The sequence below is a fragment of the Fontibacillus forbon genome (genome assembly GCF_046559655.1).
GTDB lineage: Bacteria > Bacillota > Bacilli > Paenibacillales > Paenibacillaceae > Fontibacillus.
In genome coordinates this window covers 805,731-863,401 of the sequence record NZ_JBKGFV010000001.1, presented here as the reverse complement: position 1 = coordinate 863,401, position 57,671 = coordinate 805,731, and the positions used below count along the sequence as shown (strand labels likewise).

Genomic DNA, 57,671 nt, shown 5'->3' with positions numbered 1-57,671 from the left:
CAAACGGGCTTCATCCGGAAGCGTAATGTCGATCGTCAGTTCTCCATTCTCGACCTTGGCTGTGTGAAACTCGACTTTACCCCACAAAGGGATCAAATCCGAACTTCCGCTCTCTTTTAAAGTTTTCAGAGCCGCCAAATACTTGTCTTGCTCTTCCTTGTACGTGATCTCTGCGGACACCTTCTTCAGCTCGAGCAACTGATCATCCGTGAAGTACGAATCGATCGTTTTCTTTATCGATTGCTCTTCAGAAGTTTGACCACCCGAAGCTTGACCCGGTGTCTGTACACCCGATGATCCGGGAGTAACCGGATCTGAAGTCCCGCCCTGATTCGTCTCCGTACTGTTCGCGGCAGCTCCGCTGGCCGTACTGTCAGCCGGAGCGGCTCCAGGCTTTTGCCCGCACCCGGTACTCAAAGCGAGTAGGAGAACGAGCATCCCGGTAATATATAGTTTTCTGTTCATTGTCGCTTCCTCCTTAACCGAATGCGGTCAGTTTACGCCGAGGTATTCTTTAATTCCTTTAACAATTCCCTCTGCCACCCGGTTCTGAAAATCTTCCGTATACAGCTTGGCGTTATCGTTCTTGTTGCTAAGATAGCCGCATTCCAACAGTACGGCAGGCATTTTGGTCTCCCGCGTCACGTGCAGACTTTTGGAGCGTACGCCCCGATCGCTGAGCCCGGAAGATTCAACAAGATATTTGTGCATGACTTTGGCCAAGGATAGACTATCCGCCCGGGTGTAATAGGTTTCTACACCGCTCGCGGTAGCACTGCCGGCGTTCGCATGAACCGAAATGAACATATCCGCTTTCAGATCATTCGCGATCTTTACCCGGTCCTGCAAAGTCGGATAGGTGTCACTGCTGCGGGTCAGCACAAAATCAATATCGGATTCTTGCTTCAACAATTCCTGAACCTTTAATACGACTGCGAGGTTGAAATCCTTTTCCTTCTTCTTCGTAACGCTGATTGCGCCAGGGTCGCTGCCGCCGTGACCGGCGTCGATGACGACCAGCTTCTTGCCGTTCCCGCCGGGAGCCGTGCCCGGAGTCGAAGCATCGGTATTCAGATTTAAGATGATCAGGCCATCGTTGTTGTTGATCAGCTCATAATTTTTCGCATGATTCATATCCATAACAACCCGGATGGTTGAAGGCTTGTCGCTAAACAGCGCATAACGCACCTTGGACACGTCCGGATAATCGGTCAAGTCAATATAACCGTTCTGCGTTGCATCCAGCATTTGACCTGTCGAGAAGCTGTCCGCAAATTTCGTTTCCGGCAAATCGATGACGATCCGGTCCGGTCCGCTCATCGTGAAAATGCTTGGCTTCACATTTTTGTCGACCGCGATCATAAGCCGGTTGTCACTGAAGCTGATGCCTCCGACATTCGCCAGATTGGCCGATGTATCGGGGACTTGTCCAGGTTCTTTCCCTTCGCTACCGCTTCCCGCGTTTTCACCGGCGCCTGTACCGTTTCCGCTGCCGGAATTCGGGGTAATGAGGTGTGCAGACTTCTCTTCATTGTTCCAGCTGACCTTTAGTCCCATTTGCTCCCCGACAAAGCGAAGCGGAACAATGGTGGTGTCGTTGATTAATTTCGGTGCGACAGCAAGCTTGACCTTTGTGCCGTTTACCGTAGCCGTGCTCTGTCCCACGACCAATTTCAATTCTGTATTGGACTGCTGTATGGTTATCGTGCGCGTCTCTTTATCCCAGTCGACGTCAAAACCCAGCTCCTCCACGACGACACGAATTGGAATCATCACATTTCCATTTACGTTTTGGACTTGGCCGTTTTTAGTCATTTCCAGCGCTTTACCATCGAGATAAATGCTGGTCCCTCCCGCGGCAGCTTGTCCCCATTGCGGAAAAACAAACATGAACATGGCAAAAAACAAAAACATTGTAAAACCTATTTTTTTCATCCGTCACCCCTACCATCCTTAGATTTTGCCTCATGATGACCGGGTGAAAAGCCTAGAATCCCAGGCACCACCAGACGACATATTAGACGCCCAAAATCCGCAAAAGTTGCGATATAATGCTATTTTTCTTACCAAAAAAAGAGAGTCCCGGAATTCATCCGGAGCTCTCTTGTCAATTATTTTTTGAACGGATGCTCAAGATCCACATGTCCCATCAGGGAATCCAGTTTTTCTCCATCAACCGTCAATTCCAATGTCTTCACTTCATCAAACTGAAAATAGGTCTGCTTAATAGCATCGATCGCCAGCGATTCTCCTCCGGCCCCAAATCTTGCTTCATCTGGCAGCGTGATGTCGATGGCCACCTCACCTTCCGCAAATTGAACGGAATTCAAAATTACTTTTTCCCATAACGAGATGTATCCCGGGTCAGCGGTTTGAAGCGCCTTGAAAGCTTCTTTGTATTTCAGGAGATCCTCGGTGTATGTAATGTCCCGGTCCACTTTTTTAAGGTCCATCACCTGGTCATCCGTATAGAAGACTTCAATCTTTTTCGTAATCGCCTCCGGGGTCTGGACTTCCGGTTCCGATGATGTTCCTTCGGCGTTTCCTGACGCCCCTTGTTTACTATCGTTCCCGCCGCTTGCATTTACGGTGGCAGGAACCGTAATCTGGGTGTCCTGGTTCGGCTCGTCGCCGCCCGATGCAACTTGCGGTTTTTGTCCACATCCCGCCGCAACAATCAATAAAAGCAAGAGAAGTCCGGCTACTCCTATTTTTTTCATGCCTTTACCTCCTATTCGAACACTTCCTATGATTTAGTGCGTAAATCAAATGCCCAAATATTCCTTAATCCCCGCTACAATGCTTGCAGCGACACGCTGCTGGAAATCTTCCGAATACATGAGAGATTCGTCCGTTTTGTGCTTAAGATATCCTACCTCAAGCAAAACAGCCGGCATTTTCGTTTCACGCGTTACATGCAAGCTTTTGGAACGGACTTTACGATCCGGCAGTCCCGTAGCTTCGACCAGGTGTTTATGCATCACATTGGCAAACGGAATGCTGTCATCCCGCGAATAGTAAGTTTCCGTGCCACTTGGGCTTGTCTTCGAATCGACGCTGTTACCATGGATGGATACGAATACGGTCGCATTCAAATCATTAGCCATCTTGGCGCGATCCTGCAAAGACAGCGTGGCATCGGTAGTGCGGGTAAGCACATAGTCGAGCCCCGCTTCCTGCTGAAGCAATTGCTCCACTTTCAAGGATACCGCAAGCGTGAAGTCTTTTTCCTTCTTGTTGGTAATGCTGATTGCTCCCGGCGCACTGCCTCCATGACCTGCGTCAATGACGACAAGCGGCTTCCCGTTGCTGCCTGGCTGTGCGACCGGGTTGGATGAAGTTGCCGCCAAATCGACAATCACTAATCCATCCCCGGCGTTTGTAACCTGAAATTGGCTGGCCTGGTTCAAATCCACTACGATCCGTACCGTTGAAGGAGTACTGCTGAACAGAGAATAGCGGATCTGGGACACATCGGGGTAATCCGTAACGGCAAATTGCCCTCTAAGTGTGCTGTCCAGTTGATGATTATCTTTGAAAGTGTCGGCAAAGGCAACGTTCGGGATATCGACAACAAGCCGATTCGGAGCGCTCATGGTAAACACATTCGCTTCTACCCCGCGAGACGCTGCGATCATGAGCCGATTTTCACTGAAACTGATTCCATTTATGTAGCCAATATCTGTCACAGCAGTATTATCCGTTCCATTGGAGGTTCCGGGTATGTAAGTATCATCTTCTCCGGTACCTACTTCATCCGGTTGCGAAACCTCGCCGGATTCATTTTCCGGTGAAGAACTACCTCTGCCTGGGACTACTGCGCCAGCAGCTCCCCCATCCGGGCTGTAGAGATAGGCGGATTTCGTTTCATTGTCCCAACTGACTTTAAGTCCGGTTTGTTCGCCTACAAACCGCAGCGGTACCATCGTTGAATTATTTTGAAGGAGTGGAGGAGCGGACAAATTTACGTCCTTGCCGTCAACACTCGCCTTGCTGCTGCCCACGGTCAATTGTAAATTCTTGTCGCCCTGACGGATCGTTACGATCCCTGTTTTTTGCTCCCAATTCACATCGTATCCAAGGCTCTCAATAATTACGCGGAGCGGAACCATGACATTTCCCTTCACATTTCCAGCCTGCGCCTGAGACGGCTGCTCCAATTCGACCCCATCCAGAAAAATATGCGTGCCGCCCGAAGCGGCTTGGCTCATCCCGGGAAAAGCCAGCAGAAAAAACGTCAACATCATCAAAAAACCGATTTTCTTCATTATGGAATCCCTACCATTCTCGTTATTTACCGGATGAGCACCGGTATGCGCGAGGAATTGACACAATCTGCAGCAACAGCAACGACAAAACCAACACAATTTACTAATTGCTTCCATAATATCAGAAAAAACTTCATCCTGATAGACTTATATTTTCATAGACAGACAAAAAGGGACAAAAAAAAGCCGCCCGGATTCACGAGAATCCTGTGGGCGGCACTTGCTTTACCATGTATAGCGTTAGGCGAATTTCTTCTTCTCATACGCTGAGATCAAATCTTCATGTTGCAACGTAAGCCCGATATCATCCAAGCCTTGCAGCAGAAACTGGCGGCGATGCTCGTCGAGATCGAAGGAAAGGTTCAGTCCATAATCGTCGCTGAGCTTCTTGTTCTCCAGATCGACCGTCAATTGATAGCCTTCATGCTCCTCCGTGCGACGGAACAAGTCCTCAACCTGCTCTTCGGACAGCTTGATCGGCAGAATGCCGTTCTTAAAGCAGTTATTATAGAAAATATCCGCAAACGATGGAGCGATTACGCAACGGAACCCGTAGTCGAGAATCGCCCAAGGCGCGTGTTCCCGCGAGGAACCGCAGCCGAAATTGACGCGCGAAATCAAGACGGAGGCGCCCGCATAACGCGGTTTGTTAAGTTCAAACTCCGGATTCACATTGCCCTCCGTATCAAAACGCCATTCGTAGAACAAAAATTGTCCGAAGCCGGTACGTTCGATGCGTTTCAAAAATTGTTTAGGTATAATTGCGTCGGTATCGACATTCACGCGGTCCACCGGACCAACGATACCGGTCATTTTTTTAAATGCTTCCATTGTTTATATACTCCCCTCTTCGCCTTGATTAGCTAACGACTTCGCTCTTTACGTTCCACTCGCGCACATCGACGAACCGGCCTTTGATCGCTGCCGCCGCCGCCATTGCCGGAGAGACAAGATGCGTTCTTCCGCCGCGGCCCTGACGGCCTTCAAAGTTACGGTTGGAGGTGGAAGCGCAGCGTTGGCCCGGTTGAAGCACGTCCGGGTTCATCGCCAGGCACATGCTGCAGCCCGCTTCGCGCCATTCAAATCCGGCTTCGATAAACACTTTGTCGAGTCCTTCCTTCTCCGCCTGAATCTTCACGCGTCCGGAGCCGGGAACAACGATTGCCGTTACTTTATCGGACACTTTGTAGCCTTTGGCAACTTGAGCCGCCGCGCGCAAGTCCTCGATCCGGCCGTTGGTGCAAGAACCTATAAAAACATAGTCGATTTCGATATCGGTCATCGGCGTTCCAGGGGCAAGACCCATATACTCAAGCGCCTTTTCGGCTGCTTTCCGTTCGTTGTCGGATGCAAAGTCCGCTGGGTTCGGGACGCTGCTGCTAATGCTGGTACCCATACCCGGGCTCGTTCCCCAGGTCACTTGCGGAATCAATGAATCGACATCGAAGTCTACGACACGGTCGTAGGTCGCGCCTTCATCCGTAGTGAGGTTCTTCCATTCAGCCACAGCTTGATCAAAAGCTTCACCTTGAGGTACATGCTCACGACCGCGCAAATAGTTGAATGTCGTTTCGTCAGGGGCGATCAGCCCGGCTCTCGCTCCGGCTTCGATCGACATGTTGCATACCGTCATGCGTTCTTCCATCGACAGCTCGCGAATCGCTTCGCCGGTATACTCAATAACGTAGCCGGTCGCAAAATCCGTACCGTATTGCGCAATGACGCCAAGAATCAAGTCCTTAGCCGTAACGCCCGGTTTACGCTTGCCGACAAAACGCACTTCCAAAGTTTTCGCTTTGGCTTGCTGCAGGCATTGGGTTGCCATAACGTGCTCAACTTCACTCGTCCCGATCCCGAAGGCAAGCGCGCCGAACGCTCCGTGCGTTGACGTATGGCTATCGCCGCAGACAATCGTTTTGCCGGGATGCGTTAGACCAAGCTCAGGGCCCATAACGTGAACAACGCCTTGGTCGATCGTATCCAGATCATACAGCGTAACCCCGAAATCGCGGCAATTTTGCGACAGCGTATCGATTTGCTGTTTGGAAATCGGATCCGTAATATTATAGCGGTCTTTAGTCGGAACATTATGATCCATCGTCGCGAAAGTAAGCTCCGGACGGCGGACCTTACGGCCGCTCAGGCGCAAACCTTCGAACGCTTGCGGCGAAGTAACCTCGTGAACGAGATGCAAATCGATGTACAAAATGCTTGGCTTTCCTTCTTCTTGATAGATCACATGATTATCCCAAATTTTCTCATACATTGTCTTTTTGCTGGTCATAGAATTCACCCCACACAAGAATTCGAACATGTGACGAACGAGAATCATGTCCGTCTGCTGAAATCAATATATCATCTCCCGTCTCATTGTTCCAAGATATAAAAACTATAATTGTTATAGGTTAAACCTATTGCGAGAGTAGAAGCTGATTCGTTATTATCAATGTTCCGTCAGTTATGTAAAAGACAGGCCAAGAGTTATCCTCCCGGCCTGTCAATGTTAATTCTATGGTTTCCATTTATGTCTGCAAGAAGTACAGCGATTCACTTTGGGCATCATGAAGCTGAAGACGGATACGATAATAAAAAGGAATCCCGCAATCATGAGCGGCCAGTATATCAGTAATCCGGCCCACATCAGAATCCCGCCTCCCGCGAACCAAAGCAGGAAATAAAACAGCTTGCCTCTCGTGACCACCTGGTTGGATTTGCATCGCGGACAACTTTCCCACACATCTGCCATTGCTTTCTCTCCTCTTCCTAACTTGCGGCATTTAGAACGAATCGATTCCCATCACATGATCCTGGGGTACAGGGCCGATACTCCGGCTGTCGTTACTGTTGTTTCGGTTGTCGCCCATAACGAAAATGTGATCCTCCGGAATTTCCCACACCTGATCCATGCCGCTTTCCATCTGCTCCTTGATATACGGCTCATGGAGTTCCTCTCCGTTGCGGTAAACGTGGCCGTTCCGGACTTCGACGGTGTCTCCCGGCAAGCCGATCACTCTTTTGACGTAAAAAATCTCTTCATCGCCGGTTCCCGAGAGCAGGTTGATCAACGGATGTTCCTTAAGATCGTCCATAAAGGACCGTTCACGGTCAACCCGGCTGTCTATGATTACGATATCTCCATACTCCGGCAGTTTGTCGAGCGCATGCCTTACTTTCCAGGCATAGATTCGTTGATTGTCATTTAGCGTCGGTTCCATGGAATGCCCATCAACCTTGTAGGGCTGAATAACAAAAATGCCGATGAACAGGCTAAGCACAAAACCGATTATGACAGCTATGCCCCACCCCTGAATCTCTTTCCATATCTTTTTCAATAGACTTACCTCCAAAGCATATCGTTTGATTCTATTATACATAGAATTCCAGTTGCATCTCAAACTTGTTTGCGGGTTCGAAGTCAGAATAAAATAATATCAGGTTTCTTCTTATTTGCCTATATAGTATATAATATCCATAGGTAATACTTATAAAGAATTCGAACCCGATATGAGGTGAAAGTATGGAACTTCGTCAGCTTCTATATACTTTACAGATCGCCGAAGAGCGGAATTTTTCCCGGGCTGCCGACAAACTGCATATTGCCCAGCCCTCGCTGAGCCAGCAGTTGTCAAAGCTTGAACAGGAGCTTGGCGTAAAGCTATTTCAGCGGAATACAAGCAATGTCGAACTTACCCACGCCGGAGCCAGCTTTATTGAACATGCCCGGAAAATCATGGATTCCGTGGAACAGCTTCGTCAGGAGATGGACGACATCTCCCAGCTTCGTGCCGGTCGCGTCGTCATCGGAAGCATGCCGATTACCGGATCGCACTTGCTCCCCTACGTGCTGCCTGCATTTAATGAAGCCTACCCGGAAATAAAAGTGACATTGCTCGAGGATACGTCGCTTAATCTCGAAAAACTGACCGCCGGAGGCGGAACCGATCTCAGTCTTCTGTCGCTTCCCCTTCAGGAGCCAAGCCTTGCTTACGAGCCGATCGGCGAAGAGATCATCGACCTGGCCGTTCCTCCGCAGCACCGATTGGCCGCGATGGAACCGGATCCGGGCGGCATCGACTTGGAACAATTGAAAGACGAACCTTTCATTGTCTTGAAAAAAGGCCAAGGCTTCCGTAAGTTGACCATGGATCTGTGCCGCGCCGCCGGCTTTGAGCCGAACGTCGTCTTCGAGAGCAACAACATCGAAACCGTGCAGTCCCTGGTCGCGGCCGGGATGGGAATCACGCTGGTCCCCCGGTTCATCGCCCGGGCCAAACGAAGCGAGTTGATTCCGGTTTATATCCCGTTATCTTCGTCTCCAAGCCGGACGCTGGTGATCGCTTACCGCCGGGGCAGATATTTGTCCAAGGCGGCCGAAGCATTCATCGAAACCTTCAAAACGACGCTGACGGAGCGTTACAAATCATAAAGACCGGGTCGTCTGTCAGCAAAAACGGGGATGCGTTCACGTACCTGAGCCACTAGCGTCAGATCGACCCGGCCGGTCACGATCTCCTCGCCTTCCCCGCCTTCGGCGACAATTTCGCCCCATGGGTCGATGATGAGCGAATGGCCGAAGAAGGAGTCGCTGCCGCTGATCCCCGTCCGGTTGCAGGCGATAACATACATCTGGTTCTCGATCGCTCTAGCCATGAGCAGCGTCCGCCAATGATGAAGCCGCGGGTGGGGCCATTCCGCCGGGATGAACAGTATCCGCGCTCCATTCAGAGCAAGCGTGCGGGCCAGTTCAGGAAAACGGATGTCATAGCAAATGGAAGCGCCGGATTTCACCCCGTCGAGTTCAAACAACACCGGTTGATCGCCTGACGCCAGATGTTTCTCTTCCTCCATCAACCGGAAAAGATGAATCTTGGAGTACGCTCCAACCTCCTGACCGTCCCGGTCAAAAATCGTCATCGTGTTAAACACTCGGCCATCCCGCTTCTCGGCGATCGACCCGGCAATGACATGGATGCCATGCCGCCGGGCAAACGCTGAGATCCAGGACCGAGTTTCAACGCCCCCGGGATCGGCGAGCTGTCCGATTTGCGTAAGAGCGTACCCCGTATTCCACATTTCCGGCAGCATGATCACATCCGGTTTTACGCTGGACGCCGCGGCTTGCTCCATTTTGGCCTCCAGACGTTCCCGGTTCAGTTCCGGATCGCCCAAGGCAATATCACACTGAACTAATGCTACCTCCCATGCGATCTTCCGCTGACTCATCATCTTCTCCACCCTTTCTCTTTATGATCTCAATCGGAGCCGTCTATCTGCCTTACATCTTAGTGGGCGCATGCATATTGTGCAAGCGTATCTCCGGATAAACCCTGTTTACCGGGAAAATTCCGGAGTGCACAATACGTCTCCGCCATTTTCTTTTGCAAAGGCTTGATTACCATGATATCCTATCAGTAAACGTGATGACGGGACCAGTAAGAGACTGACGCGGATCCCCAGAGAGCAAATTCCTAAGGCTGCAAGAATTTGCAAATCCGCCCCTCCGAATCCTATCCCCGAACGGCCGGCCGAAATGCCGGACAGCACCCCTGTTACCGGGTTTTCGAGTCGGATGTTAATCATCAATAAAGGTGGTACCGCGGAAGTCAAACTTTCGTCCTTTGCGTGCAAAGGCGGAAGTTTTTTTATTTTACAGGAATTAATGTACATCCAATAAGGAGTGATCTCCATGCAACGCCGTATAGTGGTCAAAATCGGGAGCAGTTCGCTGACTACCCCGGAAGGAGGTTTGAATCGCGATTCCATCGCTTACTTCGCCGCAGAGCTCGCCGCCCTGAAGTCGGCGGAGATTCAGGTGGTGCTTGTTACATCCGGTGCCGTCGCTGCCGGATTCCGCGAGATTGGCTATCCGGAGCGCCCCAAGCTCCTGCACGAAAAACAAGCCGCTGCGGCCGTCGGCCAAGCGCTGCTCATGCAGACCTACCGCGAGGCGCTGGCAATCCATGGCGTTTCAGCTGCCCAAGTGCTGCTTACCCGCTCCGACTTCCAGAACCGGAAGCGGATGGGAAACGCCAGTATGGCGCTGGAGGAATTGCTCATCCGGGGCATCTTGCCGATCATTAACGAGAATGATACCGTATCCGTCGACGAGCTGAAATTCGGGGATAACGATACATTGTCCGCATTGGTGGCCAATCTGATCAAAGCTGACCAGTTGCTGATTCTGACCGACACCGACGGGCTTTATACCCGGGATCCCCGAATTGATCCTTCCGCCGTCCGCATCGGTGTCGTCAAGGAAATCACCGAAGAGATTTACGGTATTGCCGGCGGCGCCGGATCCTCCGTCGGTACCGGGGGCATGCGGTCCAAAATCGATGCGGCCAAAATCGCTTCCCGCGGCGGTGTGCCGGTCTTTGTCGGGAAAGTGAACCTCCCGGGCGAACTGCAACAGTCGCTTGACGGGCAGGGGCGCGGGACCTATTTTGAAACCCACAGCGCCTCCCTGCCAAGAAAAAAGCAGTGGCTCGGCTTTTTATCTACCCCGATCGGGACGCTAACGGTCGATGCCGGAGCAGAGGAAGCGCTCATTCACGGCGGCCGCAGCCTGCTGCCTGTCGGCGTACGCGGAGCCAAAGGCCATTTTCAGGCCGGGGACGTCGTGGAAGTTCAGAATATGGACAACGAAGTATTGGGTCGGGGGATTGTCAACTACGACGCCGAACTGCTTCAAGACATCCTCGGACTGCCGAGCAGTGAAGTGATGAAGCGGGTTAACGACGTTCACCGTTTGGAAGTCATTCACCGCGACGAATGGATTTCGTTAAAATCTTAAATTCAAAGCCAATTTTTTTGTATTCGCTATAACCGAAGCAGTCACAAAATAAAATGAATGATGGAGGTAATTACGATGAGTGAAGTGATTGAAAAAGCAAAGCTGGCCCGCGCAACGGCCCCCGTATTGAACCGGCTTACGACAAAGCAAAAAAATGACGCGCTGCTCGCCGCATCCGGTGCGTTACTTGCCAACGCCGACACCATTATCGCTGCCAACGTAGAGGATTTGGAACGCGGCCGCAACAACGGCACCTCGGATTCCCTGCTGGACCGACTGAAACTGGACCAACCTCGGATTGCCGGAATTGCCGAAGGTCTGCGGCAAATCGTTGAGTTGACCGATCCGGTCGGCGAAATCCTGGAGACCATCGAGCGCCCCAACGGTTTGCATATCCAAAAAAAACGCGTTCCGCTCGGGGTCATCGGCATCATTTATGAAGCCCGCCCGAACGTTACCGTAGATGCCATCGGCCTTTGCCTCAAAACCGGCAATCCCGTTGTATTGCGCGGCGGTTCCTCGGCCATTTCTTCCAATCGTAAAATAGTTGAAATCATTCACCAGGCATTAAAAACGACCGAGGTGCCCGTGGAAGCGGTGCAATTGATCGAAGATACGCGCCGCGAATCCGTGGATGTCATGCTGCGCGCCAACGGTCTGCTCGATGTTGTGATTCCTCGCGGCGGCAGTGCGCTGATTCAAAACGTCGTCCAAAATGCCACGGTGCCTGTCATCGAAACGGGGGCGGGAATCTGTCACACTTACCTCGATGCATCGGCCAACCCGCAGATGGCGCTCGATATCGCGATCAACGCAAAAGTGCAGCGCCCTTCCGTCTGCAATGCCATGGAAACGCTGCTCGTCCACGAACAGTTTGCGGCTAAGCATTTGCTGCCGATCGCCGAGGCGATGCTTGAAGCCGACGTAGAGCTTCGGGGATGTTCGGAAACAAGGAAGCTTCTCACTTCGGCAAAGGAAGTCACGGAGCAAGATTTTGCCACGGAATACAATGACTATATTCTTAACATTAAAATCGTTTCCGGTCTGGAAGAAGCTTTGGCACATATCGCTCGGTTTGGAACGAAGCATTCCGAATGCATCGTCACTGAAAATAAAGAGCACGCGGAGCGCTTTTTGCAAGAAGTGGATGCCGCGGCCATTTATCATAACGCTTCGACCCGATTTACCGACGGTTTCGAATTCGGATTCGGGGCGGAAATCGGGATCAGTACCCAAAAGCTGCATGCGCGCGGGCCTATGGGTTTGCCTGCATTGACCTCAACGAAATACATCATTCAAGGAACCGGCCAGGTCCGGCCGTGACAGGGAGGTAATGGATATGAGTCTTTCTCAAACATTTGGCGGGGAGAAAATCACTTTTTATGGGGCGGGTTCTATGGCAGAAGCTATCGTACGAGGCTTGATTCACCGTTCTGTCCTAAAACCGGAGCAGATTTCCATGATTAATCGCAGCAACCGGGAACATCTAGCCTATTTATCGAACCGTTACGGCGTTGTGACCGGCCAGGATCAGGCCGAAAAAAATGAGCTACTGCGAAATGCCTCCATCATCGTTCTTGCAATGAAACCGAAAGATGCCGGAGAAGCCATCAGCCAACTGAGCCCGCTGCTATCCGAACATCAACTCGTCATTTCGTTAATCGCGGGGTTATCCGTTAGCACCATTCAGCAGTTGCTCGGCCGTAAGCAACCTATTGCCAGAACGATGCCCAACACCTCCTCTTCGATCGGCCTGGGTGCCACCGGGATCTCCTTTTCGCCCGAAGCAGATGTCCGGCAGCGTCAACTCGTGTCGTCCATCTTCGAAGCGGTCGGTTCCGTTACCGTCATAGATGAAGACAAACAGGAGATTTTGACCGGCGTATCCGGCAGCGGTCCGGCCTATATTTATTATATGATGGAGGCTATGATCGCCGCCGGAATCGAAGGCGGACTTTCGCCGGAGCAGGCGCGTGACCTGACGGTTCAAACCGCGCTCGGCGCGGCTTCCATGATGAAAGAAACCGGTGAAGATCCGGCCAAATTGCGCAAAGATATCACTTCCCCTAACGGCTCGACTCAGGCGGCGCTCGAAGTGCTTGCCGATAAGGGATTTACCGAAGCCGTCAAAGCCGCCGTTCACCGCTGCGCCGAGCGCTCCCGGGAAATGGGTGAGTCGGTGAGAGAGTCGCTGTTATAGTTACTGCGCAGAGACGTGCTTGAATGCTTTATGCATGACCGACTTTGCTCCTTGGGAAGGAGAACGTTAAATGAACTTTTCAGCCATTTCATTGGAGGAAAAACAGGCCGCTTTGAGCGAGCTCCGCACCGTAACAGCCGATTTCGCGGCACGCGGCTGGTTCCCCGGCACCAGCGGGAATTTGTCTTTGCGGGTCGGCGGCTTCTCGCCTAACCGGTTTCATTTCGCCATCACCGCCAGCGGCAAAGACAAATTCGTAAATATGCCCGAGGACTTCCTGTTTGTCGATACCAACGGCGAGCCCTGCGAAACAACGAATCTTAAACCGAACGCAGAGACGGTGATTCACGCCAAAATATATCGAATGACCGGTTGCGGCGCCATATTTCACGTGCATACCGTTTATAACACCCTGCTCAGCGAATATTACGGTGACCAAGGGGCTGTGCCGGTCAAGGGCATCGAACTGATCAAGGCCCTAGGCATCTGGGAAGAAGACGCTGTGATTCATATCCCGGTGTTGCCGAATTATAGCGACATCCCTTCGATTGCCAAGCTGATTCCCGGCTCGCTGAAACCCGAGGTTCCAGGTATTCTTCTGCGGAATCATGGCATCTATGCGTGGGGAAAGAACGCCCTTGATGCGAAACGTCATCTGGAATCGTTTGACTTTATTTTTGAAGTGCTGTACCGCAGCTTGCTGCTTCCCCCCTTACCCATGAATAAAGAGTAAGGGTTTAAGTCTATATGATTACAGTTCTCGTCCATTATTGGCGGATACAAACGACTCGCGACTTCAGTGGAGCTTTCATGAGCATCAAGCCATGATCACAGCCTTCCGACGCGAGTTATTTTCCGTTTTTACGACTAATTCCTTATTTTTTGAGAAACTCGGCATACTCCTTGGCATCCATCAGTTTGGAAAAAGCGGCCTCAGGCGCTTCGGCCAAAGTGATGCGCACCATCCAGCCGCCTTCATACGGTTGTTCATTGACCACTTCAGGAGCACTCTCAAGTTCCGTATTAACTTCCAGTACCGTCCCGCTCACCGGCGTAAATAAATCGGCCACGGTTTTGACCGACTCGATCGTCCCGATTCCTTCCTCGGCCTCCACCTCCCGTCCCGGATCGGGCATTTCCACAAACACGATATCTCCAAGCCGGTGTTGGGCAACATCCGATATTCCGATTTTTACAGTACCGTCCCCCAAATCTTGTACCCATTCATGATCTACGCTGTACCGATAATTTTCCTTGATTTCATTCGACACCCTGCTTCCTCCTCTTCCTTACATGCCCATTTGAATTCACGTACAGATTATTCCAAATCCGGCTTTAATGTCAATATTATTAACACAAACATTTCAACTTGTCCGATGTAATCGATTGCAAAATTTTTAAATATTTTTTTGTGGCAAGTTTATTGACATGTACGTAAAATTTGGTTATTAATGGATATGTAAACAGCGGTTGATGGCAGTGGGAGAGATTACGGTTCAGACAAACCGTAACGCCGAAGGAGCAAACCGTGAATGGACGGTGAATCTCTCAGGCAAAAGGACTTCTGCCGGACGCGACTCTGGAGAGAATCCGCTTTTTTCGGGCGGATCACCCACGGGGAAACCTGTATGCTTACCTGCAAAACAGACCTGCTTCCATACAGGGTAACTCTCAGGTAGACAGGACAGAGCCAAAGGAATCATCGTGCGCGAAGCATGTGATTTCTTTGGTTTGTTTTATTTCTTGGGCAAAAAGCAAATAAGACGAGGTGGAGAAATATGACCGATCTGTTCAGAACACCGCTTTACCCCTGCTATGAACGATATCCGGGCGTCCGCTGCATCGATTTCGGCGGTTGGGAACTGCCGGTGCAATTCAGCGGAATTCAAAAAGAACATGAGGCTGTGCGTACGCGGGCCGGCTTGTTTGATGTATCCCATATGGGCGAATTTATGGTGGACGGACCTGAGGCGGAGAAATATCTCCAGCGTATGACGACCAACGACATTTCGGTACTGGTGCCCGGAAAGGCGCAGTATACGCTGATGTGCTATCCGGACGGCGGTGTTGTCGACGATCTGCTCATTTACAAGCTGAGCGAGCAAAACTACTTACTCGTCGTAAATGCCGCCAATACGAATTCGGATTTGGAGTGGCTGGAACGGCATCTGCCTGCCGAAGGAGTCAGTCTCCGTAACGTATCCGAGACGACGGCGCTTTTAGCCTTGCAAGGGCCGCTTGCGGCAACCATCCTCGCTAAGGTGTGGCAAGGGGACCTTCACGGAATGCCTCCGTTTACCTTCCTCCCGGCCACGGAGGTAGGCGGAATCAAAGTGCTTTTATCAAGGAGCGGTTATACCGGGGAGGACGGATTTGAGTTTTATGTCGCCGCGGAAGAAGCAGGCGCGCTTTGGACTCTCCTGATGACCGCCGGCGAACCCGAAGGTTTGATTCCTGCCGGTCTTGGGGCAAGGGATACGCTGCGCTTCGAAGCATGCCTTTCCCTATACGGCCAGGAAATATCGCCTTCCATTTCACCCCTTGAAGCTGGACTCGGCAATTTCGTGAAATGGAATAAAGGTGAATTTCTCGGCCGCGAGGCATTGAACAAGGAGCGAGAAGACGGTTCTTCGCGAAAACTGGTCGGTCTGGAAATGATGGAGCGCGGGATTCCCCGCAACCACTATCCCGTCTATGCCGAAGGATCGCCAAATCCAATCGGTATAATCACGACAGGCGCCCCCTCCCCTACACTAAAAAAGAACTTAGGCCTTGCTCTCATTCCCGCTTCCTTGGCACAGCCCGGTACCGTTCTTGAAGTCGATATTCGCGGAAATAAGGTAAAGGCTAAAGTCGTGCCGACTCCCTTTTACCGGCGGACTCGTCCTGAAAACGATACAGCCATGAAAGGAGAATCGTGATTATGAAGCATCGCTATCTCCCTCTGACCGAACAGGATCGCGCCGATATGCTTGCCGTCATTGGTGCGACATCGATTGAAGAGCTGTTCCGGGATATTCCGGACAACGTGCGCTTTAACGGAGACTTGCCGGTTCAATCCCGGTTGGACGAATATTCCCTCACCCGCCACATGTCCGAGATGGCCCGGCGGAATGCCGACAGCGACCGGTACTCCAGTTTTCTCGGCGCGGGTATTTACGATCATCATATTCCTTCCGTCGTGCAGCATGTTGTTTCCCGCAGTGAGTTTTATACGGCATACACTCCTTATCAACCCGAAATCAGCCAAGGAGAACTGCAAGCTATCTTCGAATTTCAATCCTATATCTGTGAGCTGACGGGACTTTCCGTAGCCAATGCAAGTATGTATGACGGCGCTACCGCCCTTGCGGAAGCGGGTTCGCTCGCAGCTGGCGCGACCAAGCGAAAGACGCTGGTCGTTTCCCGCGCCGTTCACCCCGAAGCCCGCGAAGTGCTGGCCACATATGCACGCGGTCTGAATCTGAATGTCGTCGAAGTCGGGCTGGATGGGGGCGTAACTGATCAGAAGGCGCTTGAGGCGTCCCTAACCGAGGAAACGGCAGCGGTCCTGATTCAATCCCCGAATTTCTTCGGGATGATCGAAAATTTACAATCCGTCGCCGAACTGACTCACAGACGGGGCGGACTGATGATTGTCAGCACCAATCCGCTATCGCTTGGCATGCTGGAAGCACCGGGAAAACTGGGGGCAGACATCGTTGTCGGAGATGCGCAGCCGCTTGGCATCTCCCCCTCCTTCGGCGGCCCTACCTGCGGGTTCTTCGCCGTTTCGGAGGCCAACATGCGCCGGATCCCGGGCCGGATTATCGGACAGACGACCGACAAACACGGCAAACGCGGCTTCGTGCTCACGTTGCAGGCACGCGAACAGCATATCCGTCGCGAGAAAGCGACCTCCAACATTTGCTCGAATCAAGCGCTCCTCGCTTTGGCCGCCTCCGTTTATTTGTCCACGATGGGCAAACAAGGAATGGCCGAGATGGCCGAGCTCAATCTGCGTAAAAGTCATTACGCCAAGTCGCGATTGACGGCGATTCCGGGCGTAACCAGCCCGTTCGACGGGCCCTTCTTCAACGAATTTACGCTTGCCTTGCCGGAAGACGCGGATATGGAACAGCTCCAACGCAAGCTGCTGAATGCCGGGATAATCGGCGGTTACGACCTGAGCCGGAGTTATCCCGAACTGCCCGGACATATGCTGATCGCCGTCACCGAAAAACGGAGCAAAGATGAAATCGACCATTTTGCCTGCGTAATGGAGGAATCGATATGCGCGAAATGAATGATCTGAACCAAACCAACGAGATTCCCGTAGCCGATTCCATCAATGAATCCCGGGAGATTATCGTATCGGACATAACGGAGAAGAATCAGCCGCTGATTTTTGAACTCAGCAAGCCCGGACGGATCGCTTATTCTTTACCGGAATGCGACATTCCTGCTGTTCCGTTGGAAACGTTGATTCCAGCAGTACTGCGGCGCAGTGAAGCCCCCGCCTTGCCGGAAGTATACGAGGTAGACGTAATCCGGCATTATACGGCGTTGTCTCGCCGCAATTTCGGGGTGGACAACGGTTTTTACCCGCTGGGCTCCTGTACGATGAAATACAATCCCAAAATCAATGAGGATGTTGCCCGTTATGCCGGGTTTGCGAATATTCATCCGTATCAGCCTGAAGAAAGCATCCAAGGGGCGTTGGAACTCATGTTTAAGCTGCAGCAGAATCTGGCCGGAATTACCGGCATGGATGAAGTGAGTCTGCAGCCGGCCGCGGGCGCTCACGGGGAGTGGGCCGGGCTGATGATGATCCGCGCCTATCATGAGGCCCGCGGGGAGCACCGCACGAAAGTCATCGTGCCGGATTCTTCGCACGGTACGAATCCGGCCAGCGCTTCGGTTGCCGGATTCCGGACCGTAACCATCCCCTCCACGCCGCGCGGCTTGGTCGATTTGGAAGCACTGCGGGGAGTTGTCGGCAACGATACGGCGGCGCTCATGCTGACCAATCCGAATACGCTGGGATTATTTGAGGAGCAAATTACGGAGATTTCGGAAATTGTGCACAATGCCGGGGGCTTACTGTATTATGACGGAGCCAATTCCAATGCGATTCTCGGGATTACCCGCCCCGGGGACATGGGCTTCGACGTGGTTCATCTCAATCTGCACAAAACGATGAGCACGCCGCACGGCGGCGGGGGGCCCGGCGCCGGTCCGGTCGGTGTGAAGAAATGGCTGGCACCGTATCTCCCCGAGCCGCGGATAGTTCAAAACGAAGACGGAAGTTACTCCGTATCCCGCAGCACGGCACCCCATCAAACCGCCGCGGGCTCAATCGGCAAGGTCAAAGCATTTTACGGCAATTTCGGGATCCTTGTCCGTGCTTACGCCTATATCCGCAGCCTTGGACCCGAAGGACTCCGGCAAGTTTCCGAGAACGCCGTGCTGAACGCCAACTATATGATGCATCGGCTTGCTCCGTTCTACCAAATGCCATACCCGGATTTATGCAAACATGAATTCGTCATGTCGGGAAGCGAGCTTGGACAATACGGGATTCGCACCTTGGACGTCGCCAAAAGGCTGCTGGATTTCGGCTACCATCCGCCAACCATCTATTTTCCGCTTAATGTAGCTGAATGCATGATGATCGAGCCGACGGAAACCGAAAGCAAGGAAACGATCGACGGATTTATCGACACGATGATCTTCATAGCGGAAGAAGCCAAAAACAACCCGGATCGTCTGAACAACGCCCCCTACACTACACCGGTTACCCGCCTCGACGAAACCGGCGCCGCCAGAAAGCCGGTGCTGAATTGCTCGTGCGGAAATTAGCTGGATATTGTCCAGTTAATTTCTCCGTTTTTGGCCATCCATAAAAAATAACTGGAAAACCTCCTTCTATTCAGCCGCTTTTCCTCGCAACTGGCCGTTTATGGCCAAATTAACTGTAGGTTTTCCAGTTAATTTGCGAAGAGAGCTTACTGGCTGAAAATTAGCTGGAGGTTTTCCAGTTAAATTAGGGTTTATCGGCACAATCCGCAGCAATCAAGCCGCAACGAAACGAAACGAGTCTCACCAGAAATACAACACCCCGATCACCGCCGCCAGCAGTATCCGATATACCGCGAACGGCACCAGCTTGATCCGGTTGATCAGCTTCAGAAAGAAGCGGATCGACAGAAGAGCAAACACAAAAGCGCTTATAAAGCCTGCAATGAAGAAAGGCAGCGCGTCCATCGTGAAGTACTGCCAGTTTTTAAGCAGCGACAGCAAGCTGGCACCGGCCATGATCGGAACGGCCATAATGAACGTAAAATCCGCTGCGGCCCGGTGGCTCAACCCGAGCAGTACCCCGCCGGAAATCGTTGACCCGGACCGGGAGAAGCCCGGCCAAATCGAGAAGCACTGGAACAAACCGACAGCAAATGCTTGTTTGTAAGTAATTTGATCTACGGTTTCTATCTTCGGCCGCTTGGGACCGAAACGATCCGCCGCGATCATCAGCAGCGCTCCTGCTACAAGACCGACCAGGACGGTAGCCGTGGAGAACAAATATTCATCGATCATATCCTCCAGCAGAACGCCCAGAATCCCGGCCGGAATCAATCCGACGATCACCTGTGCCAGTTTTAGGCGGGGACCTCTATGGGCGTTGACACCAACGCTATCATTTCCTTCGCGACCGGCACCTTCCAATCTTTCACCCAAACCTGCGCCCCCGTCTTGCCGCTTGTTTCTTCTCAACCGGGACAAGCCCAGCAAATCGATGAAACGGTCTTTGAATACGACCAACACGGCCAGGATGGAGCCCAATTGAACGACAACTTTAAACGTATTGGCCACATATCTCGAAGCGAACAATTGCTCCGTCTTCAACCACATATCGTCCACAATAATCATGTGCCCGGTCGAAGAAACCGGAGCAAATTCGGTCATTCCTTCCACAAAACCAAGAATAATCGCTTTAATAACGGCAATGATGTCCATGACTTGATCTCCCCATCTTCCACTTGAATCACTTCAAACTTGAATCACTTCAGACGTGTCCCTTGGACAAATAATGCCCATCAAATTTTCCTGCAATATAGCGATAAGAGGTCCGGCTTCGACCTATGTTCTTTTTCTTTTCCGCAAAAACAGATAGATTCCCCCAAGACCGCAGACAGCGATAGCCGCATAGGCGATATTGGAATATACATCCATAAACTCGACGATTTTCTCCCACGATCCGCCTACCGCGGCACCTACGGAGACGAGCACGATATTCCAGATCAGGGTACCGATCGTTGTATACAGCAGGAACAAACCGAATTTCATTTTCGAGATGCCCGCCGGTATTGAAATTAAACTGCGAATAAGCGGGATCATCCGGCAAAATAGCACCGTCCAATAGCCGTACTTGTCAAACCAGGCGTCCGCCCGGCGGATGTCCTCTTTTTTGAGGCGCAGAAAGCGGCCGTATTTGTCGATCCAACCCTCCAGTCGGTCCACGTTGATCAAATACCCGGCACCGTACAAGATCACCGCACCGAGTACAGAGCCGACCGTAGCTGCGATGACAACTCCCGTCACCGTCAAACTGGAATAGGTGGTCATAAATCCGCCGAAAGTCAGGATCACTTCCGACGGGATCGGAGGAAATACATTTTCAAGTGCAATCAGAAGTAAAATTCCGGCATAACCGAACTGCTCCATTATATTCGTAATCCAATTTTCCACGGATAACCTCCAGCATGTTAATGATTCCATTTAGTGATGTACCTTTTGTAAATTGCGCAAATAGCGGGCGCGGATAAACCAAAAATAGATGACCTGCACGAGACAAAAGCTAGCCAGAATTGCCGCGGCTTCCCAAGCGATCGAAATATACACATACCGTTGCAGCGCGATAAAAGCAAACAAGCTGTGCACCATGGCTACGCCGACCGGCAGAAAAAACAGCAGGCCCAATTGGCGGGACACCATCTTTTCCATCTCCTTTTGCGTCATGCCGATCTTGGTTAGGGCCAGGTATTGCCTGCGATCATAGTCCAGATCGCTATACAATCGGAAATAGAGAAAGCTCCCTGCGGCAATGAAGAATACGGTGCCGACCAACAGGGCAAAAAATAGCAACGCTCCAAACGTTGTCCGCTGGACCTCGAACAAGGTTCCGCTGACCGTCATGGCATACGGCTTGCCCCGTTCATAGTCCATTTTTCCGTTCTCCGTCAAATGGGATGCGATCCCCACGGTCGATTCCATGCTTTCAGTGTAATAAGCAGTGTACCGTTCCACTCTGGAGGAATCATCAAGCCGCAGCCGTTCTTTCACAGCATCGTTCACTACGAGCCCGGAGAAGACTCCCTCCCGCTGATTCCCGAGTTCCGGCGTCAGATGGTCGGCAATGGACACCCGCTCGGTTATCCCGATTTCATGCAGCAGGAGGCCGTCTTCCCCCAATCGATAACTCGCCGGTTTCCTTTCCTGAAGAAGCAATTTTTCCCGATGCGAGCTCATCAGCACGAAAGCCCCATCCTCTGCCGGAGACTGTTCGTGAAGAGAATACCCCGCAGCCGATAAGGCACGCCCGTAATCGGAAAAAGAAATTACCGGCAGCACATCCGGCCCGGAAGCAAGCGAAGACGACAATACACGGACATAGACCAAATCTATTTTTTCCGTACGATATGAAGCTCCCCGTGCCGCCAATTCCTCCGAAATCATCTCCAGATGACTCTTCTCCAGGCTTTCGTCTTCCTTGGATACATAGCCGATTTGAGCGGGATGATCCATGGCAAAGTCACCGGACAACCGGTTAATGGACGCAAATACCCCTACGGCGCAAAACGTGATCGTCGTTATTATCGTAACGAGAAAGAACATTCTCGCATTATCCTTCATCCGGTAAGATAGGTTGGATACCAGTACCAGATTGCTTTTCTTCCAATACCGGGTCAGATTTTTTTTCATGAATCCGAGCAAAGCTACACTGGCCTGGGTGAAAAACAGATACGTCCCCACGATCGTCATCGCGGTAACCGGCAGCATCCGAACCTTCACGGTGGAGGCCGTCGCCGTCACAGCCAGCGCATAACTGGCCAGAAGCAAGACGCCCGCAAGCAGGGCCAACGCCTTCGAAAATTTCGGTTTGACATCCCGCTTGATTCCCGATTGGAACAAATCGATCAGCCGGGTGGAGCCGAGCAGCATCGTCGTACAGAGCGAGATGACGAGAAAGAGCAACAGGAAAGACAGGATCGTCAGCAGCAGGCTATAGGGTGAAACGTGAAAAGAGAGCGGATCGATACCGAGCAAATTGGACCCGGCCAGCAGGAACAGCTTGGCGGTTAGTAATCCGGCAAGTATGCCGGTTCCGAGCGATCCCGCCGCGACCAGCATATTTTCCATGAACACCATTTTGCGCAGCTGCTTCACCGTCATCCCGTGCATCAGCAGAATGCCGAACTCCCGCTTGCGGGAACGAAGAAACGAGCCGACGGAATAAAGCACGAACAAAAAACAAAACAGAAACATAATCACTTCCGCTTCCGCGAGCACCAGCAATGCCGAATTCCACGCCACCTGGGCTTTCAAGTCCGGATGAAACAGGAACAGGGCGCAAACGAAGAAAACCATGACCGAAAAGGCGCTGCTCAGGAAATAAGCGGCATAGGTACGTTTGTTGCGCAACACATGGCTAAAGGCGAATTGACGAAAGGTGATCGGTCTCTCCTCCCAGCAGCGACATCATATCGATGATTTTTTGAAAAAAAGTCTGCCGGTTCTCCCCGCGATAAATCTCGTTATACAGCCTGCCGTCCTTGATAAATAGCACGCGATGGCAAAAGCTCGCGGCGAAGGCATCATGCGTGACCATCAGAATGGTGGTTCGCTCTTCGCGGTTCATCATGTCGAAAGCCTCCATGACATCTTTGGAAGCTTTGGAATCGAGATTCCCGGTCGGTTCATCCGCCAGCACCAGCGAAGGTTGATGAATCATGGCCCTGGCGATCGCCGTCCGCTGCATCTGTCCCCCTGAAATTTCCTGCGGGTATTTCTTCATGACGGATTCAATATCCAGTCTGCGCACCAGCTCTAGACAACTCTTCTTCATATCCGCAACGGGTGCACCGTCCAGGGTTAAAGGAAGGACGATATTTTCTTCTACCGTCAATGTATCGAGCAAGTTAAAATGCTGAAAAATGAAGCCCAGCTCCCGTCTCCGAAACAGCGCCATTTCTTCTTTGTCCAACTCATGCGGATTGTGTTCCCCAATCTTTACAAGACCCGATGTAGGCTCATCGATTGTCGCGATCACGTTCAACAATGTCGTTTTCCCGCTTCCCGACGGGCCCATAATCCCGACGAATTCCCCCTGCTTCAGGGCGAAGCTCACATTATCCAGCGCCCTCGTCGATATCGTTCCTTCATAAATTTTGGATAACTCCCGGACCTCCAAAACAGCCATGGGTGCACCTCCTTCTCGGTGATGTTTTCATTATAGGGCGACTAAACCAGGCTAACCATGGATCAATCTTACAATCACCTTACTCCTTTGTAAGGTGGCTCTGTTCCGAATGGAAGACAAACCGGACCAGCGTACCTTGGCGGACGACGGATTCCAGTTCCACCAAGTGGCCGAGCTGATCGCAAATCTGTTTAACAAGATACAGCCCCATCCCCGTGGATTCTCTAAAGTTTCTTCCGTTTTCTCCGGTAAAATAGGCATCAAATACGCGCGGCAAATCGCTGTCCGGTATGCCTACTCCTTCATCCTGGATTTCCAGAACCGCCTTTTCTTCCCGCCGGAAGCCGCGGATCGTAATGGTCCCCGGTTCTTTTGCGGTATATCTGACCGCATTCGTCAGGATTTGTGTAAGCACGAAAGTCAGCCATTTCTCATCGGTAGCAATGATTAACGGCTCCGGAGCAAAATCCAGTTGCGGAAACACTTTGCTGCGGATAAACAGTCGCTTCTGCGCCGACACGGCCGCGCGTACAAGACACTCCATATCCAGTTTCTCCACAACGAAATCATGCGAGAACGAATCCAGCCTGGCGGTATACAGCACCAGATCCAAGCCTTTGCGGAGCCGATCCACCTCATCGCCTATAGCCGTTGAGCGAGAATCGTCGCTATCCTGGACCATAAGATGAATGACGGAAACCGGGGTCTTCATTTGATGGACCCATTGGGTGATGAACTGAAGATGGTGATTGATTTTGTGTTGCTGGCGGTTCAATTCAGATACGTAATGGCGGTATTGTTTTTTTAAGAACTGGTGTAACGACTCGGACAACGGGGTTTGAGGCGATACCTCTTTAAAGGCGTCCAACCCTTCACCCCGTTCCAGACAGCGGTAAAACGACCGGTTCGTCATGTAGCGGAAAACGAGATACACCGCCAGCAGGCATCCGCTTAGCAGAGCGGCATAAAGCACCATGGCCATGTTGCGGTAACCGTCAAGCCAATATACCCCGGAAACGGTCAGGAGCTGAAGGAGATAGACCGTTAATAGCGGCCGCTGATCTTTCAGAAACAGCTTCATTGTTTCTCCTCCCATCGGGAGACGAGCCGGTAGCCTTGTCCGCGCACGGTCTGAAGCGCATCTTCGATCCCCAAAGCGGACAGCTTTTTGCGCACTCGGGTCACATACACATTCAGCGTATTGTCGTCGACAAAAGTCTGGTCATCCCATATTTTCTCCAGCAGCCGGTCGCGGCTGACGATTTGTTCTCCCCGCTGCATCAGTTCCTCCAGCATTTTTACTTCCGTCAGGCTGAGCTCCACCTTTTCATCGTTCAAGCATAAATTGAGGCGGTCTTTATCCAACCTTAACCCGTCGAAACTTACGCCCCGTTCTCCGCCTCCTCCGGCATAAGTCCCATATGCCCTGCGCAAATGGCTCATGATTTTCGCGATCACGATATCATAATCAAACGGTTTCGTTATATAATCATCCCCGCCGTTTTCCAGCGCCATGACCTGGTCCATCTTCCCTTCGCGGGCCGAGATAAACAGGATGGGACACGTGGAAAGATTCCGAATCTGCCGGCACCAGTAATACCCGTCGTATTTCGGCAAATTCACATCAAGCAATACCAGATGCGGGGCTGCCGCTTCGAACTCCTGCTTCACTTGGTCAAAATCTTGTACGGTTTGCGTACTATAGCCGAACCTTTGCAGATATTCCTGTAACAGCATGGCAAGCTGATGATCGTCTTCGACGATAAATATTTTGAACATATGATAATCTCCTTTAAGTAAAACTCCAGCGATCGCAGGAACATTTTATGTACGTGCCCTAAGATCCATTTCAATAGTTCATCTTAAATAGAACCATACCCTGACAGCATTGTAACAAAAATAGACCCCAAAAAGGAAATAGAGAGGCACCGCAGCTAGTGCAGCCCTCCCTATCTCTTCTTCAATTCAAACAATTCTTCTATTCTAACCACTCAACGACTTCTTGCGCGCATCGACGCGTCTTCCCGGATGGGTCATGCAATCGATAGCCAAAAGCAGCCATAACGGAAATACCGAAATGTTCAGGATCCATAATCCCTTCCGCAATTAACAGTTCATTGATCTTCGCTCTATTAAATCCTTCCATCGGGCAAGAATCTATACCAATCAAAGCGGCAGCAGTCATCATGTTGCCTAATGCAATATAAGTTTGACGGCAAGCCCATTCGAACATAACTCTTGGATCATCCTCGATTGCAAAACTTGTTTTCAAAAAATGATCATAGTTGTTCCGCTTCGCCTGTAAAGTTTCGGGTGACAGCTTCTGGACATGCTCCAACATTCGCTTAATATAATCAGAGCCAGCAACCATATCTTTCGGTAATCTCGCCAAAATAATCATAAAATGACTGGCTGACAGTAACTGCTTTCTCGCTCCCGTTGCGTGCTCCGCAAGCTTGGATCGTAGGTCCTTATTTTGCACAATAACAAACTTCCAAGGTTCGAAGCCATACGAGCTTGGAGACAAACGGCCCGTCTCTAATATGTACTCAAAATCAGCATTACTTATTTTCTTATCAGGATCGAAATCTTTAGTCGCATGTCTAAATTGAAATGCCGATAGAATCTCATTTTTCTTAATTTCTTGATCCATTATTTAAAACTCCTTCGTCATAATTGTCGCTAATTACACTTTATCAGTTATATTATCACATAACATGCTCAAGAACTCAGTTCGGTTTCATATTGCCCAAGCTTCTCCATCACACCTTCAACCCATTGCTGGTCATCCCACAATTTAGGATTATCAAGTCTTCTTACCGCCGGATGACCCGTTGCCATCGTGTCTATACCGTCTTTGTTTCCAAAATACAAATCTACTATTTGTAATGACCTGTTAACAGAACGAACTAACAGCTTGCAACTCATTCCGGACCCCTGGTTTAAAAAGGATAATTCCAGGTGGTAAATATTGTTATCCAGCCTCTTGAACTCTGCTTCCTTAAACTCATTATTCAAGCCGAAAATCACGCCATTGGCTCCCTTCAAATCCTGCCGTTGCTCCAACTCCAACATTTTATTAGTGAATAGAAGCAGATTTTCATTAGAGATATAGTTCTCAAATGATACTCTTTCCTGATTTGCAACAGCACCGGTATAAAGATTTATGAAGGCTTTTCCGAAGGCTTCCATAGAACCATAATCATCTTCACTAATCTGATCAGCTTGGATTGAAAACTCTTGGCCAGCCAGATCGTTTAATATCTCTGCTGCTGATTTCTCGGGCGATTCAACAGAAGCTTCTATATTGGATATAGATTGTTCTGTTAAATGATTTTCCTTCTGTGAACAACCTGCTAGCACCACAAATGCCAATACTGCAATACCTAACGTAAATCTCTTCATAATACCACCTTTTTCCAAAGTTTCTCTCCGGTTCTCCTAATCCCAGAATACACTAAATTTTCGCTACATGGGAGAAAATGAAAATAGGCTTGTTATCGCTTTAGACGATAACAAGCCTATAATCAGACCTAGGATATCACTTTAAGGGGTTGCCTTTTCAAGGAAAACATATTCGCCTGCACCAATTTGAATACTCTTTCCTTTTAATCCGGTGGAATCCGTTTCAACAATGACCTGTTTGAATTGATTCTCATCCCCTTGCACGAAATCAAAAGTCTTATCTCCAATCTGAAGGGTGAAGTTGTTATTAGCTTCTGACTGTACAATTGGCAGTCCAAAACACTTTCCCCAATGTTCAGCAGCAGCTGCGGGATCGGAGACGCGGAATACCGCCCTCTTAATTTCGGCATGACCCGCAGGATGGGATTGAATGACTCCGGATGCCGTTAACTGTTCCAGTCTCTCTTCATCATTTCCGCTCCATTGAATGATAAACGGATAGACCAGTCCTTGAAAGTCCCCATCTATGGTCATCATCCGCCACTCTATTAATCTGCCCTCGTTATCCAGACGCCGGCCATCGATAATAGGGGATAATAATAATCCTGCAGACTTCAAGGAAGCAGCCGTTTCTTCAATATCATCACTCCGGATCACAACCCTGCTCAAGACTTCATGCTCCGGAAGAACTTTAACCGCATCCCTTACAACGACATTGTGCTTAGTTGCCTTCGCTAACTCCAGATTCTCAATGCCGAGAAACTCGATATAGGTTAGCCCAAAGTAACTCAAAGCATTATAGGTTCCCCAATCCTTATGAGCCCCCCCCTTAAAAGCAATCAAACCATGATCTCCGAAGATTTCAACCGGTTTATCCAGATCATTGACATAGTGTACTAAATGATCCCATTTCAGGGTTGTCATTATTCCTTCACTCCCAGCTCAGTGGTCCGCTTTACGGCTGCCAATACGCTTCTCTGCAATCCGGCCGCGAAGTCGCTGTTGTTCAGTTCGTATAACCCATGCATACCGACACCGCCGGGTGAATTGTTAATATCAAGCAGCTGTCTTGGGTGCAGGCCGGTCTGCTGCAGCATCATAACCGCCCCCATCATATTCTCCAGCGCTACCTTCCATGCCTGATCCCGCGGCAGTCCGGCAAGGACACCGGCATCCACGAATGATTCAATGAAATAATAGATATAGTTAGGTCCGGCCACACCGAAGCCGGTGAAGATATCGATGTACGACTCCTCCAGATATTGTACTTTGCCGAAGCCGAGCAAGAAATCCTCTACTTGATCACGAGTGGCGTAGGCATTTAAGGCTACACCGCTATATCCGTAACCCGTATCGGTCAATGTATTGGGAATGACCCGGATTATCGGGCGCTCCGCTCCAAAATAACCGCCTAACTTCTCAATCGTTACACCCGCCACAATCGATACGACTGCGGCAGTAGGTGAAGCGAATTGTTGTACGATTTGTCCGAGTGCATTCAAATCATCCTGCGGACGAACTGCAACCACGATCAATTCTGCCGCAGAAAGACCTTGCACTTGCGAACTTTCCGTATTTACACTGTACTTTGCCTTCAACAGCTGAAGACGTGCTTCGTTAATATCCGAAACGCTTATTTGGTCCGGGGACAGCGTACTATTGGCAATACTCGCGCGGATGATCGCTTCCGCCATCTGTCCTCCGCCAATAAAATGAATCTTTTTCTGTGTCACTTGCGTTCACTTCCTTATTAGTTGTTCTCCCATGCTTCCGGCAGAATGAAACCGTCATACTTCTCTAGACCAAGGATGTATTCTTCAAACTCTTTGGATTCGTACGCAGCCTTCAAGTCTTTGGCCCACTGGGAATTTTCATCCTTTTTGTTAACCGATACAATGATTCTGTGCTGCATTGGCGTATTTTCAATCTTCAACGCGTCCGTAATTTTTCTGTCCGGTGAATTCGCAATGTAATTACCGTTTACGACACCATAATCAACATCCTGAAGGGATACGAGAATTTGTGCCGGGTCCAAAATTTTAATATCGATGTTATACTTATCCGGTTCCATACTGTTAATGTTGAAATCCGCTACACCTGCTCCTTCTTTGATTTTGATCCAGCCCAATTCTTCCAGAATACGAAGTGCACGCTCCTGGTTCACCGGATCGTTGGGAACAGCCACCGTCGTACCGTCTTTGACATCGTCAAGAGTAGTATGCTTTACGGAATAAAGACCTTGCGGGGCACCTGGCACATAAGCGATTCCTGTCATATCTGCATTAATTTCTTCATTAATGGCTTCCATATAGGCCGTGCTTTGGAATATACTGGCGTCAATGGAGCCTTCCTTCATCGCCGGATTGACCTGCATGTTTTGCGAGAAGGTTTTAATATCAACGGTATAGCCTTGTTTCTCGAGAATCGGCAGAATCGATTGACGGAATTGTTCCTCATAGGTACCGACACCAAATCCTACCGTGATTATTTTCTTGTCTCCAGCATTATCGGCTTGCTTATTGCCACAAGCCGTCAATACCGCCAAAACCCCTATCAACACCACTAACATGAACTTCTTTTTCATACTCTCATCTCCTATTCAAATATGGATCTCTTTAATTGTTCCAACGCCTCATCGGTTACACTCAACGGGATAGCGCAATTTGGCGAGAGAATAAATGGTTGGTCTTTCATTAAGGTCAAAGCTTCTTTAGCTTGCTTGCGAATTTGTTCAATGTCGTTTACGGCAAACAAGCCATGATCAATCCCGCCTACTTTAGTAGCTTTGAGATTTGCTTCCAAACCCGGATTTCCTTCGGCTATAGTATCCCAGCTGATCCCGTCAATGCGGTAATCATTAAATTTCTCAGGTTGTGCATAGGCTCCACAGGTGTGCAGGATGTTTTTGCCATAGCTAGCAGCCTCCAAAACAATAGAATCATAGGGTCTTGACAGCTCATCAAACATCGCTTCATCAAATAATCCCGGATGTGCCGTACCGGTCACCGCATAGAACAAACCATCCGAACCCGCTCGCTGCAACTCTTGCACATAATCGGCTAAGGTTAATGAAATCACATGCAACGCATGGTGTGCTGCCGCTCTATGCTCTTTAAACAACGATTCCAAAGTAACGGGATGCTCAATGCCAAACACGGTTTTCGTTACATAAGCTGAACGCCCTACGATAAACAGCAACACCGTTAAAGGCGAAAATACCGTTTGGATTAGCGGCGTGTCCGGTAACCCTTGACGGATTTTTCTGACGGCCTCCAAATGCTCCAGTAAAGATCCTGTCTGGGTAGCCTTTTTCACTTCAAGATCCCACAGATTGTCGGCTACTGGAATTGCAGTCGTTTTCTGTCTGGGAAATACGGTTTGATAATCCGTAAAGTCATACTGATTTCCCCAGGCTTCAGCCAAGTAGGTAGCTCTTGGATTAATTTTGACCCAATCCCAGTCATATTTCTTGGTAAAAGAAATCGTCGTAGCTGACAAATCTTCCGCATTTTGTTCCTTGTCGATAAAATGACGCCATCCGCTGACAATATGACGATCCGCCCTTTCTCCGGATAATATGGCATTGAACCGATCTTGCTTGCTCCATTCACTCATCTGTCGATCCTCCTTGTTTCTGCAATATCTAATCTAATAACGGCGAATTTTTCTCGCCAGCATGTTGCCTAAAGATTGAATGCCTTGTACCAAAATGATGAGAATAATCACGGTGGCCACCACGACTACGGTGTCAAAGCGTTGGTATCCATAAACTATAGCCAAGTCTCCAACTCCCCCGCCGCCTACGGTTCCGGCCATTGCGGTTGCACCGATCAACCCGATCGTTGCAGTGGTCAAGGACAGGATTAAGGATCCCACCGCTTCCGGCAACAAAAAGTACCATATGACTTGTAATGGAGTTGCCCCCATCGCTTCAGCGGCTTCAAGAATTCCCGGGTTCACTTCCAGCAGGGAGTTCTCTACCAAACGAGCTATATAGGGAGCGATATAGATAATCAGCGGTACGATTGCTGCGCTTGTCCCGATCGAAGTTTGAACAATTAACCTTGTAAACGGAATAATCGCAACCAGCAAAATAATAAAGGGCAGAGAGCGAACGATGTTAATAATCGGATTTAGTATGGCGTAAAGTGCTCTGTTCTCCAGAACCCCACCTGAACGAGTGATTACAAGTAATATTCCTAAAGGGATTCCTAGAAGGGAACCAACAAAAAGGGATACCCCTACCATTTGAATGGTTTCTATGATTGCCTTCAGAAATTGGTCACTTGTTATTGTGGTCGAAAACATCTGACTCTACCTCCTCTACACTGACTCCATGGTTTTTCAAGTAACGCAAGGCATTGTCAACCTGAGCCTGATCGCCATGAATTTGAATGATGGCTGTCCCCAGTGTCGTATCTTGAATCTCTGTCATATTCGCGAATAAAATATTGACTTTTATTTCAAAGGAACGAATCAGCTCATACAGAATGGGCTCCGATGCACTTTCCCCCACAAAATTGAGTTTATAAAGCAGACTGCCACGTTCTGTTTTTATTGATTTTTGAACGCTGGACGTCATGCTATTTTGAATAACCGTCTTCACAAAATTTTGCGTGGTCTCATGTTTGGGGTGACCGAATACATCCAGGACGCTTCCTTGTTCTATGATCCGTCCTTCTTCCATCACAGCCACCTTGTTACAAATCTCTTGAATGACGGACATTTCATGCGTAATGATCATCACGGTAATGTTATATTCCGCGTTGATTCTCTTCAAAAGTTGTAAAATCGATTGCGTTGTCTGTGGATCCAAGGCTGAAGTCGCTTCGTCACAGAGGAGGATAGATGGATTCGAGGCAAGCGCTCTGGCGATTCCGACCCGCTGCTTCTGTCCGCCCGATAATTCGCTGGGGTAACTTCCGGCTTTATCGCTTAATCCAACAAACTCCAGCAGTTCCAGTACCCGCTCGCGGATTTCTTGTTTATTCTTTTTTAGAAGAACGAGAGGGATCGCAACATTATCGAATACTTTTTTGGATTCCAACAGGTTAAAATGTTGAAAAATCATGCCTATATTTTTCTTGGCCGCTCGCAGCTCTTTATCGTTATAGGTTCCTAAATCCCGACCATCTACAAAGACCTGTCCTTCCGTAGGTCTCTCCAAGTAATTGACTAAACGAATCAATGTGCTTTTCCCCGCACCGCTATAGCCGATAACCCCGAATATATCGCCTTTTTCAACCTTTAAATTGATCCCCTTTAGAGCATCAATATGGACCCCTTTTCGAGTGAACGTTTTGTAAACATTCTTTAATTCGATCATGTTCATTCCCCTCAATCATATCGTGGATTTAGGATTAAGCTTTCTCTTGCAGCTTCGCAAGCGCTTGTTCTGCCAAGGTAGCGAAATATTTAGCGGTAGGTAGTATAGCTGCCTCATCCACGTCGAAACGAGGGTGATGCAAAGCATAGGCCGGTCCGGTTCCGATATTTACAAACGCCCCCGGGATCTGCTGTAAATAGAATGAGAAATCCTCTCCGCCCATTTGGAGCGGGATATCATGCACATCATATCCGGCTTCAACGGCGACCTCTTTGGCAAAATCAGCCCATTCCCCGTGATTTATAGTTGCTGGCGGACCCGGATACCAATGCAACTGAGCCTCAGCCCCGGCTCCTGCGGCAATCCCTTCGATGATTCGCGTCATTTGCATCGGAATTTGAAGGCGAATTTCTTCATTGTAAGTTCGAACCGTACCTTCCAATTCGACTTTTTCCGGCAATACATTCCAAGTGAAACCCCCGTTAATTCTGGTAACACTTAACACAACCGGCTCGATCGTATTATTTTGGCGGCTTACGATGGTTTGCAGCATTGTAATGATTTGAGCCGCGGTCACAATGGCATCCACCCCTTTTTCCGGAGTGGCGGCATGAGCGCCAACGCCTTTTACAGTAATTTCAAAACGGTCAACACCTGCCGTTAAAGCCCCCGTTCTCGTTCCGAAAGCTCCCGTAGGCAGATCCGGTGAATTATGCAAACCGAATATGGCAGCAACATCGTTTAAACCTCCTGATGCCAAAACACTTTCCGCCCCGTGTCCCGTTTCTTCCGCAGGCTGGAACAATACTCTAACTCTTCCCGTCAATTCGCTTTCACGTTCTTTTAACAACAAGGCTGCACCCAAAATGGTAGCGGTGTGAAAGTCATGACCGCATGCATGCATTTTCCCTGGAATCTCCGATGCAAAGGGCAATTCCGTCTGTTCTTCTATCGGAAGCGCATCTATATCACAGCGAATAGCCACAATAGGCCCACTGCCTTGTCCGATCTCTGCGATCAGCCCGGTTTCCAAAGGGAGGTCAAGAATATGTATATTGGCATTTGTCAGCCATTCCCGCAGTTTCCCTGTAGTTTTAAACTCTTCATAGGCCAGCTCCGGTTCTCGATGCAGGTTTCTACGAACCTCTATCAATTGACTAGCTAAAGCTTGATCTACCTCATTCAGTGGATTCATAGGTGAGGTACTCCCCTTTCGTTAAGGATCGATACGGTCAATCCCTTTGATATGCTCAAGCGCTGTAGATAAACTGCTTAAAATATGATTTCGCATGGCTTGTTCCGCACCGTCTTCATTCTTGTCCGCTATCATTTGCAAAATATAATTATGCTCTTCATCCGCTTGCGTGTTCCAATCCCCATGCAGGGAGACATAGCGACAGTAGCGAAGCGAATGGCCTCTTAATTGATTCAGAACTTTCTCGAACGTTTTAAGCTCGCTTATTTCATATAAATAATCATGGAATTCAAAGCCATAGGATACGAAATCCTGTTTCTCGCCCAGTTGAAAGGAATGTTTGATTCGTTCCATCATCGTCGTTAAATTTTGAATGTCTTTGTCCGTAGCGTTCTTAGCCGCACTTCTTGCAATGTAGCCTTCGAGCATGCTGCGGATCAGAAATACCTCTTCAACCTCTTTGATCGTTATCGAGGCCACCCGCAACCTTCCATTGGGCTGACGAACGAGAAAATCCTCGTTCTCCAATCTCTGAATGGCCTCTCTTAGAGGAGTGCGGCTTACCCCGAGCAGCGCCGCCAAATTTTCTTCATTTACCGCTTGATTCGGCTCCAACTCGCTATCAATAATTTTTTGTTTTAATGCATAGTAGGTATTATCCTTTGACAACCTTCGGGATCTTATCGCCATACCTCTATTGCTCCTCATCGACAATTTGGGGATGCCTGAACAAATATTTGTATAATTGTATACAATTATTAATTTGAAATTTTAATAGATTGTAGATGTAACTATCTTGAAACTTGCCTCTGTTATTCAAGCTTTTTTCATACTATAAACCCATTATTCCAACTAGTCAAGTAGGTATTATAAGTGAATTAAAAACTATTCGACATATTTCGAGTCAAATATACTGTTCCAAGCGTGATGCCGGTGAAAAAGAAAAATATGCAAAAACAAGCTCCTATGATGAATCTGGGGAGCTTGTTTATCAATCAATATGTATATCGGCATGCCCCGATTTCCACGCCAACCTCAGGCCGAGCATGACAAACCATGCGGAGAACTGCTGGGAAACAAACACCATTACCGATCCAATCAGCCAAGGATAGGCCCCAACCAGTTCCAACAGACCTGCCGCAAATCCCAAAAGGCTATAGGCTTGCCAAGTATACTTTTTCTAATAACAAGACACAAAATGATGGTTGCCATGCCCAGTCCTATAGACCTTACTCAGTCAATATAACTCGTGCACCTGATTTCGCACCTTAACTCTCATCGTGCCGATAAACTTGCGAACTTAAAATTGCTCGGACGAACATCAACTTTGCCAATGGTCTTATAAAGCATTATCTTCTATTGCTGAATGGAATCCCCATCGAATCCCCCTGCGCACAATTAATTACTTGGGTTATAACAAATATAGCCGAACTCAAGAGAATTCGGGCAGTAAGGCTTTTTACAAATAGGTAAATGTGGCTTAAAATCAATTACTTCTCACCAACAACACACAGCACTCCACATGCCTTATATCCCTATACTGTCATTGGATTGAATTCATTAACTCGTAGAAATATTTAGGTTCATGAGTTTTATTAAGACGATACCAAGCTTCTAAAGTTTTTGGAGAAAATACATCTAGCGCTTTTAAAATATGAATAGAAAATTCTAATGGAGCTACTCCGGATGCGGTGATCAATTTCCCATCGGTGACAGCAGATTCCACTTTGTAATATTCTTCGCCAGTGTAAGAATGGCAAATCATTTTAAGGTAGGCCAAATCATTGCTTGTGTGCCAACGTGAATCTAACAATCCTGCTTGAGCAAGTCCTAAGGTAGCGCCGCAAATTGCTCCAACTACTATCCCTTCCTTTAAACACATCTCGGCAATTTTTAATATGGGCACGTGAATAGCTTCTGTCCATGTATTTCCACCAGGTAAAATCAGTGCATCTACGCTATTAATGCTGCACTCATCCACTTTAATGTCAGGCATTATTTTCAATCCGCCCATTGTAGTTACTGGAGTCTTTTCTATCCCAACGGTGACTATTTTTGCTGGAGCCAGCCCCTGTCTGAAGTGTCTTCCAGAGTTCAGTTCGGCGGTTAAATAACCTATTTCCCAATCGGACATGGTATCAAACACATAAAGATATACTGTATTATTCATTTCTAAGTGCTCCTCATAAAGTTTATTAGGTAACAGCAACCATTCATCTTTAATGAGTGGTTATCATTATAATAAAACAACTTCACTGACAACTACTGTCAGTGAAGTTGTTAAACTTGATAATAATAATCCATTAACTCTGAAGCAAACGCCACAAGTTTATTCTTTAGATTCTGTGGCTCTATAATTTGAATGGATTTCCCATAGGGAAGAATTATATACGGAACATGTGTATAGAGTGATTCTTCCTCAAGTAAAAAAATTGCTTGCGTTGATGTCCATTCCTGCAAATGATGCTCCAAAAACCAATGTATGCATAAATCATCCAACGCCTCTGCACTGCCACCAATAATTAAAGAAATTAATCCGGATTTACCTACTACATCTGGAAACAGATTTTTCATAAAAAAGTACGCGCTGAAAATCCGTTGGGACGCCTAAATGAGAATGGCGTGCGTGTGATGTTCAGAATTCGTTCTACCCGAAAACTGCGGATCTCATTCCGCAGGTGGCAAAATGCAATTGTGTACCACTTATTGTTCCAATTAACCACGCCTTAGGGGTCTATTACCCTATTTGGGGACTGCTCTTCATGACTGTTACGATAAGAAATTTCTACAGACCATTCATTTGCTACAGCGTGCTCCAATTTCTGCAATACCTGCTGAACAGCGGGGTATCCCTGCGGTTTATTACTTCAAATCTCGCTAAATGATGGCTTAGTATACTTTCCTGCTCCTGATTCGAATACATTTTAACTTGGATGTTACATTCCCTAATGCCTCACTCAAAGGATCACTCAAAGGATATCCGGCTTCTTTTGCAAATAGGGCAGCATGAAGCAGAGTCTTTTTTTCATCAATACTAAATAGCAGAGGAGATTTGATAAAATTGTACAGCAAGCTAGGCAATCCACATGTGTAGTGTCAGTAGAAGGGACCTCCAAAAGTCCTCGTTCTTATTTGTAACAAACAATCAACTCCACCAGATTTACTAGTTTTAATATCGGGTCTTACTAAATTGGGCTTCCCACTCCCTTTAAAATCCTTAATATCTTCATGAATGGGCGGTACAGGCGGCGAAAACAGCACCATTCGAGCATAAAAATAAAGACAAAGCCTTAATAGCCTTGTCCTATGGGGGAGCGTATCTAATCAGGTTAATCACGGCGTTGTGCCGCATTAGTCCTGCTTAGTGATTTGTTTATTAGGCATGATTCAATTTACAGCTTCAACCACAAAGCGGGACGGACGCCGCCTGTACATTTGCCATCACTGATGTTGCCTTTCAATATATTGTTGCCTTGGATCCCTATATTACCGTCAGTCCCAAAGATATACACGGCCTTTACATTAACGCGGCCGGGCGACCGGAGCCACCACCACCAAGCCCATTCTTTACCCTGAAGTCTTGCTATTCGCTTACTGTTGTTTTCATCTTTTCTTTCAAACCAATATCTTTGATTTTTTCCTCGGTTTTGCAGTTTTGAACTGCTATCACCGAAATATTTGCAGACTTCCTCAAGGCTTAATAAAAATATACTGTCTTGCGTATCTGCTCCGCCCTTTGAACCATACCACTGATTGTTTAGATTTTTATTTAACACCGGAATTATTCTTGATTGATCATCTGCGTTGAATTTGTCATAAAATTCACCATTAAGATATTTTCTTAACGCGCAGTCGGCCCATGTTATCTCTTTATAAGCATCATGGTAAGAGCGGTGTTCTATAATATTTTCGGTTATAATCAATGCTGTATCGTTTTGTTTGTCAAGCACAAGCCAATTATAACCGCCGAATGATAAGGATGAGCCGATTTTAATATCTTCCATCTTAACCTTATCCCTTCTCCTTAATCGGAAACAATAAATCAAGCTGTAAATCTTCCATTTTACCGCCTTTTTGTACATAATTATAAAAATTCAACGTTTCTTCAAATCCTTGTCCCGCAACCGTTTCCGGCGATGTCCAGCGTGGGGAATTCCAATCATTATCATATTTATCGCTTGCGTTAACCCATTCTTTTAACAAACGCCAGTCCTCGAAATCCCATGCCCTCAACACATGTGCGGCATATAACCCGCCGTCAAAGGTTCGTTTTACTAAAGGCGCGGATATCTCCATGTCGTCGGGAATGGAAACCCATGCCTCATATACATGCGAAGGTTCTCCGAGTACTGCTGCCCCCTTGGAGCAGTCAAAACCAAAACTCCGGGCGTCGGGTTTGATTTTTAGCAATCCGCTTTCGTTTACAAATTGCGTTATCATGTCACCCGCCTTACCTTCACAGCCTTCCCCCATTGCGTAAGCAGCAGCCACGGTCATGGGCGGAAGGTAAACAATCCGTACATCTTTGTCCGCCAGTTTGTTTAAATTTTCATTCGCCTTGTTTAATTCTTCCATTGACTTTTCCTCCTTGAAGTTGATTTTAGAGACAGTCAATGAATCCACAACCTCCAGTAAACTTGCGTCGTCAGGTAGCGCGAATTTCGCTCCTCTGAGATTTAGATATTCGACAAAGGCTTTGATGACGCTGCGAATGGTGGAGAGCGCGGTGATTTCGTCCTCAATATCCGCAAGGTTACGCTCAAAGGCTTCGATTGCAACGCGCGCTTCCGCGCTTTGCAGAACCTCGGCAATCTGCTTGAGCGGGATCCGCAGTTTACGCAGAACGATAATCTGACGCAGACGCGTGATGGTTTCGGCATCGTAGGCGCGGTAGGTGGAATCTTCCTTTTTCGCAGGAGTAATCAATCCGATTTGCTCGTAATACCTAAGCGTACGGGTTGAAATCGAAAAGTGTTTTGACACTTGACTGATGGTTTGCAGTTCGATGACTATCCCTCCTTCGGAGTATAAATATACAGGTTGACGCGACGTTAAAGTCAAGAGAATGAGCATATAAACAGTTTGCCTCAAACATGTCTGCATCAGTGTTCATTTTCACATCAGTTTATACATCATAACCACAGCAGAAATAAAATTCGTTACCCCATGCAGCATCCAACCTGGAAGGATGGAGCCGCCGGAGAGTTTCTCATTGATAACCCCGATACTCCAACCCACTGCGCCTGTTAGCAGCAACACAATCAATGAACGAAGCAACCCGGCGGAACCATATAGCATCACGGCATGAACCAATCCAAATAGGAAAGCTTGAATCACATTCCCCGTGCCAAATCCCAATTTTGCGCCCAATCGCTTACCGATAAATCCTCGGAACAAAATTTCCTCGGACAAGCTCGTTTGTACAAATGAATAAATCAAAGCTGGAATCAGGCCCGCATAACCAACGCCATAAAACTGGGAGCTTGCCAATGTTTGCGTGTCCAAAAACGAAGATGCGATCAACCCCGAACACGAGAAAATCACTACTGTACCCGCGAAAAATACAATAAACCGGTTACTCGATACATTTTGAGGCTTCTTCAAGCCGATCCACCGGATAAACGATATGATTTTCCTGCTTGTAAGCAGCCAATATACAAATGGAACAGCCGTAAATAAAATAACCTGAAAAATTGCACTTATTACCAAAGAAACGATCACGACAATAACCTCCTCCTAAAGAACAGCACCAATATAGCATGAAATTCCGGCTTCTTTAGGTAAGTGACCGTAACCCGTCAAGTTAACGGAGTACTTGGTTTGATAAGATTTTGGTCGTATTTCAGATAGCATTTAATTTGCTAAAGGGATTACCGCAATCATTTTGAATTGCTCGTTTTCGTATCTAAAGCTCACGTTTCCGTTAAGATTTTGAACTGCTGCTCGAATGCTTTCCATGCCAAGCCCTTTCTCTTCATGATTACGTTTACTGGACAAAAATGCGCCATACCCATCTTCTTTAACGGATACCGCAACATTTTTCACGGAAATCACCAATAATTGATCATGATAAACCATCTCCAGATCGATAGGATGCTTCCTGTCATCAAGCAGAGATAGTTTGTGGACCGCCTCTACGGCATTATCCAACGCATTTCCAAGGATGATCGCAATATCCACCTCTTTGCCTGTAAGCAACAAATCCTGCGGAATCCGAAAATGTGGTTTAATGGCTATCGAATTCTCTGTTGCTGTAGCGATCCTCTCATTACAAATAGCATCAATAGCTATATTCCCCGTGAAAATCAATTTATCCCGTACCGTATGCTTCAAGCCAACCTTTTCGATATATTGTTGAGCCGCTTGTACATCACCTTGATCCAGAAGCGAGTGAATCAGAGTAAGCACATGGTTCATATCATGCCGCAGCAAAGCAACCTTCTGATTATCTTTTAATTTATTGGTATACTCCGTGATTTGCTGTTGGAGCAGTCGGTTGTGCCATGTTGTCCTCATTCGCATAATCAGTTTGTGATAAAAATACATAACAGCTACATTAATGATGCAAATACTAAGCAAAATGACGACAAACCCAAGCGGTATGGTACTCTCTGCGGGATTTAATTCCTGAGGAAAAACATTATACTTGTTTATGTTCATGATCATGATAAGTAAAGAGCCGATTGGGACCAGCATTAACACGGCCCATTCCCGATCCGATAACGACATTTGGCTGTCCACTTGAAATAGCCGTAATAATAATAAACATAACATGACGCTGAGCAAAATAATCAGCACATAACCAATAGAAAGCCACATAAGGGCAATGCCATCTTTGGCAGCTTGGTTCAACGGCATAAATTGAAGTCCAAACCAACCTATCATCTCAATCACAGCCGTAAAAACATTATAAAAGCTGCTAAAAAACAACTTCTGCAGGAAAGTGCCGTGAAAATAATAGAGTGTAATTGCGTTATAAACGATCAGGTGAAAAATCAGCGTATAATCAGGGCTCAAGTTGGCTGCTGTGAGTGATTTCACAATATAGAAGACTATAAGACAACATACAAAAGAGGCTTTACTTCTTTTTATGATCAGGAATTTTCTTAAGAAGAAATAAAACGTAACTCCCTGCGGAACATAAACAAGCATGAGGAGAAATATACCGAGCAATAAGTAAAAAGTATTCATTGTAGTTGAAGATATGATGAGAGCCATTTACCTTAACAGCCTCTTCTCTATAAAAGCATGATAGGAAAGCAGAGCTTCTGCGTTTCTTGAACGGCTAATCGGAAGCGTTACTCGATTTTTTAGCACAATCTCCTCTTTGCTTATGGAACGAACATAGTTCCAATTCACAAGATAACCTGTATGTATACGGCAATATCCATATGGCCCCAGCTTCGCCTCCAGCTCCCCCAACTTTCCGTAGTAGCTATAACTATCCCGTTCTGTCACAAGCACCAGTTTTTTTCCGCGCTCGATCGTCACGTACATAATGTCTGTAACCCTTAAATGATAATACGTATGATTACTGGAAAATGAAATGACATTGCTCCGTTGCAGACATTGCTCGACTGCCTTAGCGGTGGATAACTTTAGTTCCCGCTCGTCAATAGGTTTAAGCAAATAGCGGAAAGGTTGAACCTCAAAGCTTCTTTTCATATAGCTAGTATGGCTAGTGACATAGATAATCAACACTGCGGCATCTTTAAGCCGGATTTCTTCGGCAACCTCAATACCATTAAATCCCGGCATTTCTATATCCAAATAAATAATGTCGTAGGCTGTACGGTCCATTGCCATCAGCAGGGATTGGCCGGACTCGAATATCTCAATGGAACCCGCCACGCCCTGAAAATCCAATAAATATTTCATAAGCAATTCTTCCAATTTGGAGGCTTGCTGCCTTTGATCATCACAAATGGCAATGTGCAAATTCATAGCTTTGTTCTCCATATCAATCAATGTAGATCCTAAATCTTTCATATAATACCACAAAACCAGCCCTTAAGGCTGGTTTGAGGATCACGCTTGTGGCTGCGCTTCAAGCTAATCTTGACTTTGCGCTCCATGGAATGCTCCACGGTAAATCTAAATTTCCTCGTCGTCCCACTTCAGTTCTTGTACGCGATTACGCCCCGATAACAGCTTGATTCCGCCCCCGATTAGAATAACCGCGACCAGGATCGGACGTAGGTACTCCCGGATCATGTATCTGAGCTGGAGGTAAGGGAACCATCTGTCCAGGGCAGGAACTATAAATTCCATACTTACGTAATAGACACCCAGCAGTACCAAAATGATTCCAAGCCAATGTTGACCGCTGCCGTTATTCTTGCTCTTGATCAGCGGGATATCCTCCATCGGAAGGATGCCGTACCTGCTTGTCTGCTGAAGTCCGTCAAAGAAACTGTAAAACCAGATGACAGGCACGATAAATAAGAAGAGTGATAATCTAAGCACATCGATGACATAAAAGCTCCCGAGAAACAGCACCATCATTTGCAGGCCGCGTTTTTGCATGCCCAAATACATTTGCCCGGCTCCCGGAAATGCCGAAAGCAGCGTGGCGAGCACCTTGCTGCGCCGTCCCTCGATGCGTCCCGATTCCCATTCATCCAATAGGGAGCGATCCTCTACGATTTCTCCGGCCTGCTTGCGGTGAATCAATTGGACGGCGTCAAACATGCAATACAGCCAAATGATCGGAAGTAGTGCCAGGAAGAGCAGGAACACGGTTTCGTGTGTAATGCCTGTGACGAAGAACATCATGGTAATCAAACCGAAGAACATGATCAGGAAGGATAATCCCCGTTGCATAAGCCCCATTTGGAAATGGCCCAGACCCGGAATAAAAGATAGCAGAATCGTAAAGAAACGCTCGGTTTCAGCGTCACCCCGTCTGCCGCCCCCCCGAGGATCATAAGGCGATCTTTCCTGAGCCGCAGGTTCGCGAAGCATAAGAATAAGCAAGTCAAGCATGGATATGGCCCACAGAATCAATTCCGCGATGATGACTGCCAGAAAAAATTCCCCTTCATTGGTAACCATGGCGATAAGAAATCCGCCGAGCAGCCCGCCGAAAAAGAAAATCGGATATAGAATCCCCCTCGCTTTGCGCCCCCAATAGAAATGTCCCAGCCCCGGAATAAAGTTCAATAAAAATGCAAGCATTCTGCTGCGGTAATATGTCAATTTCATTCATCCTTTCCATTAACGATTAAGGGTTGTCGGACGGTTTGATTTTCTCCATCCATTGCGTTGCCCGTTCCATGAGCCGTTCGCTAATCGGTCCTTCCCCAGCCTGATGCTGGACGGCCGCATTGGCTCCCGCCGACAGGAGGTCGAACACTCCTCCGCCAAGGAGCAGCAGCGTTATGGACGCTGCGATTACATAATGAAGCAAGGGATTATGCCAGCGCTTGCGGCGACTCTTGTCGACACGATTGCGGGCATGAGCCGGAAGCGTGGAAAGCACGCTGTCAGCGAAACGTTCTTCATCTAGCAACTTCGGAAGCTCATCCTGGGTCGCCATGAGTTCCTTGATATAAACCTGAAACATGGCATCGTCGTCTTGAAGCAATTGGTCAAGCCTCTCTGACCGTTCCGGGTTCAGATCGCCGCGGATGTATTTTCTCCACATTTCACCAGTTGTGTCGCCCGTATCTTTCATCTCCACTCCTCCTCCTTCCAATGCTCGCGAATCCAGGCTCTGGCCCGGTAAAGTTTTGATTCCACGGTTTTTACGCTCTGCTCCAGATCACTTGCAATTTGCTCATAGCTTTTGCCTTCCAGATAAAAAGCCGTAACCACATGCCGGTGTCCCGGCGGAAGCTGGGATATTTTTGTATGGAGCTCGCTTCTTCGTTCGTCATTCATCATTTCCTTAAGCAGATCGTCCTCCACGGCAGGCAGCTTTTCGGCCACATCGGCGGGATCCCACTGTTCCTCGCGCCGCCGGTCCCTGCGCCGTTTGAAATCAATCGCTTTGTTAATGGCAATCCTCGTTAACCACGACTTTACTCCTTGAGAACGGTACGTAGGGAGAGATTTATAAACTTGAAGGAAAGTTTCCTGCGCGGCATCTTCCGCCTCTTTCTCATCATGAAGAACGGAATAAGCGGCACGGAAAACGAAATTTCCGTATTGTTTAACGAATTCGCGAAAAGCGGCTCGGTCGCCCTGCTTCATTTTTTCGATTAAAGACTCCTCGCCAATGACTCTCCCCTCCTTCCAATAGAATAGACGATGCCGATAGGGCTTGCCCCTGCAAAAATCAAAATATATTTTTCAGCTCTAGTGCTGATAGATTTCTAATGTAATAATACCTAACACATAAATTAAACAAATCTAATCAATTTATACTTAAAAATCAAGTAACTTAATGATTTAATCAGCTTTACTGCATTTTAAGCGCTTCCTTGCCTATTTAATTAGTTTGTTAATAAACCTAACATCATTCTATAATCCTTACAGGTTAGCTAGTTTTATGTTAATTAACATTACATATAGTTGACTAAAATCACATCATGGAGGTTGGACCAATGAACAAATGGAAATCACAAAGCCTCAAATTGCTTGTTGCAGCAGGCCTGGCATTTACCGCGGTGCTGCCGAATATCCCGCTTTCACGGGCTTCAGCGGCTGATACTACGGTTAGCGGCGCTTTAGCCGAAGCTGCAAAATCGCTGCCGAAAGTCCAGGTCATCGCGACTGGCGGGACGCTGGCGGGCAAATCAACGGATGAAACCAGCTTCACTACTTACAGAGCCGGTACGCTGTTGATTGAAGATATGGTTAAGTCCTTACCGAATAAAGATAAAATAGCGGAAGTAAGCACGTATCAGTTCGGAAATTCCGGTTCCAGCGCCTATACCATTCAGCAATTATACGAATTATCGCTAAAAGTCGATGAAGCGCTGAAAACCCAGGACGGCGTCGTAGTAACCAGCGGCACCGATACGATGGAGGAGATCGCTTATTTTCTCGATCTTACGGTACGAAGCCCTAAACCGGTTGTTGTCACCGGCTCCATGCGACCTTGGACCGTCATCGGGACCGATGCCCCGGCAAACCTTTACAACGCTATCAAACTTGCGGCGAGCGGCAAAACCAAGTATTTCGGAACCGTACTGATGCTGAACGATGAATTCCATGCGGCTCGCGAAGTCACCAAAACGAATTCGTACCGCACCGATACTTTCGTCACTCCCGAAGTCGGAGCACTCGGCTATATCGACGAAAACAACATCCGGGTTTACCGCGCTCCGTTCCGGGCTTTAAAACCTGCAAGCGAATGGGCCACTCCATTTGATCTTACCAAGATCACCAAAGATGATCTTCCCAAAGTGGAAATTGCCTATTCCTATCAGGACGCAGGTCCCGGGGCCATCAGCGGTTTTGTGGCCAACGGCGCCAAAGGCGTCGTAACTGCAGGAACCGGTGCGGGCGGGATCTCGAAAGCGATGAGCGAAGAGCGTGCCAAAGCGATTGAACAAGGCGTTATTTTTGTAACGACCACACGCACGGGTTCGGGCAGCAATTATTCCAGCGGAAAAGGCATCATCGCCGGAGATAACCTGAATGCGGCTCACGCAAGAATCATGCTGCTGCTCAGCCTGTCCTTCTCCAAAGATTTCGATACGATCCAGGATTGGTTTACGACTTACGGATATGGACAAATTGAAATTCCCGCGAAATAAGCCCTTCATGCATGCTCGGCTTTTAGGGGGAGGCCCCTCTCCATGAATAGAACGAAACAGATGCAAAAAAAGACTATGATCGCCGCCGCAACTTTTACACTTGCCGTGCTGCTGGCCAGTATTCCTCCTGGGGAAGGTTCCCGCTTTCCCCGCGGCAGCCATGCTACATTCAAGCCAAAGAGCAGCGAATCTCCGTAATCCGCCGCATCGGCTCGAACCCTGAACCATTCTTCATGAACACAACAAAACCATTCCCAGAAACGTTCGTTTCTCGGGAATGGTTTTCTTATTCAACCTAAAAACGATTCAGACGTACTCTTAGAAAATTGTAAATCTCCTCGGAAATATTCACGTTACAGCATGACTCAATTCCTTCAAATCCCGGAGAAGAGTTAGCCTCGCATATTTTGTAATGGTCTCCGTCAAACAGCAAATCGATCCCAGCAATGTCTAGGTTCAGAAGGCGGGATGTCTCCAGAGCCAACCACTCCATTTCCGGATTAATTTCATAGGGTTCCACGGTGCCTCCGCGAGAATAATTCGCCTTGAAGCTATCGTTGCCGGAATTGCGCTTCATCGCGGCGACCGCGCGGCCGCCGATCGTCAGCACTCTCAGATCCGTGCCCCGGCTGGACTCCACGAATTCCTGCAAAATCATCGTCGCATTCTCCTTATAAGCGTTGATCATCTCCAGAAGATCAATGAATTTCGATTTGGTCTCCGCCAGAAACACGCCGCTGCCTTGAGAGCCGGATATCGTCTTCACGACCACGGGAAATCCGAGATGCTTTTCCACCAGATTGACATCCACCTTGGAACGAATCAGCATCGTTTTGGGGACCGGCAAGTTGTGCTCCGCCAAAATCTGCTGCGTATACAGTTTGTCCTTAACCGTGTCGATACTTTGAGAAGAGTTGAAGGTTCGCACGCCAAGCCGCTCAAGATGACGGATCAGGGCAAGTCCGAAGTAATTGGTGCCGGCCCCCATCCTTGGCAGTACGAAGTCGGGAAGCTGCAGCACCTCTCCGTCAACCATCACGCTTTTGCGGTCATCCCGCGTAACGATGAGTTCGAACTGTTCCGGAGCCAGCACTCGTATATCTATTTCCTGCCGCACCGCCTCATCCACCAGGCGTTTGATTTCAAACGTCTCGGGCTTTACATCTTGGGGTAAATGCTTGTAAATAATCCAGCCTATCACGGTCAAGCCCCCTTCACAGAATGCTAGATTTACACATTTTTAACATATCATATCTGTGAATGATTTATATGATAATATTGTTTCTTTCATGTAAAAAAAGTGCACCTAGGCAGTTGTCAGTCCTGTGCAACACGGAAGCTTCATTGGAAATATTCCAGCGATCACCCTGTAATGATTTCGGATTCGAAGCCTTCAATGGATAAAATCCATCGAAAAAGGGCTGAAGTCCAGCTTATGCCGATCAACTAGTGTATCTAATTGGATTTTCTCCAATCGAGTCGCAGCTCCTGCGGATTTGGCGATCCTCCGTTGGATTTTGTCCAGCGAAGGCCGATGATCGACGTCAAGTAAGCAAAAAGACCTCCGATTACCTCGGAGGTCTTTAAATCACAAGCTACTTCAAATGCGTTGCGGCGGTATTTGCCGACAAAGGGACCGACTCATCGCCCGCCGTTACGAAACCGCTGCGTATAAGCCTTGGCTTCTTCCGCCGTCTTAACGCGGTTCCGGTTCCATTCCAGCAAAATGCGGTCGATATAGCGAAAATGAACTTTTCCGGCGAATACCGCTTCCTTTAACGCCAGCAAAATCAATTCTTCAGGGTAACCGTCCTGGTCCACCCATCCGGAAATCGTTTCGCATTCCATCGGGGATAGCGGACGAGCGAACTCTTTCTCAAATATAACGAAAAGGTTTCGCTCCTGATCACCGCGCAGTTGCCCGGAGGACTCCTTCGCCGACTTCTGCTCTTGGATCGCGGCGGAACGCTCCTCCGCCAAATGCTGACCAAGCTTGACGTACATCCCGGACAGATTATAGAACTCCGCATGAACCCCGGTAGACTCTTCCTCAACTTCGTCGATGCTGAGCCAGCCTTCCTTCATCAAGCGCCGAATAGCCGCAGCCAATTCGCCAGGGCCGCTTCCCATCCGCCGTTCCAGTTGATCCATGGTCGGAAAATCATTGCGCTCAACCTGCTGGAACGCAAGCAATTGCAGTAGCAGCATAGCTTCCATATCGGTCAATCGGAGATTCCGGTAATGAGCCAATAGCGCATAGGGCACATTCACCATACCCGACTCCAGCCCGTAAGAAATCCCTTTGGCCCATACTTTCCAGCTTTCGGTCATACGATTAACTACTCACCTTTCTTATGGATACAGGCGGTACAGGGTACGAGGGAACGGTATCGTTTCCCGCACATGATCCAGTCCGCAGATCCACGCCACCGTCCGTTCCAATCCCAGGCCGAAGCCGGAATGAGGAACCGAACCGTATTTCCGCAAATCCATGTACCATTGATAGGTGTCCATGGACAGGTTGTGTTCGTTGAAACGGGCTTCCATCAGTTCCGGATCATCGATCCGCTGCGAGCCGCCGATAATTTCGCCATAGCCTTCCGGAGCGATCATATCCGCACACAACACCACTTCCGGACGATTAGGATCCGGCTTCATGTAGAAGGCTTTGATGCCGGCCGGATAGTGGGTAATAAACACCGGTTTGTCGTAACGTTCCGCAATCGCCGTTTCATGCGGCGCACCGAAGTCTTCGCCCCAAGGGATTTCAAAGCCCTGTTCGTTCAAGAATTCAATCGCTTCATCGTAAGTGATGCGCGGGAACGGAGCCTTGATGTTTTCCAGTTTGGAAACGTCGCGGCCTACCGCTTCCAGCTCGGCACGGCAATTGGCAAGCACCGACTGAACGACATGGGCGATGAATTGTTCTTGAACCTTCAAGCTTTCTTCATGATTCGTAAAAGCCATCTCCGGCTCGATCATCCAAAATTCGATCAAGTGACGGCGCGTTTTCGATTTCTCGGCACGGAACGTCGGACCGAAGGAATAGACTTTGCCTAACGCCATTGCCGCAGCTTCCATATACAACTGACCGCTTTGCGTCAAATAGGCATCTTCTTCGAAATATTTCGTATGGAACAGGTTCGTTGTGCCCTCGGCGGAAGTCGGTGTCAAAATCGGCGGATCCACCAGGGTGAACCCGTTTTGGTCGAAAAAGTCCTGAACCGCCGAAATGATTGCCGCCCGAATCACCATGATCGCCCGCTGTTTGGAAGAACGCAGCCACAAATGGCGGTGGTCCATCAAAAAGTCGACGCCATGTTCCTTGGGCGTAATAGGATAATTTTCGGTCAGGTGGATGATTTCGAGATCCGTCACGGTCATTTCATAACCCGATTGGCTCCGCGGTTCCTCGCGAATCACGCCCGTCACATACATCGAAGATTCTTGAGTCAGGCTCTTGGCGTTGTTCCAGGTGTCTTCGGATACTTCACTCTTGACGACAACCGCCTGAATATAGCCGGTCCCGTCCCGTAGCTGGAGGAACTGGATTTTCCCGCTGGAACGTTTGTTGTTCAGCCAGCTTCCGATAACGACGGTTTCCCCGACATGTTCATTCACCTGACGGATCACTGTTTTGATCGCCATGCTTCTATCTCTCCTCTAAGGTTACCTAATATTAGATCAGCTTACTTCGTTAGATTACTTCATTTCCTGGGCGATCCGCAACGTATCCCGGGCAATGACGAGCTCTTCGTTCGTAGGAACAACCAGAACCTCCACCTTGGAGTTAGGTGTAGAAATTCTGCGCGGGTCACCCGAACGGATTTTGTTCAATTCTTTATCGATTTCGACGCCGAGATAAGTCAGGTTTTCACAAACCTTTTCCCGTACGATCGCCGAGTTCTCGCCCACGCCTGCCGTGAATACGATGACGTCCACGCCATTCATAGCCGCAGCGTAGGAGCCGATGTATTTACGAAGGCGATATTCGTACATTTCAAACGCCAGGGTCGCATTCGGTTCGCCCGCTTCCATACCGTCGGTCACATCGCGCATATCGCTGCTTGAGCCCGAGATCGCCAGAAGTCCGCTATGCTTGTTCAGCATGGAATTCACTTCGTTAAGCGTAAGCTCTTCTTTATTCATGACAAAAGGAACTACGGCAGGATCCAGGTCGCCGCTTCGCGTACCCATGATCAGACCTTCCAGCGGCGTCATCCCCATGGAAGTATCGACGGATACGCCGTCCATAACGGCCGTCAAACTTGCGCCGTTACCGATATGACAAGTGATGATCTTTAAATCTTCGATCGGGCGGCCCAAATATTCGGCGGCAGCCTTGCTCACGTATTCATGCGAAGTTCCGTGGAAGCCGTAACGACGAACTTTGTGCTTCTTATACAACACCTTAGGAATAGCATATAAATAGGCTTTTTCAGGCATAGTTTGATGGAAGGCGGTATCGAACACGACGGTTTGCGGCACGTTCGGCAGGTTCGCCTCGGCAGCCTGAATCCCCATCATGCACGCCGGATTATGCAGCGGCGCCAGGTCGAACAAGCGGCGGATTTCGGATTTCACTTCGCCGGTAATCAAAGCCGAACCTTTAAATGCTTCGCCCCCGTGAACGACCCGGTGGCCTACGGCATCGATCTCATCGATCGTTTCCAGTACCCCGTGCTCCTTGTCAACCAGTTTCTCAAGCACTTTACGAATCGCAGTAGTATGTTCCAGAATGTCGCTGACTTCCGTAACTTCCTCTTTGCCTGTCGGCTTATGCGTCAAAATGGAGGAGTCCAGGCCGATCCGCTCCACCAGGCCTTTGGCCAATACGGATTCGTCGGTCATATCGTACAGCTGATATTTAAGGGAAGAGCTTCCCGCATTAATAACTAAAATTTTCATATCCGGTCACCATCCTTGTCGTATTTGAAAAATCCTTCGCCCGTCTTCACCCCAAGGGAACCCGCGCGAACCATTTTCTTCAATACATAAGAAGGCCGGTATTTCAATTCGCCGAATTCACGGAACATGCGCTCCAGCGCTGCCAGAACGGAGTCCAAACCGAAGCGGTCAGCCATTTCGAGCGGGCCGTATTGGAACTGATAGCCGATGCGCATCGCATCGTCGATGTCTTCGGCGGTAGCCACGCCCTCGCCAAGTACGTGCAGCGCTTCGTTGATCATGAGGCAGATGATCCGGGATGTCACGAATCCTGGGGATTCGTAAACCATGATCCCGCGTTTGTCGACAACTTCTTCCACAAAATGCTTTGTTTCTTCAAAGGTGTCGTTCGAGGTTTTCAACCCGCGGATAATTTCCACCAGATTGATTTTGGCAACCGGATAAATAAAATGCATGCCGATTACGCGTTCCGGATACATCGTCGATCCGGCGATTTCCGTCAAGCTGAGCGTTGAAGTGTTGCTCGCCAGAATAATGTTGCTCGGACAAACCTGATCCAGCTGTTTGAATACTTCTTTTTTCGCATTCAAATCCTCCGAAATGGTCTCAATCACCATGTCGCAGGTTCCGAGTTCGGCAAAATGAATCACTTTATGAATTTTGGATAAGATCAGTTTCTTTTCCGCCTTGGTAATCGCCCATTTTTCAAGCTGCTTGTCCAGGCTTGTTTCTATCATGCTGTAAGCATGGTTCAATTTTTCGGTTGTTTCTTCTACGAGTAGCACATCGAGTCCTTTTGCCGCCAGCATCTCGCTGATGCCTTGCCCCATCGTGCCGCCACCAATGACGCCTATTCTTTTGAAGTTCATGGTTCTCTCGCTCCATCCTTTCATGGTCTCTCCATAATATTGTACCCCTGATGTCGAATAATACATCAATTTATACCCAACATATAATAATATCTTAGCACGAGCAAAAAGTAAAAAAAAATAACCGGCATAAAGATTTATGCCGGTAAAGTTAAGCTGTCACGAAATTGACAACGGAATTGGTCTCCGGAGAGCCGTTCTTCTCTGAGCAGGATCTCCAGGGACTGATCGAATGCGGCCGCATTGTCGACAAGCAGTTGCTTGGTCCGGGCTGCAAGATCATCCAAAATTTTGGAATTTTCGTTCATCAGCACCTCTTTGGTAACCATGTCCATATTGATAATGCCAAGCGAGGTAAGACCCGATGTCATCATCGTCTGAACAAGATTCAGCGCCTGTTCGAAGTCGTTGCTCGATCCCGTGCTGCGGCCTCCGTAGTAGATTTCTTCCGCCGCCGCACCCGCCAGAGCGATCATGATCTGTCCTTCAAGATACTGCTTGGTATACAGGTATTTCTCTTCCTGCGGATTATGCCGCACATAACCTAACGCTCGTCCGCGCGGACTGAGCGCCACCTGGTTGACGCTGCCCGGAGCGACCACTTCCGCCGCTACCGCATGTCCTAACTCGTGGACGGCTACGCGGCGTTTCTCTTCTTCGGTCGATTGCCGGTCCGTCTTTTCGCCCATCATCACTTTATCGATCGCCATCGACAGATGGCGTTGACTAATCTCGCTGAGCTGATCCCGCATGGCGTAGATCGCCGCTTCGTTCATGACACTCTCAAGCTGGGCGCCCGAGAAGCCGTAAGATTCTTCGGCCACTTTTTCCAAGTTGACTTCCCCCGCAAGCGGCTTATTCTTCGCATGAATCTCTAAAATATGTCCGCGCCCTTTCTTATCGGGAAGATCGACTTGAATATGGCGGTCGAATCTGCCCGGGCGAAGCAGCGCACTGTCGAGCATCTCTTTGCGGTTGGTAGCCGCAATCAGCAGAATGCGAGGCGTGTCGGACGTATAAATCCCGTCCATTTCGGTTAGAAGCTGATTGAGCGTCTGATCATACTCCCGCTGCTGTCCGCCTTCCCGTTTGCCGCCGATCACGTCAATCTCATCGATGAAAATAACGGCGTTTTCTTTCTTTTCCTTCGCTGCACGAGTGCGCGCATCCTTGAACAAATCACGGATCCGGCTGGCGCCGACGCCGACATACATTTCAACAAATTCACTGCCGGATGCCGCGATGAACACTGCGTTCGTATACTGGGCTGCCGCCTTCGCCATCAGTGTTTTCCCGGTTCCCGGAGGGCCGGTCAGCAAGATCCCTTTGATCGGTCGGATCCCGAATTTTTTGATCTCTTCATGACGGACCATAAAATCGAGCGCTTCGCGCAGTTCCTGCTTGGCACTGTCCTGGCCGCCGATTTCGTCAAAGGTCAGATTGGCCGAGCCGATCTTCTTGTTTTTCCGTTCTTGAGATGCTGTCGCAACGATGCCTCCCCGCATCTTAACTGCGGCAAACAAGGCTCCAAGCATGATGAATCCGACGAGTAAAGGAATAATATTATATCCGATAAAGGCCAAGAAAATTAACAGAACTGGTACAAAGCCGGCTGCAATTTCAATCATCCACTTACGCATTTGGCCACACCCCCATACTTTGCGGTACTCGAGGCAAAATAATAAACTTGCTCGCTTGTCCATCCGTCAGTGTAATATATACGTTGCGGTCGTCCATTTCCGCTTTCGCGGACAGCCCGCTGTCATTTTGCTGCAACTTGTCCAACGCATCGGTTATGCCGGTATATTCTTTATTTTCCATCGCCTGAGCAATCGGGAATAAAGCTTCCTCCCACAATTCGTTCAGCTCTTGCGATGCCCGATCCTCCACGACCAGCTTCAATTCCCGGCCGCCGATCCATTTACTGCCGTCCGCTTCAATTTGCCGTACTAGACTGCCAAAATCCGTCCCTGGCTCCAAATCGAGTTTCACCAAGGCCTGTTTCTGGTTAATATCTGTTTGTACGCTTTTTACGCCTTCCATTTGATTCACTTTATGTTCAAACGGGCTCTCGACGGCCCACTGCTTATAGGCAAACCATCCTCCGAACAACAACAGTGCGGAAACGGCCACACTGGCAACGATCGGTCCAACTCGCAATTTCACGTAAAAGTCCCCCTTGGTGTAGAGTATTTAGCTTCTGACTCCTAATTCTTAGCACATATATCAATATATCATTTTGTATAATCCAAATATATTAAACGTGTAATAATCATATATAATTTACTTACAAAAAAGAGTATATCACATCGTATATACTATAACGAATGAAGTTGTGAAAATTATTTTAAATTTTTATAAAAAACAGCCTTGGCAGAAGTGCGAACTGATGGTCAGTTCTATCGCTTCTGCCTAAGGCTGTTACTTTTTTTATGCAATATTTACCGGTTTGGCAATGTGAAGACATCGTCAAGCGGTTTCCCGTCGCTAAACCGGAAAAACCGGTAGTAGTGATGTGCCTTCTCCTTGTAAAAGAGCTGCCAAACCAATTCGTCATCGTAAATGCCCGGAACAAGTCTGACAATGGAAATTCCGGGAAGATCATCCTGGATGATTTTCCGGACCTGGGTTTCCGATACGCCTTCGGACAACGGCTTACTCTGCGCCTGCCCTTCGGCCGGCAGCCAGACCATGACCTCTTGGTCGTCGGCATCTTTTCCTTCTACGACCCAGACAACTTCATCCCAAACCGACTTCCATACCTTCCCGGCATTCACCAGTCCGGTTTCCTGCTCCGCCCTTTGAATAGCTTCTCTTTCTCCCTCCCATATATCCTGATGGATATACAGATAAAAGCGGTGAAGGCCAAGGAGCACGAGCACCAAAATCACAATGGAGAGCAGAATCCATTTGGTTCTGTTTCTCAAGCCTCTCTTCCTTTCCCCCATACCGGCGTATTCAAGCCTGTCATGTCAACGTTCGACGTACTATCGGCCAAGCAAGCCTTCAAAAGCGGCCTGTGCTTCATACCGAACTTTCTCTTCGTCCAATGTCAGGCAGGCCCCATGCTTGACGACCTGCTTGCCGTTTACCCATACGTGTTCCACGTCCTTTGGACCCGCTGAGTAAACGGCATGGGAAATATAATCGGTCCGTGGCAGGAAATGGGCCTGCTCCGTATTGACCGCGATAAAATCCGCCTTCATGCCTGCGGCAAGCTTCCCCGTATCTTGAAGGAAGAGCGATTTAGCGCCATACTCCGTACCCATACGAAGGGCTTCCTTTGCAGGGATTGCTGTAGGGTCACCCGATACGCCTTTATGGATCAACGCCGCCAGACGAATTTCCTCAAACATATCCAGGTTGTTATTGCTTGCCGCGCCATCCGTGCCGAGCGAAACGGTTACTCCGGCTTTAAGCAGCTCCGGCACGCGGGCTACGCCGCTCGCCAACTTGAGGTTGCTGCCCGGGTTGTGGGATACGGCCACTTGATGGGTCGCCAGAATTTCGATTTCCTCGTCGGTCAGATGAACGGCATGCGCCAGCAAAGCCGGGCGGCTGAACAATCCGAGATTCAGCAGATGTTGGGCAGGGCGCACGCCGTAATCGGCGACGTTCTGTTCCACTTCGGCCCGCGTCTCGGACATGTGCGTATGCAGCGGAAGATCCAGATCATGGGCGGCTTGAACGATTCGTTCGATGTAATCCGGCGGACAGGTATAAGGGGAATGCGGCGACATCATCGTCGTAATCCGCCCATCCGCCTTGCCATGCCAAGCGCGGGCAAAAGCCACCGCTTCGTCCAGCTTGTGCTGTTGAACTTCCGGCGGGCACAAGCCGATGACGCCGCGTGTCAGCACGGCGCGAATGCCCGATTGCTCGACGACGGCAGCCACCTGGTCCATATGATCATACATGTCCAGGAACGTGGTCGTACCGCCTTTGAGCATCTCCAGAACCGATAACGCCGTGCCCCAGTAGACGTCTTCCCCGGTAAACTTCGCTTCCATCGGCCACATTTTTTCCTGAAGCCAAGTCTGGAGCACCATATCGTCGCCGTAACCGCGAAGCAGAGACATTGCCGCATGACCATGCGTATTTACAAGGCCCGGCATAAACAGCAGGCCTTTCCCGTCAAAGGTTTCGGCTCCCTCCACCCCTTCGGGACGGGCTTCGCCGATGTAGGTTATCGTGCTGCCTTCAACCAGCATATAGCCGCGAATTACCGGGTTTTCCCGGTCCGGAACGGCAAATGTGCCGTCTTTAATCAACCATTTTCGAGTCATGCTCACTATGTTCCTTTCCTCCATCCAAATAATAAGCCAAACTGATCAGATCGGTTGTGAAATCCGCCGCATGAACGCGCACCCCGGCAGGAACCTTAAGGATCGTGGGAGCAAAGTTCAAAATCGCCTCGATTCCGGCGGCGACGAGCTGATCGGCCACGCGCTGCGCTTCCACGTCCGGCACCGTAATAATTCCGATGCGGATATGATTGCCCTTCACGGTTTCGACCAGATCTTCGATCGGCTGGACCGTGATATTGTTGATCTGGGTTCCGATTTTCCCCGGAGACGCATCAAACACGGCGACGATTTTCATATTGTCCTTCAGATACGCGTTGTAATTGGACAACGCTTGCCCGAGATTACCGGCACCGATCAGGGCCACATTAATCTGCTGGTCCAAATTTAAAATTTGCCGGATTTTTTCGATCAGATAGGAAACGTCATACCCGATCCCCTTGCGGCCGAAGTCGCCAAAATAAGCAAGATCCTTACGGATTTGAGCGGGGTTGAGATCCAGCTTTTGCCCCAGCTCCTGGGAAGAAACCGTCGGGACTTCCCGGCGGCTGAGTTCATTAAGAAATCGTAGATACACCGGCAATCTGCGTACTACGGCATCTGAGATTTTTTCCGATTTCATTGGTTATCCCCCTAATAGGCGCGATTTGAAGAACAATTATTGTTCATCTGCGTTCAGCCATTCCGAAATTCGAGGAACCATCTGCCCTAGCGGCATATGCTCCATTTTCGGTCCGGGCAAAGAATATAAAAAGTATTTTCCGTAGTAAGATTCCAAGATGCGTGTATCGTAAACAACCACGATGCCGCGGTCCTGAGAAGACCGCACCAGCCGTCCGAAGCCTTGCTTGAAACGGATGACGGCCTGCGGAACGGACAGCTTCATGAACGGATTTTTCTTCTCCTGCTGAAGCCGTTCGCTCTTCGCTTCCACGAGCGGATGGTTGGGTGGCTGGAAAGGCAGACGGACGATAGCGAGGCTTGTAAGAGCCTCTCCGGGTATATCCACCCCTTCCCAAAAACTGCTGGTTCCGAGCAGCACGGAGGCATTTTGGCCCTGGAAACGGCGGGTCAGCTTGGTCCGGCTTCCGCTGTCCATCCCCTGCCCGATCACGGTGATCCCTTCGGTGGCCAACAGCTCCTTCAAAGGGTCGTAAACCTGTCTTAACATCCGGTAAGAGGTGAACAGAACCAGCATGCGACCCTTGGTGACGATCGCCGTATCGGCGAGGGATTTCACCAGGGTACTTACAAAATGATCGTCACCGACACTGCCCTTGACGCTTGGAAAATCCCTGGGAATAACCAGTAGCGCCTGATCACGGTAATTAAACGGCGAAGGCAGCATCGAAGTAATCAGCTTGTCCTCCTCCGCAGCTTCCCCGAGTCCAAGCTGCTCGATCATATACTGGAACGATTTATCGACGGACAAAGTTGCCGAAGTCATAACTACGCTCTTCTTCTTGTCGAAGAAATATCCCTTCAACTGGGCGCTTACATCGATCGGAACGGCAAAAATTTGCAGCGAGCGGCTGCGGTAATTGCCGTTGCCTTCGATCCAGTACACCGTACCGGGATCCTCCAGCTTTATAAAGAAACGCAGAGCATCGCGTTCACTTCCCAAATCTTTTAGTAAGCCGCTGATATCGGTCATGAGGCTCTCGGATCCATAATCGTTATCGTCTTCCCTCAATTCGTTCAGCAGACGCTCCCCTTTGCGGAGGACGTCCCCGAGCGTAACGTAGATCTGATTCTCGAGTGCGGTGAGCGCGTCCCATGCCTTCGGCTTCTTCTGCGGCAGCAATCGCAACACGAACTGTCCCGGATCGCCCGAAGCCGCGTCGCTCCGTTCGGGCATCAGGGTGAACAATTGTTCGGCCAGCCGGTCCCAATCGTCCTTCACTTCGATCAGCGAAGGATATAAGCCATCGATGACCGAACACCACTCCGCGGACTTCTCGCTCCCGGACTGTTGCAGAATCATGCGCAAGTTCGGGAATTGTCCGGTTTTGCTGTCCTTAAACAACCGGGTCAGCGTATGAACGACCGTAAAATATTTCATCTGAAGCCCAAGATGTTTGCCTGCCACTTCTTCCAAATGATGCGCCTCGTCGATTACGAGACGTTCATAGCCCGGCAGTAACTGATGACCGGCCTGTATATCGGTAAACAGTTTGGAATGGTTCGTAATGACCACATCGGCCACGCCGGCTTCATGCTTGGCTTTATGATAATAACA

At 48.9% G+C, this 57,671-nt stretch carries 58 protein-coding genes and 2 riboswitches (2 of these 60 cut by a window edge); of the genes, 10 read left to right on the top strand and 48 right to left on the bottom strand.

The genetic code is table 11. The features are described from left to right. The 8 genes from ACLB09_RS04015 to lepB all read right to left on the bottom strand — a co-directional run. On the bottom strand, positions 1 to 465 hold the 5' portion of the coding sequence (locus ACLB09_RS04015) for a GerMN domain-containing protein (protein ID WP_410768456.1). Its footprint begins 153 nt before the window's first position; only the first 465 of its 618 coding nucleotides appear in the window; the start codon lies at positions 463 to 465; its stop codon lies off the left edge, out of view. Positions 466 to 492: 27 nt separating this feature from the next. Then, positions 493 to 1,935: an N-acetylmuramoyl-L-alanine amidase gene (locus tag ACLB09_RS04010; protein WP_410768455.1), complete on the bottom strand. Its 1,443-nt coding sequence runs from the start codon at positions 1,933 to 1,935 to the stop codon at positions 493 to 495. A gap of 176 nt (positions 1,936 to 2,111) precedes the next feature. Then, positions 2,112 to 2,720, bottom strand: coding sequence for a GerMN domain-containing protein (locus ACLB09_RS04005; RefSeq protein WP_410768454.1), 609 nt, complete (start codon positions 2,718 to 2,720; stop codon positions 2,112 to 2,114). Between the two features lie 45 nt (positions 2,721 to 2,765). Further along, entirely contained in the window at positions 2,766 to 4,268 is a 1,503-nt protein-coding gene (locus tag ACLB09_RS04000) for an N-acetylmuramoyl-L-alanine amidase (protein WP_410768453.1), read from the bottom strand. A 240-nt stretch (positions 4,269 to 4,508) separates the two neighbouring features. Further along, positions 4,509 to 5,099 carry a 3-isopropylmalate dehydratase small subunit gene (leuD, locus tag ACLB09_RS03995; protein WP_410768452.1) on the bottom strand — a complete coding sequence of 197 codons (591 nt, stop codon included), beginning with the start codon at positions 5,097 to 5,099 and terminating at the stop codon, positions 4,509 to 4,511. 28 nt (positions 5,100 to 5,127) lie between these two features. Continuing rightward, positions 5,128 to 6,552 (bottom strand): 3-isopropylmalate dehydratase large subunit, encoded by a 1,425-nt coding sequence (gene leuC, locus ACLB09_RS03990; protein ID WP_410768451.1) that lies wholly within the window; start codon positions 6,550 to 6,552, stop codon positions 5,128 to 5,130. A 225-nt stretch (positions 6,553 to 6,777) separates the two neighbouring features. Beyond that, positions 6,778 to 7,014, bottom strand: coding sequence for a hypothetical protein (locus tag ACLB09_RS03985; RefSeq protein ID WP_410768450.1), 237 nt, complete (start codon positions 7,012 to 7,014; stop codon positions 6,778 to 6,780). A 31-nt stretch (positions 7,015 to 7,045) separates the two neighbouring features. Beyond that, positions 7,046 to 7,642 (bottom strand): signal peptidase I, encoded by a 597-nt coding sequence (gene lepB, locus ACLB09_RS03980; protein WP_410768449.1) that lies wholly within the window; start codon positions 7,640 to 7,642, stop codon positions 7,046 to 7,048. A 143-nt stretch (positions 7,643 to 7,785) separates the two neighbouring features. Here lepB and ACLB09_RS03975 point away from each other — a divergent pair, with 143 nt between their 5' ends. Beyond that, entirely contained in the window at positions 7,786 to 8,694 is a 909-nt protein-coding gene (locus tag ACLB09_RS03975) for a LysR family transcriptional regulator (protein ID WP_410768448.1), read from the top strand. On the opposite strand, the gene ACLB09_RS03970 is transcribed toward ACLB09_RS03975, so the two are convergent. Then, a complete protein-coding gene (locus ACLB09_RS03970) occupies positions 8,682 to 9,494 on the bottom strand; it encodes a carbon-nitrogen family hydrolase (RefSeq protein WP_410768447.1) in 813 nt (270 codons plus the stop codon). The genes ACLB09_RS03975 and ACLB09_RS03970 overlap by 13 nt on opposite strands. A gap of 460 nt (positions 9,495 to 9,954) precedes the next feature. Here ACLB09_RS03970 and proB point away from each other — a divergent pair, with 460 nt between their 5' ends. The 4 genes from proB to mtnB all read left to right on the top strand — a co-directional run bounded on the left by proB (position 9,955) and on the right by mtnB (position 13,994). Beyond that, positions 9,955 to 11,061: a glutamate 5-kinase gene (gene proB, locus ACLB09_RS03965; protein WP_410768446.1), complete on the top strand. Its 1,107-nt coding sequence runs from the start codon at positions 9,955 to 9,957 to the stop codon at positions 11,059 to 11,061. A gap of 75 nt (positions 11,062 to 11,136) precedes the next feature. Further along, positions 11,137 to 12,384: a glutamate-5-semialdehyde dehydrogenase gene (locus tag ACLB09_RS03960; protein ID WP_410768445.1), complete on the top strand. Its 1,248-nt coding sequence runs from the start codon at positions 11,137 to 11,139 to the stop codon at positions 12,382 to 12,384. A 16-nt stretch (positions 12,385 to 12,400) separates the two neighbouring features. After that, positions 12,401 to 13,261, top strand: coding sequence for a pyrroline-5-carboxylate reductase (gene proC / locus ACLB09_RS03955; RefSeq protein WP_410768444.1), 861 nt, complete (start codon positions 12,401 to 12,403; stop codon positions 13,259 to 13,261). A 70-nt stretch (positions 13,262 to 13,331) separates the two neighbouring features. Further along, complete coding sequence (gene mtnB, locus ACLB09_RS03950) at positions 13,332 to 13,994, top strand: methylthioribulose 1-phosphate dehydratase (protein WP_410768443.1); 663 nt, start codon at positions 13,332 to 13,334, stop codon at positions 13,992 to 13,994. A gap of 142 nt (positions 13,995 to 14,136) precedes the next feature. Here the strand turns inward: mtnB and gcvH are convergent, their stop codons facing one another. After that, complete coding sequence (gene gcvH / locus ACLB09_RS03945; RefSeq protein WP_410768442.1) at positions 14,137 to 14,532, bottom strand: glycine cleavage system protein GcvH; 396 nt, start codon at positions 14,530 to 14,532, stop codon at positions 14,137 to 14,139. Between the two features lie 199 nt (positions 14,533 to 14,731). Next, positions 14,732 to 14,835: riboswitch (glycine riboswitch) on the top strand. A gap of 1 nt (position 14,836) precedes the next feature. Next, a riboswitch (glycine riboswitch) is annotated at positions 14,837 to 14,953 on the top strand. An 86-nt stretch (positions 14,954 to 15,039) separates the two neighbouring features. Between gcvH and gcvT the strand changes: the two genes are divergently transcribed. From gcvT to gcvPB, 3 genes are read left to right on the top strand one after another with little or no spacing between them, the layout of a single operon-like run. Further along, positions 15,040 to 16,182 (top strand): glycine cleavage system aminomethyltransferase GcvT, encoded by a 1,143-nt coding sequence (gcvT, locus tag ACLB09_RS03940; protein ID WP_410768441.1) that lies wholly within the window; start codon positions 15,040 to 15,042, stop codon positions 16,180 to 16,182. Continuing rightward, positions 16,182 to 17,546: an aminomethyl-transferring glycine dehydrogenase subunit GcvPA gene (gene gcvPA / locus ACLB09_RS03935; RefSeq protein WP_410768996.1), complete on the top strand. Its 1,365-nt coding sequence runs from the start codon at positions 16,182 to 16,184 to the stop codon at positions 17,544 to 17,546. Before gcvT ends, gcvPA begins: the two co-directional genes overlap by 1 nt. Next, positions 17,534 to 19,102: an aminomethyl-transferring glycine dehydrogenase subunit GcvPB gene (gene gcvPB / locus ACLB09_RS03930; RefSeq protein ID WP_410768440.1), complete on the top strand. Its 1,569-nt coding sequence runs from the start codon at positions 17,534 to 17,536 to the stop codon at positions 19,100 to 19,102. Before gcvPA ends, gcvPB begins: the two co-directional genes overlap by 13 nt. A 240-nt stretch (positions 19,103 to 19,342) precedes the next feature. Here the strand turns inward: gcvPB and ACLB09_RS03925 are convergent, their stop codons facing one another. The 27 genes from ACLB09_RS03925 to ACLB09_RS03795 all read right to left on the bottom strand — a co-directional run bounded on the left by ACLB09_RS03925 (position 19,343) and on the right by ACLB09_RS03795 (position 43,840). Continuing rightward, the gene (locus ACLB09_RS03925; protein WP_410768439.1) at positions 19,343 to 20,257 is read right to left on the bottom strand and encodes an undecaprenyl-diphosphate phosphatase; all 915 of its coding nucleotides are present in this window, start codon (positions 20,255 to 20,257) and stop codon (positions 19,343 to 19,345) included. Between the two features lie 123 nt (positions 20,258 to 20,380). Next, on the bottom strand, positions 20,381 to 20,989 hold the full coding sequence (locus tag ACLB09_RS03920) for a DedA family protein (RefSeq protein ID WP_410768438.1): 609 nt from the start codon (positions 20,987 to 20,989) through the stop codon (positions 20,381 to 20,383). A 30-nt stretch (positions 20,990 to 21,019) separates the two neighbouring features. Beyond that, entirely contained in the window at positions 21,020 to 22,945 is a 1,926-nt protein-coding gene (locus ACLB09_RS03915) for an ABC transporter permease (RefSeq protein WP_410768437.1), read from the bottom strand. A 4-nt stretch (positions 22,946 to 22,949) separates the two neighbouring features. Then, complete coding sequence (locus tag ACLB09_RS03910; protein ID WP_410768436.1) at positions 22,950 to 23,720, bottom strand: ABC transporter ATP-binding protein; 771 nt, start codon at positions 23,718 to 23,720, stop codon at positions 22,950 to 22,952. A 79-nt stretch (positions 23,721 to 23,799) separates the two neighbouring features. After that, positions 23,800 to 24,801, bottom strand: a complete 1,002-nt coding sequence (locus tag ACLB09_RS03905) for a HAMP domain-containing histidine kinase (RefSeq protein WP_410768435.1) — start codon at positions 24,799 to 24,801, stop codon at positions 23,800 to 23,802. Next, positions 24,798 to 25,499: a response regulator transcription factor gene (locus ACLB09_RS03900; protein WP_410768434.1), complete on the bottom strand. Its 702-nt coding sequence runs from the start codon at positions 25,497 to 25,499 to the stop codon at positions 24,798 to 24,800. The genes ACLB09_RS03905 and ACLB09_RS03900 overlap by 4 nt, the downstream gene beginning before the upstream one ends. 199 nt (positions 25,500 to 25,698) lie before the next feature. Next, positions 25,699 to 26,373, bottom strand: coding sequence for an NAD(P)H-dependent oxidoreductase (locus ACLB09_RS03895; protein WP_410768433.1), 675 nt, complete (start codon positions 26,371 to 26,373; stop codon positions 25,699 to 25,701). A 68-nt stretch (positions 26,374 to 26,441) separates the two neighbouring features. Further along, positions 26,442 to 27,143 (bottom strand): hypothetical protein, encoded by a 702-nt coding sequence (locus ACLB09_RS03890; protein ID WP_410768431.1) that lies wholly within the window; start codon positions 27,141 to 27,143, stop codon positions 26,442 to 26,444. Positions 27,144 to 27,266: 123 nt separating this feature from the next. Further along, complete coding sequence (locus tag ACLB09_RS03885; protein WP_410768430.1) at positions 27,267 to 28,049, bottom strand: VOC family protein; 783 nt, start codon at positions 28,047 to 28,049, stop codon at positions 27,267 to 27,269. Further along, on the bottom strand, positions 28,049 to 28,858 hold the full coding sequence (proC, locus tag ACLB09_RS03880; RefSeq protein ID WP_410768428.1) for a pyrroline-5-carboxylate reductase: 810 nt from the start codon (positions 28,856 to 28,858) through the stop codon (positions 28,049 to 28,051). Before proC (ACLB09_RS03880) ends, ACLB09_RS03885 begins: the two co-directional genes overlap by 1 nt. A gap of 17 nt (positions 28,859 to 28,875) precedes the next feature. After that, entirely contained in the window at positions 28,876 to 29,709 is an 834-nt protein-coding gene (locus ACLB09_RS03875; protein WP_410768427.1) for a MetQ/NlpA family ABC transporter substrate-binding protein, read from the bottom strand. 11 nt (positions 29,710 to 29,720) lie between these two features. Continuing rightward, on the bottom strand, positions 29,721 to 30,740 hold the full coding sequence (locus ACLB09_RS03870) for a uroporphyrinogen decarboxylase family protein (RefSeq protein WP_410768426.1): 1,020 nt from the start codon (positions 30,738 to 30,740) through the stop codon (positions 29,721 to 29,723). A gap of 33 nt (positions 30,741 to 30,773) precedes the next feature. Beyond that, positions 30,774 to 31,433 (bottom strand): methionine ABC transporter permease, encoded by a 660-nt coding sequence (locus ACLB09_RS03865; RefSeq protein WP_410768424.1) that lies wholly within the window; start codon positions 31,431 to 31,433, stop codon positions 30,774 to 30,776. Next, positions 31,408 to 32,451: a methionine ABC transporter ATP-binding protein gene (locus ACLB09_RS03860; protein ID WP_410768423.1), complete on the bottom strand. Its 1,044-nt coding sequence runs from the start codon at positions 32,449 to 32,451 to the stop codon at positions 31,408 to 31,410. Before ACLB09_RS03860 ends, ACLB09_RS03865 begins: the two co-directional genes overlap by 26 nt. 34 nt (positions 32,452 to 32,485) lie before the next feature. Next, entirely contained in the window at positions 32,486 to 33,637 is a 1,152-nt protein-coding gene (locus ACLB09_RS03855) for an amidohydrolase (protein ID WP_410768995.1), read from the bottom strand. Positions 33,638 to 33,667: 30 nt separating this feature from the next. Further along, positions 33,668 to 34,336, bottom strand: coding sequence for a GntR family transcriptional regulator (locus tag ACLB09_RS03850; RefSeq protein ID WP_410768422.1), 669 nt, complete (start codon positions 34,334 to 34,336; stop codon positions 33,668 to 33,670). A gap of 853 nt (positions 34,337 to 35,189) precedes the next feature. Next, positions 35,190 to 35,816 (bottom strand): type 1 glutamine amidotransferase family protein, encoded by a 627-nt coding sequence (locus ACLB09_RS03845; protein WP_410768421.1) that lies wholly within the window; start codon positions 35,814 to 35,816, stop codon positions 35,190 to 35,192. 110 nt (positions 35,817 to 35,926) lie between these two features. Further along, positions 35,927 to 36,220 carry a hypothetical protein gene (locus ACLB09_RS03840; protein WP_410768419.1) on the bottom strand — a complete coding sequence of 98 codons (294 nt, stop codon included), beginning with the start codon at positions 36,218 to 36,220 and terminating at the stop codon, positions 35,927 to 35,929. Continuing rightward, positions 36,217 to 36,369 (bottom strand): helix-turn-helix transcriptional regulator, encoded by a 153-nt coding sequence (locus tag ACLB09_RS03835; protein WP_410768418.1) that lies wholly within the window; start codon positions 36,367 to 36,369, stop codon positions 36,217 to 36,219. Before ACLB09_RS03835 ends, ACLB09_RS03840 begins: the two co-directional genes overlap by 4 nt. 669 nt (positions 36,370 to 37,038) lie before the next feature. Then, positions 37,039 to 37,650 (bottom strand): DUF6273 domain-containing protein, encoded by a 612-nt coding sequence (locus tag ACLB09_RS03830; protein WP_410768417.1) that lies wholly within the window; start codon positions 37,648 to 37,650, stop codon positions 37,039 to 37,041. Between the two features lie 7 nt (positions 37,651 to 37,657). Continuing rightward, entirely contained in the window at positions 37,658 to 38,629 is a 972-nt protein-coding gene (locus ACLB09_RS03825; RefSeq protein WP_410768994.1) for a MerR family transcriptional regulator, read from the bottom strand. A gap of 132 nt (positions 38,630 to 38,761) precedes the next feature. After that, the gene (locus ACLB09_RS03820) at positions 38,762 to 39,367 is read right to left on the bottom strand and encodes a CPBP family intramembrane glutamic endopeptidase (protein ID WP_410768416.1); all 606 of its coding nucleotides are present in this window, start codon (positions 39,365 to 39,367) and stop codon (positions 38,762 to 38,764) included. 132 nt (positions 39,368 to 39,499) lie between these two features. Next, entirely contained in the window at positions 39,500 to 40,864 is a 1,365-nt protein-coding gene (locus ACLB09_RS03815) for a sensor histidine kinase (RefSeq protein WP_410768415.1), read from the bottom strand. Beyond that, positions 40,865 to 41,635, bottom strand: a complete 771-nt coding sequence (locus ACLB09_RS03810; RefSeq protein ID WP_410768414.1) for a LytR/AlgR family response regulator transcription factor — start codon at positions 41,633 to 41,635, stop codon at positions 40,865 to 40,867. It abuts the gene before it with no gap. A gap of 105 nt (positions 41,636 to 41,740) precedes the next feature. Then, complete coding sequence (locus ACLB09_RS03805; RefSeq protein ID WP_410768413.1) at positions 41,741 to 42,850, bottom strand: hypothetical protein; 1,110 nt, start codon at positions 42,848 to 42,850, stop codon at positions 41,741 to 41,743. Between the two features lie 19 nt (positions 42,851 to 42,869). Next, positions 42,870 to 43,322: an anti-sigma factor gene (locus tag ACLB09_RS03800; protein ID WP_410768412.1), complete on the bottom strand. Its 453-nt coding sequence runs from the start codon at positions 43,320 to 43,322 to the stop codon at positions 42,870 to 42,872. Further along, complete coding sequence (locus ACLB09_RS03795; protein ID WP_410768411.1) at positions 43,319 to 43,840, bottom strand: RNA polymerase sigma factor; 522 nt, start codon at positions 43,838 to 43,840, stop codon at positions 43,319 to 43,321. The genes ACLB09_RS03800 and ACLB09_RS03795 overlap by 4 nt, the downstream gene beginning before the upstream one ends. Before the next feature lie 353 nt (positions 43,841 to 44,193). On the opposite strand from ACLB09_RS03795, the gene ACLB09_RS03790 reads away from it, so the two are divergent. Continuing rightward, positions 44,194 to 45,351 carry an asparaginase gene (locus ACLB09_RS03790; protein WP_410768410.1) on the top strand — a complete coding sequence of 386 codons (1,158 nt, stop codon included), beginning with the start codon at positions 44,194 to 44,196 and terminating at the stop codon, positions 45,349 to 45,351. A 42-nt stretch (positions 45,352 to 45,393) separates the two neighbouring features. Next, positions 45,394 to 45,549, top strand: a complete 156-nt coding sequence (locus ACLB09_RS03785) for a hypothetical protein (RefSeq protein ID WP_410768409.1) — start codon at positions 45,394 to 45,396, stop codon at positions 45,547 to 45,549. A 97-nt stretch (positions 45,550 to 45,646) separates the two neighbouring features. Here ACLB09_RS03785 and ACLB09_RS03780 read toward each other — a convergent pair whose 3' ends face one another. The 11 genes from ACLB09_RS03780 to dinG form a co-directional block, all read right to left on the bottom strand. Further along, positions 45,647 to 46,552 carry an ATP-grasp domain-containing protein gene (locus ACLB09_RS03780; protein WP_410768408.1) on the bottom strand — a complete coding sequence of 302 codons (906 nt, stop codon included), beginning with the start codon at positions 46,550 to 46,552 and terminating at the stop codon, positions 45,647 to 45,649. A gap of 440 nt (positions 46,553 to 46,992) precedes the next feature. Further along, the gene (locus ACLB09_RS03775) at positions 46,993 to 47,682 is read right to left on the bottom strand and encodes a DnaD domain-containing protein (RefSeq protein WP_410768407.1); all 690 of its coding nucleotides are present in this window, start codon (positions 47,680 to 47,682) and stop codon (positions 46,993 to 46,995) included. Positions 47,683 to 47,703: 21 nt separating this feature from the next. Further along, positions 47,704 to 48,999 (bottom strand): asparagine--tRNA ligase, encoded by a 1,296-nt coding sequence (gene asnS, locus ACLB09_RS03770; protein ID WP_410768405.1) that lies wholly within the window; start codon positions 48,997 to 48,999, stop codon positions 47,704 to 47,706. Positions 49,000 to 49,053: 54 nt separating this feature from the next. Next, positions 49,054 to 50,259, bottom strand: a complete 1,206-nt coding sequence (locus ACLB09_RS03765) for an acetate/propionate family kinase (RefSeq protein ID WP_410768404.1) — start codon at positions 50,257 to 50,259, stop codon at positions 49,054 to 49,056. Further along, positions 50,256 to 51,128, bottom strand: a complete 873-nt coding sequence (locus ACLB09_RS03760) for a 3-hydroxyacyl-CoA dehydrogenase family protein (protein WP_410768403.1) — start codon at positions 51,126 to 51,128, stop codon at positions 50,256 to 50,258. The genes ACLB09_RS03765 and ACLB09_RS03760 overlap by 4 nt, the downstream gene beginning before the upstream one ends. Positions 51,129 to 51,265: 137 nt before the next feature. Further along, positions 51,266 to 52,768: an AAA family ATPase gene (locus ACLB09_RS03755; RefSeq protein WP_410768402.1), complete on the bottom strand. Its 1,503-nt coding sequence runs from the start codon at positions 52,766 to 52,768 to the stop codon at positions 51,266 to 51,268. Further along, positions 52,761 to 53,294 carry a hypothetical protein gene (locus ACLB09_RS03750; RefSeq protein WP_410768401.1) on the bottom strand — a complete coding sequence of 178 codons (534 nt, stop codon included), beginning with the start codon at positions 53,292 to 53,294 and terminating at the stop codon, positions 52,761 to 52,763. Before ACLB09_RS03750 ends, ACLB09_RS03755 begins: the two co-directional genes overlap by 8 nt. 275 nt (positions 53,295 to 53,569) lie before the next feature. Further along, positions 53,570 to 54,055: a cell wall elongation regulator TseB-like domain-containing protein gene (locus tag ACLB09_RS03745; protein WP_410768400.1), complete on the bottom strand. Its 486-nt coding sequence runs from the start codon at positions 54,053 to 54,055 to the stop codon at positions 53,570 to 53,572. Between the two features lie 60 nt (positions 54,056 to 54,115). Beyond that, a complete protein-coding gene (locus ACLB09_RS03740) occupies positions 54,116 to 55,414 on the bottom strand; it encodes an amidohydrolase (protein ID WP_410768993.1) in 1,299 nt (432 codons plus the stop codon). Continuing rightward, on the bottom strand, positions 55,392 to 56,054 hold the full coding sequence (locus tag ACLB09_RS03735; RefSeq protein WP_410768399.1) for a redox-sensing transcriptional repressor Rex: 663 nt from the start codon (positions 56,052 to 56,054) through the stop codon (positions 55,392 to 55,394). Before ACLB09_RS03735 ends, ACLB09_RS03740 begins: the two co-directional genes overlap by 23 nt. 36 nt (positions 56,055 to 56,090) lie before the next feature. Further along, on the bottom strand, positions 56,091 to 57,671 hold the 3' portion of the coding sequence (gene dinG, locus ACLB09_RS03730) for an ATP-dependent DNA helicase DinG (RefSeq protein ID WP_410768398.1). The gene runs 1,287 nt beyond the window's last position; only the last 1,581 of its 2,868 coding nucleotides appear in the window; the start codon falls outside the window, past its right edge; its stop codon occupies positions 56,091 to 56,093.

What these genes read in the sequence shown, in the direction of transcription:
- ACLB09_RS04010 (WP_410768455.1), bottom strand. Translation starts at nt 1,935, where the DNA reads ATGAAAAAAATAGGTTTTACAATGTTTTTGTTTTTTGCCATGTTCATG.
- ACLB09_RS04005 (WP_410768454.1), bottom strand. Translation starts at nt 2,720, where the DNA reads ATGAAAAAAATAGGAGTAGCCGGACTTCTCTTGCTTTTATTGATTGTT.
- ACLB09_RS04000 (WP_410768453.1), bottom strand. Translation starts at nt 4,268, where the DNA reads ATGAAGAAAATCGGTTTTTTGATGATGTTGACGTTTTTTCTGCTGGCT.
- leuD (WP_410768452.1), bottom strand. Translation starts at nt 5,099, where the DNA reads ATGGAAGCATTTAAAAAAATGACCGGTATCGTTGGTCCGGTGGACCGC.
- leuC (WP_410768451.1), bottom strand. Translation starts at nt 6,552, where the DNA reads ATGACCAGCAAAAAGACAATGTATGAGAAAATTTGGGATAATCATGTG.
- ACLB09_RS03985 (WP_410768450.1), bottom strand. Translation starts at nt 7,014, where the DNA reads ATGGCAGATGTGTGGGAAAGTTGTCCGCGATGCAAATCCAACCAGGTG.
- lepB (WP_410768449.1), bottom strand. Translation starts at nt 7,642, where the DNA reads ATGTATAATAGAATCAAACGATATGCTTTGGAGGTAAGTCTATTGAAA.
- ACLB09_RS03975 (WP_410768448.1), top strand. Translation starts at nt 7,786, where the DNA reads ATGGAACTTCGTCAGCTTCTATATACTTTACAGATCGCCGAAGAGCGG.
- ACLB09_RS03970 (WP_410768447.1), bottom strand. Translation starts at nt 9,494, where the DNA reads ATGATGAGTCAGCGGAAGATCGCATGGGAGGTAGCATTAGTTCAGTGT.
- proB (WP_410768446.1), top strand. Translation starts at nt 9,955, where the DNA reads ATGCAACGCCGTATAGTGGTCAAAATCGGGAGCAGTTCGCTGACTACC.
- ACLB09_RS03960 (WP_410768445.1), top strand. Translation starts at nt 11,137, where the DNA reads ATGAGTGAAGTGATTGAAAAAGCAAAGCTGGCCCGCGCAACGGCCCCC.
- proC (WP_410768444.1), top strand. Translation starts at nt 12,401, where the DNA reads ATGAGTCTTTCTCAAACATTTGGCGGGGAGAAAATCACTTTTTATGGG.
- mtnB (WP_410768443.1), top strand. Translation starts at nt 13,332, where the DNA reads ATGAACTTTTCAGCCATTTCATTGGAGGAAAAACAGGCCGCTTTGAGC.
- gcvT (WP_410768441.1), top strand. Translation starts at nt 15,040, where the DNA reads ATGACCGATCTGTTCAGAACACCGCTTTACCCCTGCTATGAACGATAT.
- gcvPB (WP_410768440.1), top strand. Translation starts at nt 17,534, where the DNA reads ATGCGCGAAATGAATGATCTGAACCAAACCAACGAGATTCCCGTAGCC.
- ACLB09_RS03925 (WP_410768439.1), bottom strand. Translation starts at nt 20,257, where the DNA reads ATGGACATCATTGCCGTTATTAAAGCGATTATTCTTGGTTTTGTGGAA.
- ACLB09_RS03910 (WP_410768436.1), bottom strand. Translation starts at nt 23,720, where the DNA reads ATGGCTGTTTTGGAGGTCCGGGAGTTATCCAAAATTTATGAAGGAACG.
- ACLB09_RS03905 (WP_410768435.1), bottom strand. Translation starts at nt 24,801, where the DNA reads ATGAAGCTGTTTCTGAAAGATCAGCGGCCGCTATTAACGGTCTATCTC.
- ACLB09_RS03900 (WP_410768434.1), bottom strand. Translation starts at nt 25,499, where the DNA reads ATGTTCAAAATATTTATCGTCGAAGACGATCATCAGCTTGCCATGCTG.
- ACLB09_RS03895 (WP_410768433.1), bottom strand. Translation starts at nt 26,373, where the DNA reads ATGGATCAAGAAATTAAGAAAAATGAGATTCTATCGGCATTTCAATTT.
- ACLB09_RS03885 (WP_410768430.1), bottom strand. Translation starts at nt 28,049, where the DNA reads ATGACAACCCTGAAATGGGATCATTTAGTACACTATGTCAATGATCTG.
- ACLB09_RS03875 (WP_410768427.1), bottom strand. Translation starts at nt 29,709, where the DNA reads ATGAAAAAGAAGTTCATGTTAGTGGTGTTGATAGGGGTTTTGGCGGTA.
- ACLB09_RS03870 (WP_410768426.1), bottom strand. Translation starts at nt 30,740, where the DNA reads ATGAGTGAATGGAGCAAGCAAGATCGGTTCAATGCCATATTATCCGGA.
- ACLB09_RS03865 (WP_410768424.1), bottom strand. Translation starts at nt 31,433, where the DNA reads ATGTTTTCGACCACAATAACAAGTGACCAATTTCTGAAGGCAATCATA.
- ACLB09_RS03860 (WP_410768423.1), bottom strand. Translation starts at nt 32,451, where the DNA reads ATGATCGAATTAAAGAATGTTTACAAAACGTTCACTCGAAAAGGGGTC.
- ACLB09_RS03850 (WP_410768422.1), bottom strand. Translation starts at nt 34,336, where the DNA reads ATGGCGATAAGATCCCGAAGGTTGTCAAAGGATAATACCTACTATGCA.
- ACLB09_RS03845 (WP_410768421.1), bottom strand. Translation starts at nt 35,816, where the DNA reads ATGAATAATACAGTATATCTTTATGTGTTTGATACCATGTCCGATTGG.
- ACLB09_RS03840 (WP_410768419.1), bottom strand. Translation starts at nt 36,220, where the DNA reads ATGAAAAATCTGTTTCCAGATGTAGTAGGTAAATCCGGATTAATTTCT.
- ACLB09_RS03830 (WP_410768417.1), bottom strand. Translation starts at nt 37,650, where the DNA reads ATGGAAGATATTAAAATCGGCTCATCCTTATCATTCGGCGGTTATAAT.
- ACLB09_RS03815 (WP_410768415.1), bottom strand. Translation starts at nt 40,864, where the DNA reads ATGGCTCTCATCATATCTTCAACTACAATGAATACTTTTTACTTATTG.
- ACLB09_RS03810 (WP_410768414.1), bottom strand. Translation starts at nt 41,635, where the DNA reads ATGAAAGATTTAGGATCTACATTGATTGATATGGAGAACAAAGCTATG.
- ACLB09_RS03805 (WP_410768413.1), bottom strand. Translation starts at nt 42,850, where the DNA reads ATGAAATTGACATATTACCGCAGCAGAATGCTTGCATTTTTATTGAAC.
- ACLB09_RS03800 (WP_410768412.1), bottom strand. Translation starts at nt 43,322, where the DNA reads ATGAAAGATACGGGCGACACAACTGGTGAAATGTGGAGAAAATACATC.
- ACLB09_RS03795 (WP_410768411.1), bottom strand. Translation starts at nt 43,840, where the DNA reads ATGAAGCAGGGCGACCGAGCCGCTTTTCGCGAATTCGTTAAACAATAC.
- ACLB09_RS03790 (WP_410768410.1), top strand. Translation starts at nt 44,194, where the DNA reads ATGAACAAATGGAAATCACAAAGCCTCAAATTGCTTGTTGCAGCAGGC.
- ACLB09_RS03785 (WP_410768409.1), top strand. Translation starts at nt 45,394, where the DNA reads ATGAATAGAACGAAACAGATGCAAAAAAAGACTATGATCGCCGCCGCA.
- ACLB09_RS03775 (WP_410768407.1), bottom strand. Translation starts at nt 47,682, where the DNA reads ATGACCGAAAGCTGGAAAGTATGGGCCAAAGGGATTTCTTACGGGCTG.
- asnS (WP_410768405.1), bottom strand. Translation starts at nt 48,999, where the DNA reads ATGGCGATCAAAACAGTGATCCGTCAGGTGAATGAACATGTCGGGGAA.
- ACLB09_RS03765 (WP_410768404.1), bottom strand. Translation starts at nt 50,259, where the DNA reads ATGAAAATTTTAGTTATTAATGCGGGAAGCTCTTCCCTTAAATATCAG.
- ACLB09_RS03760 (WP_410768403.1), bottom strand. Translation starts at nt 51,128, where the DNA reads ATGAACTTCAAAAGAATAGGCGTCATTGGTGGCGGCACGATGGGGCAA.
- ACLB09_RS03755 (WP_410768402.1), bottom strand. Translation starts at nt 52,768, where the DNA reads ATGCGTAAGTGGATGATTGAAATTGCAGCCGGCTTTGTACCAGTTCTG.
- ACLB09_RS03740 (WP_410768993.1), bottom strand. Translation starts at nt 55,414, where the DNA reads ATGACTCGAAAATGGTTGATTAAAGACGGCACATTTGCCGTTCCGGAC.
- ACLB09_RS03735 (WP_410768399.1), bottom strand. Translation starts at nt 56,054, where the DNA reads ATGAAATCGGAAAAAATCTCAGATGCCGTAGTACGCAGATTGCCGGTG.